This window comes from Rhodococcus coprophilus NBRC 100603 (genome assembly GCF_001895045.1).
In the GTDB taxonomy this organism is placed as follows: Bacteria; Actinomycetota; Actinomycetes; order Mycobacteriales; family Mycobacteriaceae; genus Rhodococcus; species Rhodococcus coprophilus.
Window position 1 is genome coordinate 1 of sequence record NZ_BDAM01000005.1, and the last position, 56,892, is coordinate 56,892.

57 protein-coding genes and 2 tRNA genes (1 of these 59 only partly in view) are annotated in these 56,892 nt (G+C 67.2%); 35 read left to right on the plus strand and 24 right to left on the minus strand.

Going from position 1 to position 56,892, the window contains the following annotated elements; translation table 11 throughout:
- Positions 1-97 (plus strand): cold-shock protein (locus RDCOP1_RS08755; RefSeq protein WP_143152187.1); only part of this gene is annotated, 97 nt, incomplete at its 5' end.
- Positions 98-185: 88 nt separating this feature from the next.
- Here the strand turns inward: RDCOP1_RS08755 and RDCOP1_RS08760 are convergent.
- Entirely contained in the window at positions 186-1,154 is a 969-nt protein-coding gene (locus RDCOP1_RS08760) for a helix-turn-helix transcriptional regulator (RefSeq protein WP_072699758.1), read from the minus strand.
- Between the two features lie 164 nt (positions 1,155-1,318).
- On the opposite strand from RDCOP1_RS08760, the gene RDCOP1_RS08765 reads away from it, so the two are divergent.
- From RDCOP1_RS08765 to RDCOP1_RS08775, 3 genes are all read left to right on the plus strand, one after another.
- Entirely contained in the window at positions 1,319-2,254 is a 936-nt protein-coding gene (locus RDCOP1_RS08765) for a 4-(cytidine 5'-diphospho)-2-C-methyl-D-erythritol kinase (protein ID WP_072699759.1), read from the plus strand.
- A gap of 24 nt (positions 2,255-2,278) precedes the next feature.
- Positions 2,279-4,072 carry an ABC-F family ATP-binding cassette domain-containing protein gene (locus tag RDCOP1_RS08770; RefSeq protein ID WP_072699760.1) on the plus strand — a complete coding sequence of 598 codons (1,794 nt, stop codon included), beginning with the start codon at positions 2,279-2,281 and terminating at the stop codon, positions 4,070-4,072.
- 162 nt (positions 4,073-4,234) lie between these two features.
- Positions 4,235-4,633, plus strand: a complete 399-nt coding sequence (locus RDCOP1_RS08775; RefSeq protein WP_371836812.1) for a DUF6069 family protein — start codon at positions 4,235-4,237, stop codon at positions 4,631-4,633.
- Between the two features lie 57 nt (positions 4,634-4,690).
- Here RDCOP1_RS08775 and RDCOP1_RS08780 read toward each other — a convergent pair whose 3' ends face one another.
- From RDCOP1_RS08780 to RDCOP1_RS08790, 3 genes are read right to left on the minus strand one after another with little or no spacing between them, the layout of a single operon-like run.
- Positions 4,691-5,845, minus strand: a complete 1,155-nt coding sequence (locus RDCOP1_RS08780; protein ID WP_072699762.1) for an acyl-CoA dehydrogenase family protein — start codon at positions 5,843-5,845, stop codon at positions 4,691-4,693.
- A gap of 2 nt (positions 5,846-5,847) precedes the next feature.
- Entirely contained in the window at positions 5,848-6,642 is a 795-nt protein-coding gene (locus RDCOP1_RS08785; RefSeq protein ID WP_072699763.1) for an enoyl-CoA hydratase/isomerase family protein, read from the minus strand.
- Entirely contained in the window at positions 6,639-8,162 is a 1,524-nt protein-coding gene (locus RDCOP1_RS08790) for a TLP1 C-terminal extension domain-containing protein (RefSeq protein ID WP_072699764.1), read from the minus strand. The genes RDCOP1_RS08785 and RDCOP1_RS08790 overlap by 4 nt, the downstream gene beginning before the upstream one ends.
- Positions 8,163-8,265: 103 nt before the next feature.
- On the opposite strand from RDCOP1_RS08790, the gene RDCOP1_RS08795 reads away from it, so the two are divergent.
- From RDCOP1_RS08795 to RDCOP1_RS08815, 5 genes are all read left to right on the plus strand, one after another.
- Positions 8,266-8,871: a TetR/AcrR family transcriptional regulator gene (locus RDCOP1_RS08795; RefSeq protein ID WP_072700333.1), complete on the plus strand. Its 606-nt coding sequence runs from the start codon at positions 8,266-8,268 to the stop codon at positions 8,869-8,871.
- A 131-nt stretch (positions 8,872-9,002) separates the two neighbouring features.
- Positions 9,003-9,488, plus strand: coding sequence for a nuclear transport factor 2 family protein (locus tag RDCOP1_RS08800; RefSeq protein WP_072699765.1), 486 nt, complete (start codon positions 9,003-9,005; stop codon positions 9,486-9,488).
- A 21-nt stretch (positions 9,489-9,509) separates the two neighbouring features.
- Positions 9,510-9,944 (plus strand): VOC family protein, encoded by a 435-nt coding sequence (locus RDCOP1_RS08805; RefSeq protein ID WP_072699766.1) that lies wholly within the window; start codon positions 9,510-9,512, stop codon positions 9,942-9,944.
- 44 nt (positions 9,945-9,988) lie between these two features.
- Positions 9,989-10,663, plus strand: a complete 675-nt coding sequence (locus RDCOP1_RS08810; RefSeq protein ID WP_072699767.1) for a pyridoxine/pyridoxamine 5'-phosphate oxidase — start codon at positions 9,989-9,991, stop codon at positions 10,661-10,663.
- Positions 10,664-10,720: 57 nt separating this feature from the next.
- The gene (locus RDCOP1_RS08815) at positions 10,721-11,758 is read left to right on the plus strand and encodes an enoyl-CoA hydratase/isomerase family protein (protein WP_072699768.1); all 1,038 of its coding nucleotides are present in this window, start codon (positions 10,721-10,723) and stop codon (positions 11,756-11,758) included.
- Between the two features lie 48 nt (positions 11,759-11,806).
- Here the strand turns inward: RDCOP1_RS08815 and RDCOP1_RS08820 are convergent, their stop codons facing one another.
- The 5 genes from RDCOP1_RS08820 to RDCOP1_RS08840 form a co-directional block, all read right to left on the minus strand.
- On the minus strand, positions 11,807-12,439 hold the full coding sequence (locus RDCOP1_RS08820; protein ID WP_084722518.1) for a hypothetical protein: 633 nt from the start codon (positions 12,437-12,439) through the stop codon (positions 11,807-11,809).
- A gap of 101 nt (positions 12,440-12,540) precedes the next feature.
- Positions 12,541-14,229: a peptide chain release factor 3 gene (locus RDCOP1_RS08825; protein WP_072699769.1), complete on the minus strand. Its 1,689-nt coding sequence runs from the start codon at positions 14,227-14,229 to the stop codon at positions 12,541-12,543.
- A gap of 117 nt (positions 14,230-14,346) precedes the next feature.
- Complete coding sequence (gene pth / locus RDCOP1_RS08830; protein ID WP_072700337.1) at positions 14,347-14,919, minus strand: aminoacyl-tRNA hydrolase; 573 nt, start codon at positions 14,917-14,919, stop codon at positions 14,347-14,349.
- Positions 14,920-15,014: 95 nt separating this feature from the next.
- Entirely contained in the window at positions 15,015-15,638 is a 624-nt protein-coding gene (locus RDCOP1_RS08835; protein ID WP_072699770.1) for a 50S ribosomal protein L25/general stress protein Ctc, read from the minus strand.
- 209 nt (positions 15,639-15,847) lie between these two features.
- The gene (locus RDCOP1_RS08840) at positions 15,848-17,026 is read right to left on the minus strand and encodes an aminotransferase class V-fold PLP-dependent enzyme (protein WP_072699771.1); all 1,179 of its coding nucleotides are present in this window, start codon (positions 17,024-17,026) and stop codon (positions 15,848-15,850) included.
- 147 nt (positions 17,027-17,173) lie between these two features.
- On the opposite strand from RDCOP1_RS08840, the gene egtA reads away from it, so the two are divergent.
- From egtA to RDCOP1_RS08865, 5 genes are all read left to right on the plus strand, one after another.
- Positions 17,174-18,397, plus strand: coding sequence for an ergothioneine biosynthesis glutamate--cysteine ligase EgtA (egtA, locus tag RDCOP1_RS08845; RefSeq protein WP_072700339.1), 1,224 nt, complete (start codon positions 17,174-17,176; stop codon positions 18,395-18,397).
- On the plus strand, positions 18,358-19,704 hold the full coding sequence (gene egtB / locus RDCOP1_RS08850) for an ergothioneine biosynthesis protein EgtB (protein ID WP_072699772.1): 1,347 nt from the start codon (positions 18,358-18,360) through the stop codon (positions 19,702-19,704). The genes egtA and egtB overlap by 40 nt, the downstream gene beginning before the upstream one ends.
- The gene (gene egtC, locus RDCOP1_RS08855) at positions 19,697-20,446 is read left to right on the plus strand and encodes an ergothioneine biosynthesis protein EgtC (protein WP_072699773.1); all 750 of its coding nucleotides are present in this window, start codon (positions 19,697-19,699) and stop codon (positions 20,444-20,446) included. The genes egtB and egtC overlap by 8 nt, the downstream gene beginning before the upstream one ends.
- Positions 20,443-21,399, plus strand: a complete 957-nt coding sequence (egtD, locus tag RDCOP1_RS08860; protein ID WP_072699774.1) for an L-histidine N(alpha)-methyltransferase — start codon at positions 20,443-20,445, stop codon at positions 21,397-21,399. The genes egtC and egtD overlap by 4 nt, the downstream gene beginning before the upstream one ends.
- A 135-nt stretch (positions 21,400-21,534) precedes the next feature.
- Positions 21,535-22,758 (plus strand): MFS transporter, encoded by a 1,224-nt coding sequence (locus tag RDCOP1_RS08865; protein WP_072699775.1) that lies wholly within the window; start codon positions 21,535-21,537, stop codon positions 22,756-22,758.
- Here RDCOP1_RS08865 and RDCOP1_RS08870 read toward each other — a convergent pair.
- The 7 genes from RDCOP1_RS08870 to RDCOP1_RS08900 form a co-directional block, all read right to left on the minus strand.
- Complete coding sequence (locus RDCOP1_RS08870) at positions 22,742-25,333, minus strand: helix-turn-helix transcriptional regulator (RefSeq protein ID WP_072699776.1); 2,592 nt, start codon at positions 25,331-25,333, stop codon at positions 22,742-22,744. The genes RDCOP1_RS08865 and RDCOP1_RS08870 overlap by 17 nt on opposite strands.
- 301 nt (positions 25,334-25,634) lie before the next feature.
- Positions 25,635-26,606 carry a calcium/sodium antiporter gene (locus tag RDCOP1_RS08875; protein WP_072699777.1) on the minus strand — a complete coding sequence of 324 codons (972 nt, stop codon included), beginning with the start codon at positions 26,604-26,606 and terminating at the stop codon, positions 25,635-25,637.
- Positions 26,607-26,657: 51 nt separating this feature from the next.
- Entirely contained in the window at positions 26,658-27,332 is a 675-nt protein-coding gene (locus tag RDCOP1_RS08880; RefSeq protein ID WP_072700341.1) for a hypothetical protein, read from the minus strand.
- A 133-nt stretch (positions 27,333-27,465) separates the two neighbouring features.
- Positions 27,466-28,116, minus strand: a complete 651-nt coding sequence (locus tag RDCOP1_RS08885; protein WP_072699778.1) for a DUF2461 domain-containing protein — start codon at positions 28,114-28,116, stop codon at positions 27,466-27,468.
- A 59-nt stretch (positions 28,117-28,175) separates the two neighbouring features.
- Positions 28,176-29,153, minus strand: a complete 978-nt coding sequence (locus tag RDCOP1_RS08890; RefSeq protein ID WP_072699779.1) for a ribose-phosphate diphosphokinase — start codon at positions 29,151-29,153, stop codon at positions 28,176-28,178.
- A complete protein-coding gene (gene glmU / locus RDCOP1_RS08895; protein WP_072699780.1) occupies positions 29,150-30,625 on the minus strand; it encodes a bifunctional UDP-N-acetylglucosamine diphosphorylase/glucosamine-1-phosphate N-acetyltransferase GlmU in 1,476 nt (491 codons plus the stop codon). Before glmU ends, RDCOP1_RS08890 begins: the two co-directional genes overlap by 4 nt.
- An 83-nt stretch (positions 30,626-30,708) precedes the next feature.
- A tRNA-Gln gene (locus tag RDCOP1_RS08900) sits at positions 30,709-30,780 on the minus strand.
- A 232-nt stretch (positions 30,781-31,012) separates the two neighbouring features.
- On the opposite strand from RDCOP1_RS08900, the gene RDCOP1_RS08905 reads away from it, so the two are divergent.
- The 6 genes from RDCOP1_RS08905 (at position 31,013) to RDCOP1_RS08930 (ending at position 37,811) form a co-directional block, all read left to right on the plus strand.
- The gene (locus RDCOP1_RS08905) at positions 31,013-31,618 is read left to right on the plus strand and encodes a TetR/AcrR family transcriptional regulator (RefSeq protein WP_072699781.1); all 606 of its coding nucleotides are present in this window, start codon (positions 31,013-31,015) and stop codon (positions 31,616-31,618) included.
- A 111-nt stretch (positions 31,619-31,729) separates the two neighbouring features.
- Positions 31,730-32,371 carry a ScbR family autoregulator-binding transcription factor gene (locus tag RDCOP1_RS08910; protein WP_072699782.1) on the plus strand — a complete coding sequence of 214 codons (642 nt, stop codon included), beginning with the start codon at positions 31,730-31,732 and terminating at the stop codon, positions 32,369-32,371.
- A gap of 83 nt (positions 32,372-32,454) precedes the next feature.
- On the plus strand, positions 32,455-32,784 hold the full coding sequence (locus tag RDCOP1_RS08915) for a helix-turn-helix domain-containing protein (protein ID WP_072699783.1): 330 nt from the start codon (positions 32,455-32,457) through the stop codon (positions 32,782-32,784).
- Positions 32,785-32,805: 21 nt separating this feature from the next.
- A complete protein-coding gene (locus tag RDCOP1_RS08920; protein ID WP_072699784.1) occupies positions 32,806-33,417 on the plus strand; it encodes a PIN domain-containing protein in 612 nt (203 codons plus the stop codon).
- Between the two features lie 96 nt (positions 33,418-33,513).
- Entirely contained in the window at positions 33,514-37,158 is a 3,645-nt protein-coding gene (gene mfd, locus RDCOP1_RS08925) for a transcription-repair coupling factor (RefSeq protein ID WP_371836821.1), read from the plus strand.
- A 50-nt stretch (positions 37,159-37,208) separates the two neighbouring features.
- The gene (locus RDCOP1_RS08930) at positions 37,209-37,811 is read left to right on the plus strand and encodes a nucleoside triphosphate pyrophosphohydrolase (protein ID WP_072700345.1); all 603 of its coding nucleotides are present in this window, start codon (positions 37,209-37,211) and stop codon (positions 37,809-37,811) included.
- A 19-nt stretch (positions 37,812-37,830) separates the two neighbouring features.
- Here RDCOP1_RS08930 and RDCOP1_RS08935 read toward each other — a convergent pair whose 3' ends face one another.
- Complete coding sequence (locus RDCOP1_RS08935; RefSeq protein ID WP_072699785.1) at positions 37,831-38,937, minus strand: methyltransferase domain-containing protein; 1,107 nt, start codon at positions 38,935-38,937, stop codon at positions 37,831-37,833.
- Positions 38,934-39,143 carry a hypothetical protein gene (locus RDCOP1_RS21470; protein WP_072699786.1) on the minus strand — a complete coding sequence of 70 codons (210 nt, stop codon included), beginning with the start codon at positions 39,141-39,143 and terminating at the stop codon, positions 38,934-38,936. Before RDCOP1_RS21470 ends, RDCOP1_RS08935 begins: the two co-directional genes overlap by 4 nt.
- 226 nt (positions 39,144-39,369) lie before the next feature.
- On the opposite strand from RDCOP1_RS21470, the gene RDCOP1_RS08945 reads away from it, so the two are divergent.
- The 10 genes from RDCOP1_RS08945 (at position 39,370) to RDCOP1_RS08985 (ending at position 46,888) form a co-directional block, all read left to right on the plus strand.
- Positions 39,370-39,834: a GyrI-like domain-containing protein gene (locus tag RDCOP1_RS08945; protein ID WP_072699787.1), complete on the plus strand. Its 465-nt coding sequence runs from the start codon at positions 39,370-39,372 to the stop codon at positions 39,832-39,834.
- Entirely contained in the window at positions 39,831-40,256 is a 426-nt protein-coding gene (locus RDCOP1_RS08950; protein WP_072699788.1) for a hypothetical protein, read from the plus strand. Before RDCOP1_RS08945 ends, RDCOP1_RS08950 begins: the two co-directional genes overlap by 4 nt.
- Positions 40,257-40,345: 89 nt before the next feature.
- Positions 40,346-42,121 (plus strand): putative bifunctional diguanylate cyclase/phosphodiesterase, encoded by a 1,776-nt coding sequence (locus RDCOP1_RS08955; protein ID WP_084722555.1) that lies wholly within the window; start codon positions 40,346-40,348, stop codon positions 42,119-42,121.
- 99 nt (positions 42,122-42,220) lie between these two features.
- Positions 42,221-42,376 (plus strand): sugar transferase, encoded by a 156-nt coding sequence (locus RDCOP1_RS21290; RefSeq protein WP_111731592.1) that lies wholly within the window; start codon positions 42,221-42,223, stop codon positions 42,374-42,376.
- Between the two features lie 46 nt (positions 42,377-42,422).
- Complete coding sequence (locus RDCOP1_RS08960) at positions 42,423-43,184, plus strand: lytic transglycosylase domain-containing protein (RefSeq protein WP_111731591.1); 762 nt, start codon at positions 42,423-42,425, stop codon at positions 43,182-43,184.
- A 140-nt stretch (positions 43,185-43,324) separates the two neighbouring features.
- Entirely contained in the window at positions 43,325-44,611 is a 1,287-nt protein-coding gene (gene eno / locus RDCOP1_RS08965) for a phosphopyruvate hydratase (RefSeq protein ID WP_072699790.1), read from the plus strand.
- Positions 44,612-44,895: 284 nt separating this feature from the next.
- Positions 44,896-45,327 carry an FtsB family cell division protein gene (locus RDCOP1_RS21750; RefSeq protein WP_231922987.1) on the plus strand — a complete coding sequence of 144 codons (432 nt, stop codon included), beginning with the start codon at positions 44,896-44,898 and terminating at the stop codon, positions 45,325-45,327.
- Entirely contained in the window at positions 45,324-45,851 is a 528-nt protein-coding gene (locus RDCOP1_RS08975; protein ID WP_072699792.1) for a DUF501 domain-containing protein, read from the plus strand. The genes RDCOP1_RS21750 and RDCOP1_RS08975 overlap by 4 nt, the downstream gene beginning before the upstream one ends.
- The gene (locus RDCOP1_RS08980; RefSeq protein ID WP_072699793.1) at positions 45,848-46,801 is read left to right on the plus strand and encodes a Ppx/GppA phosphatase family protein; all 954 of its coding nucleotides are present in this window, start codon (positions 45,848-45,850) and stop codon (positions 46,799-46,801) included. The genes RDCOP1_RS08975 and RDCOP1_RS08980 overlap by 4 nt, the downstream gene beginning before the upstream one ends.
- Positions 46,802-46,814: 13 nt before the next feature.
- Positions 46,815-46,888: transfer RNA gene (locus tag RDCOP1_RS08985), tRNA-Leu, on the plus strand.
- A 95-nt stretch (positions 46,889-46,983) separates the two neighbouring features.
- On the opposite strand, the gene RDCOP1_RS21605 is transcribed toward RDCOP1_RS08985, so the two are convergent.
- A complete protein-coding gene (locus RDCOP1_RS21605) occupies positions 46,984-47,448 on the minus strand; it encodes a hypothetical protein (RefSeq protein WP_072699794.1) in 465 nt (154 codons plus the stop codon).
- A gap of 272 nt (positions 47,449-47,720) precedes the next feature.
- Between RDCOP1_RS21605 and RDCOP1_RS08995 the strand changes: the two genes are divergently transcribed.
- On the plus strand, positions 47,721-49,367 hold the full coding sequence (locus RDCOP1_RS08995; protein ID WP_072699795.1) for a sensor histidine kinase: 1,647 nt from the start codon (positions 47,721-47,723) through the stop codon (positions 49,365-49,367).
- Between the two features lie 230 nt (positions 49,368-49,597).
- Here the strand turns inward: RDCOP1_RS08995 and RDCOP1_RS09000 are convergent, their stop codons facing one another.
- Positions 49,598-50,341: a GAF and ANTAR domain-containing protein gene (locus RDCOP1_RS09000; RefSeq protein ID WP_072699796.1), complete on the minus strand. Its 744-nt coding sequence runs from the start codon at positions 50,339-50,341 to the stop codon at positions 49,598-49,600.
- 556 nt (positions 50,342-50,897) lie between these two features.
- On the opposite strand from RDCOP1_RS09000, the gene RDCOP1_RS09005 reads away from it, so the two are divergent.
- Positions 50,898-51,086, plus strand: a complete 189-nt coding sequence (locus RDCOP1_RS09005) for a hypothetical protein (protein WP_072699797.1) — start codon at positions 50,898-50,900, stop codon at positions 51,084-51,086.
- Positions 51,087-51,406: 320 nt separating this feature from the next.
- On the plus strand, positions 51,407-53,128 hold the full coding sequence (locus tag RDCOP1_RS09010; RefSeq protein WP_231922986.1) for a hypothetical protein: 1,722 nt from the start codon (positions 51,407-51,409) through the stop codon (positions 53,126-53,128).
- A gap of 5 nt (positions 53,129-53,133) precedes the next feature.
- Here RDCOP1_RS09010 and RDCOP1_RS21475 read toward each other — a convergent pair whose 3' ends face one another.
- Positions 53,134-53,274, minus strand: coding sequence for a hypothetical protein (locus tag RDCOP1_RS21475; protein WP_169848867.1), 141 nt, complete (start codon positions 53,272-53,274; stop codon positions 53,134-53,136).
- Positions 53,275-53,555: 281 nt separating this feature from the next.
- Between RDCOP1_RS21475 and RDCOP1_RS09015 the strand changes: the two genes are divergently transcribed.
- Positions 53,556-53,747: a hypothetical protein gene (locus tag RDCOP1_RS09015; RefSeq protein ID WP_072699798.1), complete on the plus strand. Its 192-nt coding sequence runs from the start codon at positions 53,556-53,558 to the stop codon at positions 53,745-53,747.
- A 63-nt stretch (positions 53,748-53,810) separates the two neighbouring features.
- On the opposite strand, the gene RDCOP1_RS09020 is transcribed toward RDCOP1_RS09015, so the two are convergent.
- Positions 53,811-54,011 carry a CsbD family protein gene (locus RDCOP1_RS09020; protein ID WP_072699799.1) on the minus strand — a complete coding sequence of 67 codons (201 nt, stop codon included), beginning with the start codon at positions 54,009-54,011 and terminating at the stop codon, positions 53,811-53,813.
- 135 nt (positions 54,012-54,146) lie between these two features.
- Here RDCOP1_RS09020 and RDCOP1_RS21480 point away from each other — a divergent pair, with 135 nt between their 5' ends.
- Positions 54,147-54,305 carry a hypothetical protein gene (locus RDCOP1_RS21480; RefSeq protein WP_169848869.1) on the plus strand — a complete coding sequence of 53 codons (159 nt, stop codon included), beginning with the start codon at positions 54,147-54,149 and terminating at the stop codon, positions 54,303-54,305.
- Positions 54,306-54,308: 3 nt separating this feature from the next.
- Here the strand turns inward: RDCOP1_RS21480 and RDCOP1_RS09025 are convergent, their stop codons facing one another.
- Positions 54,309-55,328 (minus strand): magnesium transporter CorA family protein, encoded by a 1,020-nt coding sequence (locus RDCOP1_RS09025; protein WP_072699800.1) that lies wholly within the window; start codon positions 55,326-55,328, stop codon positions 54,309-54,311.
- A 72-nt stretch (positions 55,329-55,400) separates the two neighbouring features.
- Positions 55,401-56,892: the final stretch of a serine/threonine-protein kinase gene (locus RDCOP1_RS09030; RefSeq protein WP_072699801.1), read on the minus strand. 1,991 nt of this gene lie beyond the right edge of the window; only the last 1,492 of its 3,483 coding nucleotides appear in the window; its start codon lies beyond the right edge, outside the window — the gene reads right to left on this strand; its stop codon occupies positions 55,401-55,403.

A 56,892-nucleotide genomic window follows, 5' to 3' on the forward strand; every position in this document is an offset into this window, starting at 1 on the left:
CGGCTTCCGCACCCTCGAGGAGAACCAGCGCGTGAGCTTCGAGATCGGCCAGGGCCAGAAGGGCCCGCAGGCCACCGGCGTCACCGTTATCGGCTGACACCAACTTTCTCCGGCTGGGGCCGGCACCCGCTTCGGGTGCCGGCCCCAGCTGTATTTCTCAGGGGCCCGACGACTCCTGGCAGAGGTCACGCCCGCAGATACCGCTCCGCGATCACGGTGTGACGACGGGCGGCCAGACCACAGGCGTCGCGCAGTTCCGGGGGATCGAGGACGGTGAAGTCCACCTCGAATGCTGCGAGCCAGTCGGCAATCGACTCGAGGGAACTCCCTCCCAGCCCGAGCGCGCAGTGCTCGTCGTCCACCGGCTCGATCGTGCCCCACCAGCCGTCCACTCGCGGCGCGACCGTGTCGAACGGCGCATGCAGGAGCACCCTGGCGGTGACGGACGAGGTTCCCCTCATGATTCCTCGCGCGACGAACTCCGCAGCCCCGCCGGGTGGCAGTTCCCGAGGGGTGAAGCGGGGACCGGTGGGAGTTTTGGGGTCCATCCGATCCAGGCGGAACGAACGCCACCCGTCCCGCTGGAGATCCCACGCCACGAGGTACCAGCGCACTCCGGAGCGCACCACCCGGTGCGGCTCGACCTCGCGCCGAGACGACGCCCCGTCGTGGGTGCGGTAGTCGAAGCGCAACCGCTCGTGTGCGTGACACACGGCCGCGACGGTGGTCAGCAAGCCCGCATCCACCGCCGACTCGGCGGGGCCGCGGTCGACGACGTCCACCTGTAGCGCCTCGAGCCGGGAGCGGATGCGCGACGGCATGACCTGCCGCAGTTTCGCGAGCGCGCGGGTTTCGGCGTCGCCGATCCCGCTGACCGAGTGTGTGGCACCCGATCGCAGCGCCAACGCGACGGCGACGACCTCGTCGTCGTCCAGCAGCAGGGGAGGCATCTCGGCGCCCGTGCCGAGCCGGTAACCACCACCTACTCCGACCGTCGAGTCCACCGGATAGCCGAGGTCCCGTAGCTTCTCGACGTCGCGACGGACGGTTCTCGGGGTGATCCGGAGGCGGTCGGCAAGTTCGGTGCCGGACCACTCCCGCCGCATCTGCAGAAGCGACAGCAGTCGCAGCAATCGGGCCGAGGTTTCGCGCATGGTCCGACCATCGCACGAATTGCGGACCGATCCTGTCCTCATGAGCGCGAAGTGCCTCCTTCGATAGGACGGTGGTCCTCGGGATCTGAGGCCGCCACCCCGATCCACCCGCTCACCGAGCGGCGGTCCGGGTCCTCGTCGCCGCGCGGGTAAGCTGTGTACTCGTGCTTTCCGTCGTCCCGGCTCCCGTCATCGTGCGAGCCCCGTCCAAGGTCAACCTGCATCTGGCGGTCGGCGATCTGCGCCCCGACGGTTACCACGATCTGCACACCGTATTCCAGGCATTGTCGCTCTACGACGAGGTTTCGGTGGTGGGCGCGGACAAGCTCAGCGTGCACGTCTCCGGTGCCGACGCCGGCGCGGTGCCCACCGATTCGACCAACCTCGCGTGGCGCGCCGCAGAACTGCTCGCCGAACGCGCCGGCCGTGCGCCCGAGGTGGCGATCACCATCGCCAAGGGCATTCCCGTCGCAGGGGGGATGGCAGGCGGCAGTGCTGATGCGGCCGCGACCCTCGTCGCCCTCGACGCTCTGTGGGGACTGGGGGCCTCGCGCGACGAACTCGACGGGTTCGCGGCGCAACTCGGCAGCGATGTGCCGTTCTGCTTGCACGGCGGAACTGCACTCGGCACCGGTCGCGGCGAACGACTCGTGCCCGTGCTCACCCGCGGAACCTTCCACTGGGTCCTGGCGCTGGCCAAGGGCGGGTTGTCCACACCTGTGGTCTTCCGCGAGCTCGACAGACTGCGCGAGAGCGGCGATCCTCACCGCGTCGGCGACTCCGACGACGTGCTGTCGGCACTCGCTTCCGGCGACCCGCACGAACTCGCACCGCTGCTCGGCAACGATCTGCAGGCCGCAGCGCTGTCGCTCGATCCCAAACTTCGTCGCACGCTCCGAGCGGGCATCGACGCGGGAGCCCTCGCTGGCCTGGTGTCCGGCTCCGGACCGACCTGCGCATTCCTCGTCGCCGACCATCACGCGGCCGTCACCGTCAGCGCCGAACTGGCCGGGGCCGGGGTGTGCCGCACCGTCCGCGTCGCGTCCGGCCCGGTTCCGGGCGCCCGCGTCGTGGCCGACACCGACACCGCACATCACTGAACACTCCGGAAGGCATTGCTCCACGTGGCGAATCTGATCAATCTCGAACAGGTCTCGAAGTCCTTCGGCGTCAAGCCGTTGCTCGAATCGGTGTCTCTCGGCGTGGAGGAGGGCGAACGCATCGGTGTGGTCGGTCTCAACGGCGGTGGCAAGACCACGATGCTCGAGGTCCTCGCCGGCATCGAAGAACCCGACTCCGGCCGCGTGAGCCGGGTCGGCGGTCTTCGGATGGCGGTGGTGACCCAGCGCGGAGTGCTGCCCCCCGGGTCCTCGGTCGCAGACGTGGTTCTCGGTCCCCTCGGCGTCGCAGACCACGAATGGGCCGGCGACTCCCGGATCCGGTCGGTGCTGACCGGCATCGGCATCGACAAACTCGGTCTCGATGCGGTGGTGGACGGACTGTCGGGCGGTGAGCGCCGCCGCGTCGCACTCGCGGCCGCTCTCGTTCAGGATCTCGATCTGCTGGTCCTCGACGAGCCCACCAACCACCTCGACGTCGAGGGAGTCCAGTGGCTCGCCGAGCACCTCATCTCGCGGCGCAGCGCCCTCGTCGTCGTGACGCACGATCGCTGGTTCCTCGACACGGTCGCCACCCGGACCTGGGAGGTCGTCGGCGGCAAGGTCGAAAGCTACGAGGGTGGCTACAACGACTGGATCTTCGCGCGGGCCGAACGGTCGCGGCAGGCCGATGCCATGGAGGAACGGCGCCAGAATCTCGCTCGCAAGGAACTGGCGTGGTTGCGGCGCGGCGCTCCGGCCCGCACGTCCAAGCCCCGCTACCGCATCGAGTCCGCGGAAGCGCTGATCGCGAACGTGCCACCACCGCGCGATTCGGTGGCACTGGCCTCGTTCGCGAAACGACGGCTCGGCCGCGTCGTCATCGAACTCGAGAACGCGACCCTGACCACCCCGGACGGCCGTGAACTCGTACACGACCTGACGTGGCGGCTCGGGCCCGGAGAGCGGATCGGCCTGGTCGGCGTCAACGGGTCGGGCAAGACGACCCTGTTGCGTACTCTCGCCGGCGAACTCGAACCGGCGTCGGGGCGGCGCATCCAGGGTCAGACCGTCGAAATCGGCTGGCTGCGGCAGGAACTCGACGACCTTCCCACCGACATGCGCGTTCTCGACGCCGTCAAGGACGTGGCCGAGCGGATCATGCTGGGCGACAAGGAAGTCTCGGCCGGGCAGCTCGCCGAGCGGCTGGGTTTCACTCCCGCACGCCAGCGCACGCCCGTCGGGGACCTGTCCGGAGGCGAGCGGCGACGACTGCAGCTCACGCGGGTGCTCATGGCCGAGCCTAACGTTCTCCTGCTCGACGAGCCCACCAACGATCTCGACATCGATACGTTGCAGCAGCTCGAGGACCTGCTCGACGGCTGGGCCGGAACCCTCGTCGTCATCAGTCACGACCGCTTCCTGATCGAACGCCTCTGTGATTCGACGTGGGCGTTGTTCGGCGACGGCAAGCTCACCAACCTTCCCGGCGGTATCGAGGAATACCTCCGCCGGCGCGCGGCGATGGGCGACGAAGGCGTGGTGTCGGTCGCGTCGACGGTGTCCAAGCCGGGTGACGGGGGAGCGGCGCCGGCGAAGCGCGACGGCGCCGCGGACCGGGCGGCCCGCAAGGAACTCTCACGCCTCGAGCGTGCGATCGCCAAACTCGACGAGCGTGAGGCGAAGTTGCACGTGCGCTTGGCCGAGGCGGCCACCGACCCGGACAAGCTGCAGAAGCTCGACGCCGAACTGCGTGAAGTGGTGGCGGAGAAGGAAGCCGCCGAGGAGCAGTGGATGGAACTCGCCGACGACGTGGGCTGAGCCGACAGGGATTCGACGGCTCGGGGTCTTGACCTCGAGTCGGCTCGAGGTCGGAACATGGGTGTCGTCGATGACAGCACCTGTGAAGGAGAATCCATGACCTCGACCGAATCGTCTCGATCATATTCTGTTCCAACGGGTTTACGCAGTATGGGTGCGCCGGTGACAGTGGCGGCGACCGTGCTGGCTGCGCTGGTGGTCAATCTCGTGTTGTGGCTCGCCGGACTCGTCGCCGGTGGTTCGTTCGAGTACACCGACGCCGGTACGGTGTCCGCTGCGGCACCCGCTGGTGTCGTGCTGATGACGGTGGTCCCGCTGGCAGCAGGTCTCACTGTTGCCACCCTGCTCGGCCTGTGGTGGCGGGGCTTCCTGCGTGTCGCGCAGGTCGTCGGTGTGGTGCTGCCGCTCGCTACGATCCAGGGAACGGCCGCGGCCGATTTCGACGGCGCGAGCACCGTTGCGCTGGCGGCGATGCACGTGGTGATCGCGATTGCCGCAGTAGCGGGGCTCGAAGTTCTGCGACGCAGAAGCGATCCCGGGAGCCGGGAGGGCGAGCGCTGAGACCGACCTGCCGACGGCCGGAATCCTCGGCCGTCGGCATATCGGGGGGGGGGGGGGTTACAGACCCAGCAGCTTGCTGATGATCTCGTTCATGATTTCGGTGGTGCCACCGCCGATTCCGAGGACACGGGCGTCGCGGAAGTGACGCTCGACCTCGCTTTCGCGCATGAGTCCGATGCCGCCGGCGAGCTGAACCGCTTCCATGACGGCGGTGTCGCAGACCTTCACCGCGTTGTTCTTGGCCATCGAGGTCTCGAGGAGCATGCCCTCACCGTTGACCCAGCGTTCTGCAACCGAACGGCAGAACGTCTGTGCGGCAGTGATTTCGGTGGCAAGATCGGCGAGACGATGCCGCACGACCTGACGCTTGGACAGCGGACGACCCATGGTCTCCCGGGACTTGACCCACTCGACGGTCAGGTCGAAGCAGCGCTGTGCGGTGGCCACGGCCTGGAAGGCCAGCGACAGTCGCTCACCCTGGAACTGCTGAGCGATCTGGCCGAAGGCCGAGTTCTCCGCACCGATGAGATTCGACGCCGGGACCCGCACGTCGTCGTAGAACAGTTCGGCGGTGTCCGAGCACAGCCAGCCCATCTTGTCGAGCTTGCGCGAGACCGTGAAACCCGGTGTGTCGGTAGGGACGACGATCAGCGAGATGCCGCCGGCTCCGGCGTCGCCGGTCCTGACGGCGGTGGTGACGAAGTCCGCGCGGGTGCCGGAGGTGATATAGAGCTTGGCACCGTTGATGACGTAGTCGTCACCGTCGCGACGCGCGGTGGTGCGGATGTTCGCGACGTCCGAACCTCCACTGGGCTCGGTGATCGCGAGCGCACCGATCTTCGTGCCCTCGAGTGCGGGACGCGCGTATCGATCGATGAGGTCGGTGTTGCCGGACGCGATGATGTGCGGGGTCGCGATGCCGTGGCTGAACAGTGCCGAAATCAGGCCCGACGATCCACCCGACAGGATGATCTGCTCGAGGATGGTGAGCATGTCGAGGGCGTTGCCGCCGGAACCGCCGTGCTCCTCGGCGACGGATGCGCCGAGCAGTCCGGCTTCGGCCGCCTTGCGATGGAGTTCGCGCGGAATCGCACCCTCACGCTCCCATGTGTCGAGATGGGGAACGATCTCCTTGCGAGTGAAGTCGGCGGCGAGCTGCCGCAGCGCCTTCTGTTCGTCGGTGTCCCAGCGCAGGACTTCGGTGGTGGTCATCGTCATTCGCCCTTCCAGACGGGTTCGCGCTTCTGCATGAAGGCCATGACGCCTTCGAGGGTGTCGGCGCTGGTCGTCAGCCGCGCGAGGGCTTTCTCGGTCAGTTCCCACGACTGGTCTTCCGACGAAACATGCCCGTCGACGATGCCGCGGGCAACGGTCTTGCTCGCCTGCACGGCCAGGGGCGCTCCGGTGGCGATCTGCGCGGCAAGATCGAGTGCGGTGGTCAGCACGTCGGCCTGCGGCACGACGCGATTGACGAGGCCCCAGCGCAGCGCCTCGGCCGCCGGCATCGGCTTACCGGTGAGGACGAGTTCCATCGCGATCGCCCGAGGAATCGCCTGCCCGATGCGGAACACGCCGCCCGCTCCGGCGATCAGCCCCCGATGAACTTCGGGGAGGCCGAATTCCGCTGTCTCGGAGGCGACCACGAGATCGCTTGCGAGGGCCAGTTCGGTGCCGCCGCCGAGTGCGGTGCCGTTCACCGCGGCGATGATCGGCTTCGCGATGTGATGCTTGACGACGCCCGCGAATCCCCAGTGCGCCGTGTCGGGGGGAGTGACACCGTCCGGGCCGGCCGTGCCGAGTGCCTTCAGGTCGGCTCCGCCGCAGAACACGGCGTCGCCGGCGCCGGTGAGGACCACGGCGCGCACGGTGCGGTCGTCGGCTGCGCGTTCCCATGCCTCTCCGAGCGCGCGGTGCACGTCGGCGTTGATGCTGTTGGCGGCCTTGGGGCGGTTGATGGTGACGATCAGCGTGTGGTCGCGCTGTTCGACGAGAACGATCGGTTCGGTCACTGCGTGTGCTCCTCGGAGGAAGTGGTCTCGATGCGGGCAACGGTGAGTTGCCCGCCGTTGTCGGTCACGTGCACGACGGTGCCGATGAGGTCCGCGCCGGCCGAGAGGATCGCGGCACCCGCCGCGTCGGTGTGGCCCGACACCCGCCTGCCGTCGGGTGTGGTGCCGACGAGGAATCCGACGGACGGGTTGCCGTCACGTCCGTATTCGGCGGTGGCGGTGACGATCTCGACGTCGCCGGTGTAGTCCTGGGCCGATTCGGGTGCGGTCGGGGGCAGCTGGACCGGTTCGGGGTCTCCCACGTACCCGTCGGTGTGCGGGGCACATCCGAGGACGACGACGTGCTGGTACGTCAGGTATCCGCCGTTGCCGTGCACGAGGGCGAGTTCACCGTCCCGGCGGAGTCGCTGTGCGACCGCGACGATCGAGTGCAGCGTGTAGCTGTTGAGCGGTCCGCCGAAGAACGAGTGCCCGCCGGTGACGGACGGCACCGTGTCGCGCGGCAGGCCCAGGTGCTCGACGAGCAGTTTGGGGACCACCGGGAAACAGCTGTACGCGTCGACGATGTCGAAGTCTTCGGGTTTGAGATCGGTGGCGGCGAGGGCGCGGCGCAGGGAATCCGCCAGGGCGGCGGACCGGCCGAGATCGCCGCGGGCGAGGACGTCCGGCGTATCCGTGGCTCCGGCGCCACCCCAGACGTAGAGCACGTGGTCGTCGGCGACGCCGAGTTCCCGTGCCGTCGCGAGAGAGGTGACGACAACGGCGGCGGCCTGGTCGACGAACGGCATCGCGTTGCACAGCAGCGGATACGGGTCGGTGACCATGCGGTTGCCGGGCCCGGGGTTCCGGATGTCGTCGGCGGTCCGCAGGGTGGGGTTCCAGGCGGCCGGGTTGTTGCCGGCGATCTCGGAGAAGGCAGCGTAGAGCTGGGCGGACCAGTCGATCGACTCCTCACGCGTGTGCCCGAGGTCGTGGCTGAGCCGGTTCTCGAAGAGGGGGTAGACGCGGGTCGGTGCGATCAGTCCCGCGCGCTGCATGGCCGGGCTGCCCAGGTCGTCCGGGTCGAATGCGGGCGGGCCGCCGGGAGCGGTCGTCCAGCCGAGGGACGCCGGGTCGGTGCCCGCCTTGAACGCGTTGGTCACCGAGGCCTGTGCTTCGCCGCCGACGAGCAGCGCGACGGTGCTCGTGCCGTCGGCGATGTCGTGGGCGATGCGATCGAGCAGTGCTGCCGGCCAGTGTCCGCCGATGGGCGTGGTGGACGTGTGGACGGGTGCGGCCCCGAGTCGTTCGCCGAGGAGGCCCGGCAGATCGTCGTAGGACCAGCTTGCAGTCTTGACCGCCCGGATGGTGTCGATGCGCGAGACGAGGTCGTCGCGTGCGACACCGGTGTCGGTAAGGGCGGCCGCGGTGGCCTCGTGGATGAGGTCGAGCGGTTCGCGTGGGTCGGCGGGCGAGCCGGCGCGGCCGGAGCGCAGGTCGCCGACGCCGATCACGACCGGCACCCGGGTGGGGTCTGTCATGGCGTTCCTTCGAATACTTCGTCGGGGAGGGACGGGGACGCCCACAGCCTAATACGGACAATTTCAGTCTGTAAATATGGAGGAGGTCTGGCACACTCGGGTGGTGACCGATGTAGCACCCCCTCGACGCCGTGGCCGGCCGCGCGACGCGGACCTCGAGGATCGAGTCTTCGACGCGGTACTGGAGGTGTACTCCGAGACGAGCTGGCGGGGATTCACCCTCGATGCGGTCGGCCGGCGCGCACGGGTGGGCCGAGCCGCCCTCTACCGCCGATGGGCGAGCAAGGACGATCTGCTCGTCCAGGCGCTCGAGGCGCGCAGTCCCCTGCCGGTGCCGATCGACACCGGAGATCTCCGATCCGACCTCGTCGAACTCGCGCGCCAGTTGTTGCAGGGCTATCGCACGACACCGGGACTGGTCAGTCTCCGGGTCGCGCTCGACGCCCGGGTCAATCCGGAGTTGCTGGCGCGGCTGACCCACACGCTGAACAAGAGCCGTCTGCTCGCCGCACGCACGATCGTGCACAGGGCGGTCGAGCGCGGCGATCTGCCGCCGGACACTTCGGCGACGCTGCTGCTGGAATTGGTGACCGGCGCGGTCCTGAGTCACGCGCTGTTCGCCCTGACGACCCCCGAGCCGGCCGAAGACGACGCGTACGCCGAACTCGTCGTGGAGACCACGGTCCGGGGACTTCGCCCTGCGCCGTGATCCGGCTTTCGTGCTGTGACCGAAACGCAATCGATGCCCGCCGTGAGTCTCCGAATTGCGCGCCCGCGGAGACAATTCCGGACTAGCCTGAGACGGGTACCTGCAGGTACCTCGTGACGGGAGGCCCGGCGATGGATCTGGCGGCGGTGGCGGAGGTCGAGCGGCTGAAGTACCGCTACTTGCGCTCGCTGGATACGAAATCGTGGATCGAACTGTCCGACACCCTCATGCCCGACGCCACGGCCGTGTACGGCGAACATCTCAGTTTCGAGTCGCGCGACGCCTTTCTCGGTTTCCTCGAGAACACGCTCGGCAACCGGATGGTCACCGAGCACCAGTGCAGTCACCCCGAGATCGAGATCTCGGCCGACGGCACCAGCGCCACCGGGGTGTGGCTGCTGGCCGACACGATCATGGTGCCCGAGGACGGAATGGTGCTGCGCGGGTCGGCGCATTACTTCGACCGGTACGTCCTGGGCGACGACGGCAAATGGCGCATCGCCCACACCGGCTACGAACGTAACTGGGAGACGGTGACTTTCTTGACAGACCTGCCGAACTTCCGGTTGACCACCAACCGGTGGGCGATGCTGTCGAACCAGCCTCGCGCCTCGTAATCGAACGGAGATCCTTCGCAGATGTCGACCAGCTCCGACGACGGCTTCCCGGCCGCCGGCGCCCTGCCGTACCTCACCGTCTCCAAGGCGTGGGAGGCAATCGATTGGTACACCGGCGTTTTCGGCGCCGCACTCGTCGCTGACCCGGTGGTGATGGAGGACGGACGGATCGGCCACGCCGAGCTGAGCTTTCCCACCGGCATGGTGTACCTCGCGGAGGAGTTTCCCGAGATGGGACTCACGGCGCCGCAGGCCGGTGCATCGTCGGTGAGTCTGATGCTTCCGGTCGCCGACGCCGACGCCGTTCTCGCCCGTGCCCGCACCGCCGGTGGTGCGGTGGAACGATGGATCAACGAAAGCCACGGGCATCGCAACGCGACCCTGCTCGACCCGTTCGGTCACCGGTGGATGCTCGTGGGGCCGCTCACCGGCGATTCCGCCACGGGTGAGGACTGAGACCGGCGACGTCACCGGGCGAGGCGGGTCGTTACCCTTCCGCTGTGGCCGAGATCCCGCACCTCGAGCAGTTCCCCGACGTTCGCGCCTGGGTCAGGGCGATTCCTGTCTCGACCACTGCGCCTCCCCCGGGGCCCGAGGCTACCCCGCGACCACAGGATCTGTTCCTGCGCTGGCTGACCGACGCCGTCGACGCCGGTCTCGGGGAGCCGCACGCAGCGACGCTGTCCACGGTCGACGAGGACGGGTGGCCCGACGCCCGGGTGCTGCTGCTCAAGGATGTGACCGCGGAGGGCTGGTGGTTCTCCGGCGACGACCGGTCCCCGAAAGGTCGTCACCTCGGGACGACGCCTGCGGCGGCCCTGACGTTCTACTGGCGCGAGCACGGCCGTCAGGTCAGGCTGCGGGGTGCAGTCCACTCCGGCGACCGGGAGGTCTGTGCCCGCGACTTCGTCGAACGATCCACGCTCGCCCGTGCCGTTGCGTCGACCGGCAGGCAGAGCGCGGTCCTCGACGACCCGGGCGACTACGACCGGCTGGTGCAGGACAGGCTCGACACGCTGGAGGCGGACCCGGGCTGGGTTTCGCCCCACTGGACAGCCTGGTGCGTAGAGCCCGTGACCGTCGAGTTCTGGCAGGCAGATCCCGGTCGGCGGCACCGGCGACTGCGGTATCGCCGCGACGATTCGGGATGGACGCGCGAACAGCTGTTTCCGTAGCCCCGGAGGTGGTGCGCGCATACCGACATACCGCCCCGTGGCGGTAGGCTCCGGCCCGTGAACGACTCCTACATCCGCACACGCGTCGCCAATGGTGTCGGCGAAGTGCAACTCGACCGATCCGTCGCGCTCAACGCGCTCGACCGGTCGATGATCCACGACATGTATGCGCCGCTCGAGGCCTGGCGCGACGACCCCGACATCACGGCCGTATTGGTGACCAGCCTGTCCGATCGCGCGTTCTGCGCGGGCGGTGACATCAAGCCGGTACGCGAGGCAGCCGTGCAGGGAGACGCCGACGCCGTCCGAGGATACTTCTCCGACGAGTACCGGCTCGACCGCCTCGTCGCTACCTACCCCAAGCCGTACCTCGCATTGCTCGACGGCGTCACCATGGGCGGGGGACTCGGCATCTCCGTACACGGAGCCGTGCGCATCGCCACCGAGAAGTCGACCTTCGCAATGCCCGAAACCGCGATCGGCTTCATCCCCGATGTCGGGTCGAGCCATTTCCTTCCGCGGCTGCGCGGCACCACCGCCCGCTGCGACGCGGTCGGCATGTACCTGGGCGTCACCGGCGCCCGGATCGATGCCGGTGACGCGCTCGCGGTGGGCCTGGCGACGCATTACGTGCCGAGCGTGCGGATCGGTGAACTCGCAGACCGGATCCGAGCCGGACACTGGCAGGACGCACTCGACGCGTACGTCGAACCGGCACCGGAGTCGGATCTGGCGCGGCGCTTCACCGACATCGAGGCTGTCTTCGGCGACGGAACCGTGCTGGACATGCTCGCCCGGCTCACCGACGATCCGGGCATCGACTCCGCGTGGGCGCAGAAGACCCGCGACGCCTTGACCGCACTGTCGCCGACGAGCGTCTGGGTCACCGCCGAACTGCTGCGACGCGGCGCCGAAAGCACTTTGGAGGAGTGCTTCGCCCGCGAACTCGGGGTGGCGGTGCGGATCGCGCTCACCCCCGACTTCGCCGAGGGAGTGCGCTCCGTGCTCGTCGACAAGGACCGCCACCCGAAGTGGTCGCCGTCGTCGCTGGAGGCGGTCGATCAGACGGCGATCACGGCACTGCTCGACGCCTGACGGGTTCTTCCGGCGGCACGCACGCAGGTCGCGTCGCCGGGAACGAGGTCAGCGGGCGTGGCGCTGCGGTGTCTGCAGGTCCACCACGATGGGCTGACCACCGAGGGTCGCGTGGAGTTCGGGCTTCTCGAGCCCGCCGGCGAGGAGGTACTCGCCCAGAAGCGTGAGCAGTTCGTCGTTGTCGGACGTCGGGTCGGCGTTGCCGCCCGTGTTTCCCAACTCGGTCTGTGCGAGACGGGCCGCTATCCGGACCGAGGCCACACCCATCGCTTTGCGCCGCGAGGGGGTCGGTGCGGTGGTGACGGCTGTGCGGGCATCGTCCGATGCGGTTCCCGCACCGTTGACTGTGCCGTTCGTGCTGGTGCTGCTCACCGGGGTGGTCCCTTCGTCGAAGATGCCGGCGTCGACCCCGCCGGCCGGGGCGCGGTCGATCACGCGCTCGCTTTCGGTGCTCGCACCGCCGGCGCCGAGAGGGGACTCGTCGGAAGAATCCGGCCGGACCGAACCGGCAGAACCGGGACGAGTCGGGCCGGTGAGCGGCGTGCTGCTCGGCAACGGAGTACTCGGCAACGGATAGACGAAGGTACCCGACCGTTTCGGTCCTCCGGACCGTGCGGGTGCGTCACCCGGCTTGCCGGAGGGCAGGCCGTCCCCGGCCGAGGCCGGTGCGTCGTCGCTCATCGATTGCTCCTGATTCCGCCCGATACGTCGGATCGACGGAAGGGAAAGTATCAGTAAAGTCCGCCTGGTGCACCCAGCGGGTGCACCAGGCGGTAACGAGGTCAGTCCGTGGCGGCGACGAGTGGTTCGAGCGTGAGCTCGGGAAGTTCCTTCTGGATGTACTGCAGACGCCACTTGTCGCTGACGAGCGCGAGCAGCACGCCGTCGGATCGCATGAACACCTCGACCCCGCGCTGCCGGTTGAGTTCGTCGACCGAGTCGGCATCGGTGCGACGCGCGAGCGCGTAGCCCAGCGGCTCGATCTTCGGCTCGACGTTGTACTCGGCCTTCATCCGCGCCGCGACGACCTCGAACTGCATCGGACCGACTGCCGCCATGACCGGCGACGCGTCACCACGGATGTCGTTGCGCAGAATCTGCACGACACCCTCGGAGTCGAGCTGATCGACTGCCTTACGGAACTGCTTGTATTTCGAGGCGCTTTCGGCGCGCAGGATCGCGAAGTGCTCGGGTGCGAACGACGGAATCGGCGGGAACTCCACCTTTTTGTCGACGTACAGGGTGTGGCCCGGCGCAAGTGCGGTCGCGTTGACCAGACCCACCACGTCACCCGGGTAGGCGTTCTCCACCGTCGTGCGTTCGCGGCCGAACACGGTGAGCGCGTACTTGGTGGCGAACGGTTTTCCGGTCTGGGCATGCGTGACCACCATGCCGCGTTCGAACACACCCGACACGACGCGCATGAAGGCAAGCCGGTCCCGGTGCGCGGTGTCCATACCGGCCTGCACCTTGAACACGACGGCACTGAACGGGTCGTCGACGTTGCGCGGGTTGCCCTCGATGTCGAGCCGGGCGCGCGGCGGCGGTGCCAGCGAGACGAGGGTGTCGAGAATCTGGCGCACACCGAAGTTGAGCATCGCGGACGCGAAGATCACCGGGGAGGTCTGCCCGGCGAGGAACATCTCCTGGTCGTGGTCCTGGCCGCTCGCCGAGAGGAGTTCGGACTCCTCGGCGGCTTCGGTCCAGACCTCACCTTCCCGGTCGGACGCCTCGTCCGCGGTCAGGTGTTCCTCGGGGGCGATCTTCGCACCACCGGCGGTGCGGGTGAACTTGACGTACTCGGTGGCGATGCCGTCCTCACCGCGACGCAGCAGACCGCGGAAGTCGCCGGCGATACCGACCGGCCAGAACAGCGGCGTCGGGGTCAGGCCGATACGTTCGTCGATCTCGTCGAGCAGTTCGAGCGGCGCGCGGCCGGGCCGGTCCCACTTGTTGATGACGGTGATGACCGGAATGCCGCGGTGACGGCATACCTGGAACAGCTTGAGCGTCTGGGGCTCGAGACCCTTTGCGGCGTCGATGAGCATCACGGCCGCGTCGACGGCGGTCAGGACGCGGTAGGTGTCCTCCGAGAAGTCGGAGTGGCCGGGTGTGTCGACGAGGTTGATGACGTTGACCGTCTCGGACCCGTCATTACCGGCAGGCGACTCGGAAGAGGTGTAGTTGAACTGCAGCGCGGTGGAGCTGACGGAAATACCGCGCGCTTTCTCCATCTCCATCCAGTCGGAGACGGTGGACTTGCGCCCGGCCTTGCCGTGCACGGCACCCGCCTCCGAGATGACCTTCGCGTGCAGCGCGAGAGCCTCGGTGAGCGTGGACTTACCGGCGTCGGGGTGCGAGATGACTGCGAACGTGCGGCGACGCTGCGCCTCGGCACGCACTTCCTTACCTGATCTGGGCTTCGGGACTCCGGTGGATTCGCTGACGGCCGAAGCGGGCGGGGTGCTCAACGCGGAAAACCTCTCGAAGCGGGACTGGTGCGGCTGTCGCCGGCAACTCGTCAAGTTTACTCGGCGAGTCGTACGGTCTTCTCGGCCGGATTCGTTTGCCTCCGCCCGAGGTCTTGCTCAGTGGATGCGATTCTGGGCACCTTCGAGCCCTAGGCGCAGCAACAGTTCCACGGCGTCGGCGCCTTCCTCGCACCACACCGCGAGTTCCTTGCGCTCCGCCGCGGAGAAGGGCTTGAGTACGTAATCGGCGGGGTCCTGCCGGCCGGGGGGACGGCCGATGCCCAAGCGCACCCGCAGGTAGTCCTTGGTGCCGAGAGCCGACGACGTCGACCGCAGCCCGTTGTGCCCGTTCTCACCGCCGCCCTGCTTGAGCCTGATCGTCTCGAAATCCAGGTCGAGTTCGTCGTGGATCACCACGATGTTCGCCGGATCGACCGAGAAGAATTTGGCAAGGGCCGCGACCGGGCCACCGGAAAGATTCATGTACGTGCGGGGCTTGGCGATGATCACCTGGCGACCGTCGAGGCGTGCCTGGACGATGTCGGCATTGCTGCGCTTGTGAGCGCCGAACTTGCCGCCGACCCGCCCCGCCAGCACGTCGGCCACCATGAAGCCGATGTTGTGACGGGTGTTCTCGTACTTCGGTCCGGGGTTCCCCAGCCCGACGACGAGCGCGGTGTCCTCGCTCACGTGCATGTCCTTCCGTGTATCTACAACCACGTGCGGCGCGCCACCCCGGAGGATGACGCGCCGCACGAGTGATTTCGAGGTGAACCGGTGAAGGCTCAGGCCTCTTCTGCTGCTGCTGCTTCTTCTGCGGCGGGGGCCTCTTCTGCGCCCTCTTCGCCCTCGAGGTCGTCGGCGGACGGAGCCTCGACGATGTTCACGAGCAGCAACTCGGCATCGTCCTGGAGCACCGAGCCCGAAGGCAGTTCGACGCCACCGGCGAGGATCTGGGTACCGGCCTCGACGCCCTCGATGGAGATCTTGATCTCCTCGGGGAGGTTCATCGCGTCGGCCTCGATCTTGATGGTGCTGACCTCGTTGACGACCAGCGTGCCGCTTGCAGCCTCGCCCTCGAGAACGACGGGTACCTCGACGGTGACCTTCTCGCCACGCTTGACGACGAGCAGGTCGGCATGCTCGATGTAGCGGCGGATCGGGTGGACGACGACGGACTTGGTCAGCGCGAGCTGCTCGGTGCCGTCGATGTCCAGGGTCAGGATGGCGTTGGTGCCGTGGGCACGGAGGACGGCGGCGAACTCACGCGAGGGGAGCGCGAGGTGCTGCGGGTCGGTGTTGTGGCCGTACAGAACGGCGGGGACCTGACCGTCGCGACGGGCGCGGCGCGCGGCGCCCTTGCCGAACTCGGTGCGGACGCTGGCTACGAGATTGTTCTCGTCGGACATGATGAAAAGGCTCCTACGCTGATGGCACTTCGTGGTCGGGTGTTCTCGGCGAGTGGGCCGGCACGCGCGACGGGAGCAAGTGCTCATCAAGCCGCGGCCGCGTCGATCACGGTGATCCGAAACATCTGCGGTTCACCCTCGCCGAGACAACTTGATCCACTCTACCGGATTGCGCAGATCGACGCGAACCCGCGCAGGTGGAGACGGTTTCACCTCGCGGCGAGCGTACGGACGGCGGCCAGGAACCGGTCCACGTCGGCGGGAGAGACGAAGTAGTGAGGGGAGGCCCGGACCACCGCTTCGAGATGCCGTGCGGACATGTCGAGCAGGGTGGAACTGCGATGGCTGACCGTCACGGTCACCGACTGCTCTGCGAGCGCATCCCGCAACGCGCCCGGGTCCCAGCCGCCCACCGTGAAGGAGACGATCCCGCTGCGCCGGTCGCCGAGATCTCGCACCGTCACCCCCGGTATGCGGTCGAGGCCGTCGCGTAGGTGCTCGGCGCGGTAACCGACCGCCTCGGCCACCTCGTCGATCCCGAGACCGAGCAGGTAGTCGACTGCTGCGCCCAGCCCGAGCCTGGCCGCGACGTCGGCCTCCCACATCTCGAAGCGGTTGGCGTCCGGGGCGTATTCGTACTCGCCGGGGGCAGTCCAAACGGCGCTGTGCAGATCGATCATGGCGGGCTCGAGTTCGCGGATCAGCCGGGGCCGGACGTACAGAAAGCCCGTGCCGCGCGGTCCGCGAAGCCACTTGCGACCGGTGCCCGAGAGCGCATCGACATCCAGTTCGCCGGCATCGACCGGCAACTGGCCCACCGACTGGCACGCGTCGAGCAATACCAGCGCACCCACCGCATGAGCGGCATCGGCCACTTCGCGTACGGGGTTGACGAGCCCTCCGTTGGTGGGGGCATGCACCACCGACACCAGCCGGACGCGTTCGTCGAGCATCCCGGTCAGCGCGTCGAGGTCGATACGCCCGGACGGATCGGACGGCACCACCTCGACCTGCGCACCGGTGGTTCGCGCGCGCTGAAGTGCCGCCACGGCGTTGGCCGCGTACTCGGCTTGCGAGAGGAGGATGCGGTCGCCGCGCCGCAGAGGGACCGCATAGAAGAAGGACGTCCAGGCGCGCGACGCGCTGTCGGAGAGCGCAACGGATTCGGCATGGGCACCGAGGAGACGGCCCAGGGACGTCTTCACTGCGCCGAGATCGGTGCGACGTTCGTTCGCCGCCGCGTATCCGCCCACTTCGGCCTCGCGGCGCAGGTGCGCGACCACCGTGTCGACGACCTGTGTGGGCGGCAACGACGATCCGGCGCTGTCGAGGAACACCCGTTCGAAGCAGCCCGGAGTATCCCGGCGTGCCTGCTCCACATTCAACATCGGCGCATCCCCTCGGCCTACTTCCGTCGCACGGAATCTAACCGGTCGCGGGGCGTGCGGGTGCGATCTCCCCGCGATGCGCCTCGACGCGCGTTAGTCTCGTTCGCAGACCTTGTCAGGCAGCCGAGGGGGGTGAATCGAGTGGTGATGGCGATCAACTTTCCGGTGTCGCACGCTCGGGCAGGACTCGGCACACGCGCGGCGGCCGAAAAGCATGTCCGGAACGTGAGCTTCCGGGCAGGGCCGCCGCGGCTGATCGGCGTGGAACTCGAGTGGCTGACTGCGCGTGCCGACGTCACGGCAGCACGCCCCGAGTTGACCTCGCTCGTCGACGCACTCGGCTCCCACGCGCCCCGTACGGTGATGCCGTCGTCCTCGGAGCGACCGCTGCCGTCGGGAAGTGTCGTCAGCGTGGAGCCCGGCGGGCAGGTGGAACTTTCCAGCGCTCCGTGCACCTCCGCGCGCCAGGTGTGCGACCGGCTCACCGCGGACGCCAGGATGCTCCGGGCGCTTCTCGCGCGCCGTTCGGTGGCGATGCTCGATGGTGCCGCAGACGGCGTCAGGCCGCCGCAGCGACTGTTGCGGACAGCCCGGTACGGGGCGATGGAGATGCGGTACGACCGGTCCGGGCCGATGGGCCGGCTGATGATGAACAACACCGCCGCTGTACAGGTCAGCGTCGATGCGGGGACGGACGACGACGAGATCGACCGGCGCTGGAAACTGCTGCACGCGATGGGACCGGCGATGATCGCGGCGTTCGCGTGCTCGCCCCTCATGCGAGGTGCTCCCGAAGGGGATTGGGCGTCGCAGCGGATGCGCGCGTGGCTGGCACTCGACCCCGAACTCACCGAGGTGCCCGACCCCGCCGGTTATCCGGCGTGGGTGGTCGACGCGCCGTTGACGTGCGTGCGGACGGGGGAGCCGGAGTGGCATGTACCCGCGGGCGCCTCGTTCGCGGACTGGCTCGACGGAGGTCTCGACGAGGAGATCGGGCGCCGCCCGACCATCGGGGATCTCGACTACCACATGACCACCCTGTTCCCCCCGGTGCGGCCACGAGGGCACCTGGAGGTGCGGTACATCGACGCTCAGCCAGGCGACATGTGGCAGGTCCCTGTAGCTGCCGTCGAGGCGCTCCTCAGCACACCGGCCGTCACGGAAGAGGCGACCGCCGTCGCCGCTCCCGTCCGGGAGTTGTGGACCGAAGCGGCTCAGGTCGGCCTCGGGTCGGTCGAATTGCGTGCCGCCGCAGCGGGTTTGCTGTCGCTTGCAGCGGAGTCCTCGCGTGACATGCGCTTCACGGCCGCTCTCGACGCCGCCGCCGCGCGATGCCTGCGGGGGCGGGGCCCGGAGGTGATCGGCCGGTGAACTCCGCGCGTACCCGGCTGCGCAGGCATCTGGAGCGTGCGCGCGACCGGACGCGGTCCCTGACCGATATCTCGGATTCCGAACTCACCGCGCAACATTCGCCGCTGATGAGTCCGCTGGTATGGGATCTCGTGCACATCGCCAACCAGGAAGAGCGGTGGCTCGTGCGCGGCGTGGGCGGCCGGCAGCCCCTGCGGAACGACATCGACGACTTGTACGACGCCTTCCTGCACCCTCGCGCGACCCGTCCGGAGTTGCCGCTGCTCGGACCAGACGAAGCGCGCCGGTACGTCGACGAGGTGCGGGCCGCGACGTGGGAGGCCCTCGAGAACGGCAGCTTCGACTCCGAACTCAACCGCGACGGCTTCGTTTTCGCCATGGTCGCGCAGCACGAGCAGCAACACGGTGAGACGATGCTCGCCACCCATCAGTTGCGTGAAGGGGCGCCGTTGCTCGACGCGCCCGAAGCGCCGCGGGAGGGGAACCCGCCCGATCGGTCGCAGGTTCTCGTGCCTGCCGGCGAGGTCGAGATCGGGACGTCGAGCGACCCCTGGGCGCTCGACAACGAGAAACCCGCGCACCGGGTCCACGTGCCCGAGTTCCGGATCGACACCGTGCCGGTGTCCAACCGGCGTTACCTCGAATTCGTCGAAGACGGTGGATACGAGCGCCACGCACTCTGGAGCGGGCCGGGCTGGAAGCATCGCTGCGATACCGGGCTGGAAGCACCCCGCTTCTGGACCCACGATGCGTCGGGCAGACGCGCCCGGCAGAGTTTCGGTCGTCTCGTCGAGCTGCACCCGGACGAGCCGGTCGTCCACGTCTGCTTCTACGAGGCCGAGGCGTTCGCGCGCTGGGCGGGTGGGCGCCTGCCCACCGAGTTCGAGTGGGAGAAGGCCGCGCGGTGGGATCCCGAGACCGGTCGTAGCCGGGCGTATCCGTGGGGGGACGAGGAGCCTGGCCCCGAGCACGCGAACCTCGGGCAGCGTCACCTCGGTCCTGCCGTGGTGGGCGCGTATCCGGCAGGGGCGTCGCCGCTCGGGGTCCACCAGCTCATCGGCGACGTGTGGGAGTGGACGTCCTCGCCCTTCGAACCGTATCCGGGTTTCCGGGCATTCCCGTATCCGGAGTATTCGGAAGTGTTCTTCGGCAACGACTATCGCGTGCTGCGCGGAGGTTCCTTCGGCACCGACTCGGTCGCGTGCCGCGGCACGTTCCGCAATTGGGACCTCCCGATCCGCCGCCAGATCTTCGCCGGTTTCCGCGTCGCGTACACGCCCGCCGGCACCGGGGAGTCGGATGTGTAGGCACCTGGGCTATCTCGGTCCCGCTACCGGCGCCGGCGACCTTCTTCACCGCGGATCCAATTCGCTCGTCCGCCAATCGTTCGCGCCCCGCGACATGCGAGGTGGCGGGACGATCAATGCCGACGGTTTCGGGGTGGGCTGGTGGGCCGGCGACGGGGCGTTCGGCCGATACCGGTCGTCCACGCCGGTCTGGGCGGATCCCTTTGTCACCGAGGGGATGTCGAGTATACGCGGGGGCGCGCTCATGGTTGCCCTGCGCTCGGCGACGGAAGGAATGCCGGTCGAGCGATCGGCGTCGGCGCCGTTCGGGGATGCGCGCTGGGGGTTCAGCCTCAACGGCGTCGTTCGAGGCTGGCCCGGGTCGCTCGCCGCACTCGCGTCCACGCTGGACGTGACAGAACTGTTGCGCCTCGAGGCTCCGACCGACGCCGCGACTCTGTGGTTGCTGCTGCGTTCGCGCCTGCGCTCCTCGACCCCCGACATCGCCCTGATGGCCCTGGTACGCGAGATCATCGACGTCGCACCCGAATCCCGGCTGAACATGTTGTTGTGCAACGGTTCCGAAATGTGGGCGACTGCCTGGTACCACTCCCTGTGGACCCTGGCCGACGAGGATCTCGCGATCGTGGCCTCGGAACCGTACGACGACGACCCGCGCTGGCAACCGGTACCGGACCGTCACCTCGTCTATGCAACGCCCGGAAAGCTCATCGTCACACCACTGGAGGTCAACGCTCCATGAAAGTAGACGTCTATCTCGAACCCGGAGAACTCGACGAGAAACTGCGCGCCGACGCATATCGAGGATTGACGTCGACACCGAAGTATCTTTCGCCGACCTGGCTGTACGACGCGCGGGGCAGTGAACTCTTCGAGGAGATCACCCGGCTTCCCGAGTACTACCCGACCCGCACCGAATTCGGGTTGCTGCGCCGATTCGCGGGTGAGATCGCCGATTCGGCGCAACCGGAGGTCCTCGTCGAACTCGGGTCGGGGTCCTCGGAGAAGACGCGGGTGCTCCTCGATGCGCTCGAACCGTACACCCACACCTACGTGCCCCAGGACGTCTCGGAACCCGCTCTGCGAACCGCCGTGTCACAACTGTCGGCCGAATATCCGAAGTTGACGGTGCACGGGGTGGTGGGCGACTTCACCGACTCGCTCGACCGTTTGCCGTCGGGGGGTCGCCGGATGGTGGCCTTCCTGGGCGGCACGATCGGCAACCTCGTCCCGGAAGAGCGCGACCAGTTCCTCTCCGGACTTGCGTCGATCCTCGAGCGCGACGAGTGGCTCCTGCTCGGGGCGGGGCTCGTCGTCGATCCCGAGATCCTCGTCCCCGCGTACGACGACGCCGCGGGCGTGACGGCGGAGTTCGACCGGAACGTGTTGCGGGTGCTCAACAACCGTCTCGGCGCAGATTTCGACGCCGACCGTTTCGTCCACCGTGCGGTGTGGGACGCAGAGAACGAGTGGATCGAGATGCGCCTCGAGGCGACCGAACCGATGACGGTGTCCGTGCCCGGACTCGACCTCGAAGTGTCGTTCGAGAAGGGCGAGCAGATCCGCACCGAAATCTCCGCCAAGTTCCGGCTCGATCGCCTGGGGGCCGAACTGGACCGCGCCGGGTTCGTCGTCCGCCGCGAGTGGATCGACCCCGACGGCCGGTTCACCGTGCTCGGCGCCGCTCGTCGCTGAGACAGCTCGGCGTCGGAGCCCGGTGCTGCGGGCATATCCACTTCGGACCACCGAGTCCGCGGGCGGGCCCGACGAGTCCGCGGGCGGGCCCGACCGGTTGGACACTCGGGCTCGCTCGGAGAGAAGGTGGTGGGTATGGAAGCCCCGCCCCGCCCCGTTCTGACCACGCCGGTGCTGCTGCTCATGGCAGTGGCCACGGGATTGTGTGTGGGCGGAAACTACTTCAACCAGCCTCTGCTCGAGTCGATCGCGACCGCGCTGGGGACGTCGCACTCGGCAGCAGCGGCGACCGTCACCGTGGCCCAGGTGGCCTACGCCGCCGGCCTGATCTTTCTGGTGCCCTTGGGCGACGTGTTTCCGCAGCGGCGCCTGGCCGTGACACTCATGCTTGCCGCGGCAGCCGGCCAGGCGATCAGCGGCTTCGCTCCCGGCATCGGGGTGCTCATGCTGGGCACGGCGATCGCGGGCCTGTTCTCGGTTGCCGCACAGGTGCTGGTGCCGTTCGCGGCCACCCTCGCCACTCCGGAGCGGCGGGGCGCAGCGGTCGGCACCGTGATGAGCGGCCTGCTGGTGGGCATCCTCCTTGCCCGGAGTGTCGCCGGGATGCTTGCGGAAGTCGGTGGCTGGTCGACGGTGTATCGCATCGGCGCGGTCCTCACAGCAGTGGTCGCGCTCGCGCTGTGGCGAGTCCTGCCGGCGACGACTCCGACGGCACGCCAGGGTTACGGCGCGACACTGCGCTCGCTCGGCACACTCGTGTTCGAGTACCCCCGGCTGCGGACACGGGCACTGATGGGTGGACTCAGTTTCGCCTCGATCAGCGCGATGTTCTCCACGATGGCGTTCCTGCTGTCCGGTCCCGAGCACGGGCTCCGGGAACTGCAGATCGGTCTCGTCGGTCTGGCCGGGGTCGTCGGCGCCGTCGCCGCATCCGTGGTGGGGCGACTCGTCGACCGGGGCCTCGCCTGGTTGACGACCGGCGGGGGGATCGCTGCCCTCGTCGTCTCGTGGGCGGCACTGGGGGCCGGATCGGTCTCTCTCGTGTGGTTCGTGGTCGGGATGGTCGTGATAGATCTCGCGGTGAGCATGGTCCACATCACCAACCAGAACATCGTCTACGCACTCGATCCGGAGGCCCGCTCGCGGATCAACTCGGTGTACATGACGACTTATTTCGTGGGCGCGGCTTCGGGCTCGGCGCTCGGGGCCGCCGCGTGGACATTCGGTGGATGGGCGGCGGTGTGCACGCTCGGTGTCGGTCTCGCACTGCTGACCGCCGCGGTGTGGGCGGTGGACACTCGGGTCGCCGCGAAGGCAGTCCGGACAGAATCGGAGCCTGCGGTCACGACTCCTCGGTGACGGGAAGCAGCCGCAGTTCGCGTGCTCGGCCGACGGCTTCGGATCGCGAGTGCACCCCCAGCTTGCGGTAGGCGCTGCGCAACTGGGTCTTCACCGTGTTCGTGGAGACGAACAGAGCCTTGGCGATCTCGGCGTGCGTCGAACCCTCGCAGAGCAGGGCCAGCACGTCGGTCTCGCGAGGTGACAACTCGACGCGCGTCACCCGTTCGGCGAAGACGCTCGGTACCGGGCCACCAGGTGTTGCTGTACCGCTCATCTCCCGCAGTCGTTCCGCGGCTCGCGCCGGCAGCAGGGTGAAGGCGCGCCGGTTTCCGAGAGCCTGCGCGAGGGTGCAGGCCCGCTGCCAGTCGCGGACGGCTTCGTTCCGATCCTCAATATCGAGGCGGGAAGCCGCAGCGACGAGGAGCGCCTCGAGATGCGCACGCGGAAAACCGCATTCCGGCCACGGCACATGTCGGAGCCTCGTCAGCGCGGCATCGGGGTGCCCGGTCATCAATTCCACGCGCGCGGCGGTCACGATCAGAAGGGGATGGTCGTCGGGGCCTTCGCCGGTGCGGGCGAGAGCGAGGTTGCCGTTGCCCAGCGCCAGCTGTAGATCCACTTCCGCGGCACCGAGGAGCACCTGGGAGAGGGAGCCGGGCGTGTGGCGGTCGCGGTGCGAGGCGATCAGTTGGTGAATACAGGTCAATCCGTCGTACGCCTCGCCCGTCGCGAGGGCGTGGTACGCCCGGCAATAGGCGACGAACGCCCACAGCTCCTCCGACTCACCCGGGACGCCGAGTAGCTCGAGGGTGTGGTGTGCGGCGTCGAACTCGAGGGCGTCGAGCTGGAGCAGGGTCGTCGCCGCCCGGCCGCTCACCCGCACCACGGGACCCCAGTGCCCCGCGGTGGGTTCAGCCCTCTGCTCGTGGTCCAGCCATTCGAGCGCACGCGGGTTGTCTCCCCGCACCGCCCAGTTCAATGCGGAACTGCCGGCCGCGTTCTGGATCGCGAAGGTGATTCCCGACGCGTAGGCACCCCGATAGGCGCGACGGAACGCGGCGGTCGACCGGTCCAGCGACCCCGCGAGCTGGAGAGTGATGGCCCATTGCAAGCGAAGCACCGGCAACTGGGGTGCGATGGCGTCCGGTTGGTGTTCGAGGATCGAATCGACCAGCGGTTCGAGGCACAGCGTCCGCCGGGCGGCCTCGGCCACCGCGCCCCCGACCCGCAACGCCAGTGTCTGAATCGTCCCCACGATCAACGCCTGGCAAGCATCTTTCGTCTTGCCGAGTTCACGGAGATCGGCGGGGGCGGACGGAAGCGAGGTGTGCAGGATGGCGTGCTCGTCGAGCATCTGCGTGAACAGCGCACGTCCGGCGAGAATCGACGGATGCTCGGCGAGCGCCTCTTCGGGAAGCCCACGCAGGATCTTCACGAACGAACCGAAGTGCTTGTCCACCATGGAGACCCAGGAATCGCAGACGATCTCTCGGGCCATGCCCCAGTCTCCGGCTTCGACGGCGTACAAGGCGGCCTCGACAAGGTTCCCGTCGCTCCGGTGCCGCCTGGCCAGCTCGCCGAGAAGTGCATCGACGTGTCCCGGCCGGGTGGTCCGCGAAACCTCGAGGGCGGCGGAACGCACGACATCGTTCCAGCGCCACATCCGGCTGGGCCGGGAGACGACGAGCAGCCCGCACGTCGTCATGAGGTTCAGCATCTTCGCAGGGTCCGGATGCCGGGTCAGCTCGGCGGCACCGAGCGCGTCGGTGCTGTGCACTGCGGCGATCGAGAGCGCGAAGGAACGTGACTCGTCGTCCAGTTCGTCGAGACGCGTTTCGGTGTAGCGCTTGACGACGTGCGCCAGATGCTCGTTCGGTGCTCCGAAGGAGTCGACGAGCCGGCCGGGTCCCGAGCGGAGGAGTCGCACGCATGCGGCGAGATGCACCGGGGCACCGCCCAGGGTGCGATGGAGGGCGTGACATTCGGCTTCGGTGCGCGCAAACCCCGAGGCGCGGAACAACTCGGCGGTCTCGCCGAGCGTGAACGCCATCTGTTCGGCCGGAATGTAGTTGCAGTCGATTCCTTGTGTGGCGGCTCCCGACAGATCGGAGTCCGTCGTCCCGGGCAGACACACGATCACATCGACGGACGGGCAGCGATCGAGCAGTTCGTAGACGCAGGGCAGCGTGGTCGCGGGATCGTGGACGCCGGCGAGTACCAGCAGGGCCGGCCCCGAAGACGTCCGGAACGCGTGCACCACGTGGGCGAACGGGTCAGCGCCGGGTGCATCCGGACTCTCGGTGCGGGGGAACTCCTCGGCGTCGTGCTGCCGCAGTGCGGCGAGGACGGCCTGCCACGTCGCGTGGTGGCCGGAAGCCGATCGGTTCGACGGTACCCACACCACCGTCCGCCCATCGCTGCCGCCACTGAGTAACCAGGACGCGACGAGTGTGCGTTTGCCGAATCCGGGGGGTGCGTCGAGCACGGTCAGAGGCGACCCCCGGTCGAGGGCGGAGAACAACCGGGGCCGGGGGAGAGCCGATGCGAGAGCGCGCCACTGGGGTACGCCGACACGACCGGCGGAGACACTCACGCAAGCTCCTTCGAGGATCGCCTGGCTGGTCGTGCCGAGGCGTGAACGAGACCCTCGACCGGCCTGATCGATGAGAGACTACCTGGTCGGATGTCCGCTGTGCCTGGTAAATCCCGCTCAGGTCGAGGAAGATCTGGCGCGGCGAGGTTCGAGGAGCTCACTCCGGAAGACGGAGACGAACCTGTCGGGGTCGGGCCCGGCGTTCATGAACACGAGATGGGCGTACCCGGCGTCGACGGCAACTGCGTAGGTCTGCCGGCGTCTGCTGCGGAACTCGCAGACCTGGCGCTGACCTGACCGCTCACGTACGGGTCATCAACAAGAACGACAGATAGACGCCGTACATCCCGATGAACAGTGCTCCCTCGGCCCGCGACAAGCGGCGACCGGTGAGAAACGCAGGAATGCACAGAAACGCGACAGCCGCCATCAGCGGCAGGTCGACCCGGACGATCTCGTCGGGTACTGCCATACCGCCGGGGGTCACGAGCACGGTCGCGCCGAGGATGAAGACGATGTTGTAGACGCTCGAACCGAGCAGGTTGCCGATGGCTATGTCGCGCTCGTCGCGGATCGTGGACACGATCGTGGTCACGAGTTCGGGTGCGGAGGTACCGATCGCTACGACGGTCAGACCGATCACGGTGTCGGACACACCCAGCGCCTGCGCGGACGCGACGGCGGCGTCGACGAGAACGTCCGCGCCGAGCACGACGATGGCGATCCCGCCGAGCAGCATCGCGACCTCGGTGAGCGTCGCACCGAGACGCCAGGGGACCGGGTCCGGGGAGAACTCGTCGGCGTACTCCAAACGGACGGCGGCGGCTTCGGCGCGCCCGGCGCGGATGACGAGAACCGTGTAGAGCAGACCGAACGCGATGAGACCGACGCCTTCGGCCGCTGTGATCCGCCCGTCCGCCGACGTCACCCAGAGCAGGACCGCAGCCAGGGTGATGGCCGGAAGATCGATGCGGAGCGTCTGCGTCCCGAGGTGAAGAGTCCGGATGAGCGCACTCAGCCCGAGGATCAGCAGCAGATTGACGATGTTGGTACCGACGATGGCGCCGAGTGCGAGGCCCGAGTTCCCGGTGGCGGCGGATTCGATGCCCACCGCGAGTTCGGGCGCGCTCGTGCCGAGCGCTACGACCGTCACTCCGATAACGATCGGAGTGATGCCGAGCCGGGCGGCGAGCCGGGAACCGCCGCGCACCAGAACCTCTGCCCCGACGACCAGAATTACCAGGCCGGCGACGAGACCGAGGACAGAATTCATCTGAGGAAGCCTATCGCGCAGGCCGGTTCGTGACTTCCCGGCCCTGGGGAACTACTTCGATGCGGCGCTCAGACGGGCCTTTTCCAGCGCTGCGAGCGTGCGCAGCACGGTGGCCTTCTGCTTCTCGAGATCGCTGCGGCGAGCTCGGGCGGCGAGACCGCTCTGGTCGGCGACGAGGGAAAGCTGTGCGTCGATCGCTGTGAGCTGGTCGAGCAGAGCGAGGGCGCGGGTCTGGATCTCGTCGATGTCGACTGTCCCCGTCTTGACGGGAGCCGCGGTCTTAGCCGATGCCGACGCGGTGCGGGAGCTGCCGGTGGCGGAAGAGGCAGTCGAGGGCCGCTTGGCGGCCGGCTTCCCCTCCGCGACGACAGCGGCGGCACGCGGACGCAGTGCCTTCCGGACGAGCTCGGGGTCGGGCTGGTGTTCGAGGCGGATCTCGTTGAGCACACGCCGGGAATCTCGGGCGCCGAGTCGGTGCTCGTACTCTTCGTCGTCGTCCGACTGGAGGGTGCCTCCGATGGGGCGCAGGCCGTACATGCCCATGAACCGGCGGGCCTCTTCGATCACGGATTCGTGGTGACGGCAAGTCGCGCAGCGGGGTTCGTTGCGGTACTCCTCGACGGATTCGGTGCCACCGCACCAGACGCATGCTCCGGGAGACCACCGTCGCGAGGTCCGGATTGTCGGGTTTTCCGTGGGGGCCTCGAGAGTCTGCGCGTCGATCACGAGGAGCAACCTTAGGTCAGAACCCGGCCGTTGCGGGACCCCCGCCGAACGTGACCTGCACCGGAGCCCACCGGAAGTGACGAAGATCATCACGAGTCAGGTTTAGAGGCAAAGCATTGCGGCGCACACGTTTTCATACCGGTTGGTCTGAAGGTCGATTTGCGGTCGCGGCGGTGAGCCACGAGACGAGAGGACGGAATGCGCGCCACGAGTCGCGGACCTCGTCGAGGGTGCGTGTGCTGTCGATCCAGGGCGGCGAAACTTCGGTGCGACCGGCGGTCAGCGACCGGTGACGCAACAGATCCAGACGCGGATGGTCGGGATCGACGCCGCGCGGCTTCGTCTTCAGGGTCTCGCCCCCGATTTCGTACCCGGACTGTCGAAGTCGTCGCACGATCTTGCCGAGTTCGGTTCCGCGCCGTTCGTCGTCGACGGCTTTGCGGTATGCCGCAACCTGCGCGGGCGACCCCGAATAGAACCCACCGGCGATGGTCAGTCCTGCGGCGTCGATCTGGACGTAGTAGCCGACGCCCGGTGCGGTCTGGACGAAACCGCCCTGATGGGTCTTGTACGGGGTCTTGTCGTGGCTGAATCGGACGTCCCGATACGGCCGGAAAGCCTTACCCTGCCCGAATTCGTCTTCGAGGGCGGTAAGCAGGGCAAGCATCGGGCCGCGCACGCAGTCGTCGTAGACGGCTTTGTGCGCGGCCCAGAACGGTTTGCTGTTGTAGGCCTCGAGGTCTTCGTAGAAGTCGAGAGCCGCGGTAGGGAAACCGGTGAACATCGAGGAGAATGCCTTTCGGTCCGTGTGGCCCGGAAGTGCACCACCTCGTGGCGCAGTGTCTAGGCGACGCCGTTGAACAGCGAAGTCACCGAACCGTTCTCGAAGACCTCACGGATGGTCTGCGCCAGCAGAGGTGCGATCGTCAGCACGGTCAGCGTGTCGAACTGCTTCTCCGCCGGGATCGGCAGCGTGTTGGTGACGATCACTTCCTTCGCACCGCACGCCGCGAGGCGCTCGGCGGCGGGATCGGACAGCACACCGTGGGTGGCAGCGATGATGACGTCGCCGGCACCGGCTTCCTTCAGGACGCGAACCGCACCGGCGATCGTGCCACCGGTGTCGATCATGTCGTCGATGAGGATGCAGGTGCGGCCCTCGACCTCACCGACCACCCGGTTCGACTTGACCTGGTTCGGCACGAGAGGGTCGCGGGTCTTGTGGATGAACGCCAGCGGTGCGCCACCGAGCGTGTCGGCCCACTTCTCGGCGACGCGGACGCGTCCGGAGTCGGGGGAGACGACGGCGATGTTGTCGACGCCGTACTTGCCGCGGATGTACTCGGCCAGCTGGCCCTGCGCGTGCATGTGATCGACGGGGCCGTCGAAGAAGCCCTGGATCTGGTCGGTGTGCAGGTCGACCGTGATGATGCGGTCCGCACCAGCGGTCTTGAGCAGGTCCGCGATGAGGCGGGCCGAGATGGGCTCGCGACCGCGGTGCTTCTTGTCCTGACGCGCGTACGGGTAGAACGGCAGGATCGCGGTGATGCGCTTCGCGGAGCCGCGCTTGAGGGCGTCGATCATGATGAGCTGTTCCATGACCCACTGGTTGAGCGGGAACGGGTGGCTCTGGAGCACGAACGCATCGGAGCCTCGCACCGACTCGTCGAAGCGAACGAAGATCTCGCCGTTGGCGAAGTCACGTGCCGTCTGCGGGGTGAGGGGTACACCCAGTTCCTTGGCGACCTGCTCGGCCAGCTCGGGATGCGCCCGGCCGGCGAAGAGCATCAAGTTCTTCTGGTTGTCGATCCAATTGGTCACTGGTCCTGGCCGTCCTTTTGCCGATCGTGGTCGTGCTGCTGCTGTGCTCTCGATGCTGCCTCGGCAGCCGCGGTTCCGGCGCGGTTTCGCTGGACCCACCCCTCAATATTGCGCTGTGGCGCGCCCGACACCGCCAGCGCCCCCGGTGGGACGTCGCGACGGAGTACGGTTCCGGCTCCGGTGTAGGCACCGTCGCCGACTGTCACCGGCGCTACGAACATGGTGTCCGAGCCGGTCCGCACGTGGGATCCGACCACGGTGCGGTACTTCTCGACACCGTCGTAGTTGACGAAGACGCTCGACGCGCCGATGTTGGAATGCTCGCCGATCTCCGCATCACCGACGTACGTCAGGTGCGGCACCTTCGAGTGGGCGCCGATCTGTGCGTTCTTCGTCTCGACGAATGCGCCGAGCTTGCCGTTCGCGCCGAGTTCGGTTCCCGGACGCAGGTAGGTGAAGGGGCCGACGGTCGCTCCCGCCCCGATCACGGAGCCGGTGCCGTGGGTCCGCACGACCGACGCTCCGGCACCGACCTGGACGTCGGTGAGGGTGGTGTCCGGTCCGATCACGGCGTCCTCCGCGATCACCGTCCGGCCGTGCAGCTGGACGCCGGGATGAAGGGTGACATCCGTGCCGAGCACCACGTCGATGTCGACCCACGTCGACGTGGGATCGAGGACGGTCACCCCGTCGCGCATCCAGCGGGTGAGCACCCGGCGGTTGAGTTCGGTCGTCAGCGCCGCGAGCTGGACACGGTCGTTCACTCCCGCGACCTGTACTGAATCCTCGATGTGCATGCCGCGCACTGCGAGATCCTCACCGTGGGCGATCTCGACGACGTCGGTGAGGTAGAGCTCGCCCTGGGCGTTGTCGGTGTCGAGCCTGCCGAGCGCCGACCGGAGTCCGGCCGCGTCGAACGCGTACACGCCGGTGTTGACCTCGACGATCGCGCGCTGGCGAAGGGTGGCGTCCTTTTCTTCCACGATCGCGGCGACATCACCGTCTGTGGTCCGGACGATGCGCCCGTATCCGGTGGGGTCGGGCACCGTGGTCGTGAGGACGGTGACTGCTGCGGTATCAGGCTCGGTGTGCGTCTCGAGCAGTTCGTGGAGCGTGTCGGGGGAGAGCAGGGGCACGTCGGCGGCGGTGACGAGCACCGTGCCGGTGAAGTCGTCCGGCAACTCGGCGAGCCCGCACGCGACGGCGTGACCGGTGCCGCGTTGTTCCTCCTGCACGGCGACGCGTACGTCACGCCCCGATTCGGCGGCGAACGCGGAGACGGCGGCACCGACACGTTCCCGTTCGTGTCCGATCACGGTGACGAGATGCGTGGGCTCGAGCGCCGTGGCTGCGGCAAGTGAGTGGGCGAGCATCGAGCGCCCGCCGAGACTGTGCAGAACCTTCGGGGTCTTCGACCGCATCCGGGTTCCTGCCCCGGCTGCCAGCACAATGATCGCGGTCTGCACCTGCATGTAGCTCCCTCGACAATGTCTGCATACGCACGGAATTCCCTCGTGCGCACGGGAGCGCGACGGCTCCCCGAAAACGGTCCCCGCTCCGCCGCCAGGACTCGAACCTGAACTATCTGAACCAAAATCAGAGGTGCTGCCGATTACACCACGGCGGACTGCCACACCCCCGGCGCGCGGGCACCCCGGGCGTGCGCCCCTGATCCTCGCACGGGAGGCGTCCGGCGTCGAACGTGGGGGGCGATCGGCCCGGTGTCGATAGTCTGGGCTCGACCAACCGAGTGATGCCCGGCGTGCCACGCCGGAAAGGACGAACCCTTGCCACGATCGTCGCAGGACCGTTCCGAGCGGACGGCGCAGACCAGGACCGAGCGTTCCCCGCGCATCCGGATGACCGGAACGCAGCGGCGCGAACAGCTCATCGAGATCGGGCGCGCGTTGTTCGCCGAGCGTGGTTACGAAGGCGCGTCGATCGAAGAGATCGCTCAGCGGGCGCAGGTGTCCAAGCCGGTGGTGTACGAACACTTCGGCGGCAAGGAAGGGCTCTACGCGGTGGTGGTGGACCGCGAGATGACGATCCTGATGTCGATGGTGACGGAAAGCCTCACCCGGAACCGGTCGCGGGTACGGGTCGAGCGCGCTGCGCTCGCGCTGCTCACCTATATCGAGGAACGCACGGAGGGCTTCCGCATTCTGGTGCGTGACTCGCCGGTCGCGGCGGAGGAGGGCACCTACTCGAGTCTCCTCAACGAGGCGATGCGGCAGGTCGGGCAATTGCTCGCCGGCGACTTCTCGCGGCGGGGCCTCAATCCGGAACTCGCGCCTCTGTACGCCCAGGCGTTGGTGGGCATGGTCGCCACGACGGCGACCTGGTGGCTCGACGAACGGACGCCGTCGAAAGAGGTGGTGGCTGCACACCTCGTGAACCTGTGCTGGAACGGGCTCACGCGCCTGGAAGCGGACCCGACGCTCGGGAACGACCATCTGAACCCGTAAGTGCCCTGTTTACGGGCCGCGAACATACCGGAACCAGGATAATCGGTGTTACGGTGAACAACGCAGGATGCACGACCGACGCCCATCGGCGAGCGAAGAATCGGGGTCTCTGTGGGACGGCAGGTACGCGCTGAGGTGACGCGCGAGGCGGTGCTGCGAGGAGCGGCCGACGTCTTCGTGCGGGAGGGTTACGCCAACGCGAGCCTCAACGAGATCATCGAAGAAGCGGGCGTGACCAAAGGTGCCCTGTACTTCCACTTCGGATCCAAGGAAGAACTCGCGCGCGGCGTGATCGACGCGGGATACGTCAGGCTGGCAGCCGAAACCGCCGGAAAGACGGATCGTCGCGCACCCGCACTCGAAGCGGCCATCGAACTGTCGGTGCTCAACGTCGACCTCGCCGAGACGGAACCGGTCGTGCGCGCGATGTTCCGCCTGCTCGTCGAGATCGGCGACTACCGCGGTGCCGAGGAGCGACCGTTCGACGTGTGGCTCGAGGAGTTGAAGGAACTCACCAGGCGCGCAGGCGACGAGGGCGACCTTGCCGAGCACGTCGACACCGACGCGTTCGCGTTGCTGCTGATGGAGGCCGGCATCGGTGCCCGCACTGTCGGCGCGGCGATGAGTGGAACCAAGCACCTGACCGAGCGGATCGAGGCCATGTGGAGCCTGCTGCTGCCGTCTGTGGTCCCGCCGAGCAAGCTCGAATACTTCCGGCAGTTCGCGGCCCGAAGGCTGCGGCTGCAATCCTGAGCGCCGCGGCTGCTCGCCGCTGCCGCGACGTCGTCCGGCGCTGTGTCGTTGCAATCGCTCCCTGGTCCTGACAGCATCGCGCCGTGACGTTCGGACCGTATGACGCGAGGCAGGCGCCGGGGGAACTGGCGCGGTTGCTCGACGACCTCGGTCCGGACGCCGCCGTCACGATCGGTGTGGTTCCCGCGTTGCTGACCATCGCGCAGGTCGCCGACGTCCTCGGATGCTCGCGGGGTTACGCGGCCCGATTGGTGGATACCGGGGAGCTGGCGGCAGAATTCCACGGCTTGCATCGCCGGGTGCCGCGGAGCGAGGTTCTCGCGCTCGCCGAACGCCGCACCCGGATTCGCGCGGAGGTGCTCGACAACCTCGCCGATCTCGCCCGCCGCGAAAACATGTACGAAGAGTTCTGACCACTAACGGAAGGGCGAGCGGTGCCGATCAGAGTGGTCCTCGACGCGACGGTCCTGGCGAACGCGCGGGTTCGGGACGTCGCCCTTGCGTTCGCGGAAGACGGCTTGTATCAGCCGTATTGGAGCGACGGGATCATCGCGGAGGTCGATCGGCGGCTACCCGGGCATCTGGTCCGCGCCACCCGCGACTACCTGTTCGCCGAACTCGACCGCGCGTTCCCGGATGCCCGGGTGACCTGGCCCACCGTGGTGCTGCGGGAGGTGCCCTACGTCGTCGACCCGAGAGAAACACACGTCACCTCGGTGGCCTTGCTGTGTCATGCGGACGCCGTGGTCACCGCCGACCCCGTGATCGCGCTGGCGCTGGAACGGTCCGGCGTCGAAGCCTGGACCCGCGACGCGTTCGTCACCTTCGCACTCGACGCCGATCCGGCCCGGGCGCAACGGTCGCTGCTGCGGATGGTGCGACGACGGTGGCTCCCCTCCGGGGTCTCGGCCGGGGACGAGGCCGACCCGGCCGACGCCGATCTGCTCCGGCGACTCGCCACCTGGGCGGGTTCGGCCCTGGGCTGCAACAGTGCCGATCTGCTCCGCGACTACGCGGCGGCGATCCGACCGGACCGGGCGGGGTGACGCATCTTGTTCGCTCGCTCCTGACGCGTGTCGTGCGCGGGGCATAGACTCGATAAGGTTCTCGTCTCAAACTCAGGAGCGCTTTCCTTGTCTGCTGTGCCCCCGGTCACCACCCCCCTGTCCGGATTGGCGCGGATCGCGCTGTTGGACTCCCAGTTCCAGAGGATCGGCGAACTGGTCGGTACCTCCGAACAGTCGCTGGTCGCGCCGTCCGCGGTCCGTCCGTTCGTTGCCGCAGCCCTTGCGGAGAAGACCCCGGTTCTCGTGGTCACCGCGACCGGTCGCGAAGCCGACGATCTGACGGCCGAACTCACCCAGATGGTGGGCGGCAGTGTCGCCCAGTTCCCGTCGTGGGAGACGTTGCCGCACGAGCGGCTGTCGCCGAGCGCCGACACCGTGGGCAGACGACTCCAGGTGCTGCGCCGGCTCGCGCGTCCCGACGACCGGGAGCTCGGTCCGGAACTGCGCATCGTCGTCGCCACCGTGCGGTCGCTGGTGCAGCCCATGGCCCCCGGACTCGGGGAGATCGAGCCGATCACGCTGCGTCTCGGTTCCGAGCAAGACTTCGACGAGCTGGTCGCGCGCCTCACCGAGCTGGCGTACACACGAGTCGACATGGTGGGCAAGCGCGGAGAGTTCGCGGTCCGGGGCGGCATCCTCGACCTGTTCCCACCCACAGCGGACCATCCCGTGCGCATCGAGTTCTGGGGCGACGAGGTCACGGAGCTGCGGCCGTTCTCCGTTGCGGACCAGCGTTCCATTCCCGAACTCGAGATCACGACGCTGATCGCGCCGCCGTGCCGTGAGCTCCTGCTCACCGACGCGGTGAAGGAGCGCGCCGCGCAGCTCGCCCAGGACAACCCTGCCGACGCGGCGCTCGCCGAGATGCTCGAGAAGATGGCCGGCGGAATCCCGGTCGAGGGCATGGAAGCGCTGCTGCCGGTGCTGCAACCGGGCGAACTTCAACTGCTCACCGATGTCGTCCCGCGCGGTACGCACGTCCTGTTGTGCGATCCGGAGAAGGTCCGCACCCGCGCGACCGATCTGGTGCGCACCGGCCAGGAGTTTCTCGAGGCGTCGTGGACCGCGGCGTCGATCGGCGGGGCGGCGCCGCTGGACACGGCGAACATCAACGGCGTCGACGGGCGCAAACTCGACCTCGCGGCGTCGGCATACCGGTCGCTGCGACAGGTGCGGGAGGCAGCGCAGGCCGACGGCACACCGTGGTGGTCGCTGAGCCAGCTCGAGTCGGGCGCGGACACCGAGACCGTTCTGGCCGTCCAGTCCGCTCCGGAGATCCGCGGTTCCGAGGAACTGCTGTCGATGCTGTTCGCGAACCTGCGCGCCCATGTCACCACCGGTGGGCGCGCCGTGATCGTGGTTGCGGGCACCGGAACCGGCCAGCGTGTGCTCGAGAGACTGATGGAGAACGAGGTCCCCGCCGCGGAACTCGAACCCGGCGCGGAACCGGTGCGGGGGCAGGTCGGTGTGCTCCGCGGATCGTTGCACGAGGGTCTGGTGCTCACCGGCAACGGCGACAACACGGTGCCCGGACTGGTGCTCGTCACCGAAGCGGATCTCACCGGAAACCGGGTGGTGACCGAGGCGCGAAAGACACCGGTCAAGCGCCGCAACCAGGTCGACCCGCTCGCACTCACCGCGGGGGATTACGTCGTCCACGACCAGCACGGCATCGGCCGGTTCGTGGAGATGGTCGAGCGCACGATCGGGGGTGCCCGTCGCGAGTACCTGGTGATCGAGTACGCGCCGAGCAAGCGCGGCCAGCCCGGCGACCGCCTGTTCGTGCCGATGGAGTCGCTCGATCAGCTCTCGCGCTACGTGGGTGGCGAGCTTCCGTCGATCAGCAAGCTCGGCGGATCGGACTGGGCGAATACAAAACGTAAGGCGCGCAAGGCGGTTCGGGAGATCGCCGGCGAACTGGTGCGGTTGTACGCGGCGCGTCAGGCGTCGCCGGGGCACGCCTTCGGCCCGGACACCCCGTGGCAGAAGGAGATGGAGGACGCCTTCCCCTTCACCGAGACCCAGGACCAGCTCACCGTCATCTCCGAAGTCAAGGGGGACATGGAGAAGCCGGTCCCGATGGACCGGGTGATCATCGGCGATGTCGGATACGGCAAGACCGAAATCGCCGTGCGTGCGGCGTTCAAGGCCGTGCAGGACGGCAAGCAGGTAGCGGTGCTGGTGCCGACCACCCTGCTCGCCCAGCAGCATCTGCAGACCTTCACCGAGCGGACGGCGGCGTTCCCGGTCGTCGTCAAGGGGCTGAGCCGGTTCACCGATGCAGCGCAGTCCCGTGAAACTCTCCAGGGAATGGAAGACGGTACGGTCGACATCGTCGTGGGCACGCATCGCCTGCTGCAGACCGGCATTCGCTGGAAGGATCTCGGCCTCGTCATCGTCGACGAGGAGCAGCGGTTCGGTGTCGAGCACAAAGAGCACATCAAAGCGCTGCGTACCCACGTCGACGTTCTGACGATGTCCGCCACGCCGATTCCGCGCACGCTGGAGATGAGCATGGCCGGTATCCGTGAGATGTCGACGATCCTCACCCCGCCGGAAGAGCGGCACCCGATCCTGACCTATGTCGGTGGCTACAACGACAAGCAGGTCGCCGCCGCGATCCGTCGCGAATTGCTGCGCGACGGGCAGGTGTTCTACGTACACAATCGCGTCAGTTCGATCGACAAGGCAGCCAAGAAGATTCGCGATCTCGTGCCGGAGGCGCGAGTGGCCGTCGCGCACGGGCAGATGAACGAGGACACCCTGGAAAAGACAGTCCAGGGGTTCTGGGAACGCGAGTTCGACGTGCTGGTGTGTACGACGATCGTCGAAACGGGCCTCGACATCCCGAACGCGAACACCCTCATCGTCGAACGCGCCGATTCGCTCGGGTTGTCGCAGCTGCACCAGCTGCGCGGTCGCGTCGGCCGGTCCCGTGAGCGCGGTTACGCCTACTTCTTGTACCCCGAGGAGAAGCCGTTGACGGAAACCGCGTACGACAGGCTGGCGACGATCTCCCAGAACTCCGATCTGGGCGCCGGTATGGCCGTGGCGATGAAGGACCTCGAAATCCGCGGTGCCGGCAACGTACTCGGCGCAGAACAGTCGGGTCACGTCGCCGGGGTCGGTTTCGACCTCTACGTGCGTCTGGTGGGCGAGGCCGTGGAGGCCTACCGCGCGGCGGCCGACGGTCGTCCGATCTCCACCGACGAAGCACCGAAGGAAGTACGCATCGACCTGCCTGTCGACGCGCACATCCCGGCCGACTACGTCACGTCCGACAGGCTCCGTCTCGAGGCGTACCGCAAACTCGCCGCCGCGAACGACGACGCCGCCATCGACACGGTCATCGACGAACTCGTCGACCGGTACGGTCCGCTGCCCGAAGAGGTTCGCCGACTCGTCTCCGTCGCGAAGTTGCGCCTGCTGTGCCGGGAGTACGGACTCGACGAGGTCACCGTCGTCGGTTCGCAGGTCAAGATCGCGTCCATGGAACTGCCGGATTCGAAGCAGATGCGGCTCAAGCGGCTGTATCCCGCGGCGCAGTACCGCCCGACGAGCGGCACCGTACAACTGCCGCTGCCGCGTACGGGCGGCATAGGTTCGGATCGTGTCCGCGATGTCGAACTGCTCCAGTTCATCGCCGACTTCCTGCTCGCGATGGACGGAAAGCCTCAGGGGTCGGTGAACATCAGTGCTCCGGTGTCGGTGACCGCGTGAGCGACGAAGCGGCAGGATCCGGCGAGAGTCTGCGCAAGGCAGTGGAGGTGATGGACCGGCTGTGGTCGTTCGGGGGCTGGGAGGTCACCCAGACGCACGAGTCGTTGCGCCGGTATCTCGTCGAAGAGACGTACGAAGTGCTCGACGCCATCGATTCCGGAGATCCGGATGCCTTGCGGGAGGAACTCGGTGACCTGTTGCTGCAGGTCCTTTTCCACTCCAGAATCGCGCAGGCGTCGGGAGCGTTCACGGTCGACGATGTCGCTGCGACGCTCGTCGCCAAGCTCGCGGCGCGCAGCCCCCACCTGAGCAACGGTCATACCGGGCCGATGGACGTCGCGGAGCAGGAAGCTGCGTGGGAGGTCGCGAAGAAAGCGGAGAAGGCACGCGCGTCGTGCCTCGACGGCATCGCCATGGCTCAGCCGAGCCTGGCGCTGGTCGACAAGGTCCTCGAACGTGCGCGTCGTGCCGGGTTCCCCGACGAATTGGTGCCCGACGACCTGCGAACGGTCCGGGTCGACGGGTCGGGCGATACCGAGGCGACGCTACGCAGTGCTGTGTTGCGGTTCGTGGACGCGATCCGGGCAGCCGAGCGGTCGGCGGGCACCACGCCGCTCGATCCCGGAACCTGGAAACTTCACTGGGCCCTCTGATCGGCGTGCCTGTGAATTGTCAATCCCCACGGTAGAAGTCGTCGGTGCTGCGCGGCGGCATCACCCATCTGCCGTGGAGTCCCGGGTAGCGGCGGTGCAGTTCGGCCGGATCGTGCGGTGCCATGACGAGGATGTGGTCGGGTGCCGTCGCCACCATGGCTTCCGGTGACACGATGGGCACGTCGGTGCCGGGCATCCTCCGTCCGAACCGGTCCGGAGAAGGATCGGCTACTGCCGCGATCAGTGAGCTGCTCACCCGGGCGCGCGCGAACAAGGTAACGCTGGAAGGCGTTGCACCGTAGGCGATCACGGTCCGGTTCCGGTGGGCCATGAGCTGGAGCCAGGTGTCGAGTGCGGCCGCTTGCCGGTCCGCGACGGTCTGGAGTATTCGTACCGTCCGGACGTCGGTGATACCTTCCGCACGCTCGGACGCGAGGCGGCGACGCACGAACGGTTCGGGAAACAGGGCGCTGTCGCGCAGGGCGGCAACGAGTACCGCGTCGGATGTGGATCCGACCGGCCATGCGTTCCAGAGGAGGAGGCCGACGTCTTCGAGGGCACGACGCAGCGTGGTGATGCTGTAGTACGCGAAGCGCCCGTACCGCACGGCGTCCCAGCGGCGCTGGGCGACGATCTCCGACAACGCGTGCACCTCCAGCAGGAGCACTCCGTCGGGGGCGAGTGCGGCCGCCCGTGCCCGCAGTGCCCGGTGCTGGTCGGGTTCTTGTTCGAGGACGAAGGAATCCACCACGACGGACGCCCGCTCGCCGCGGCCGGCCGCTCGAAATCCGCAGTGCTGCAGACGATGGAGCCAGCGGTCTCCCGTCCGGACTGCGAACTCGGACAGCGTCCCGCCGTCGAGTAGGCCGGCGCCGCGTGCGATCCCGATCGTCTGCCCGATGTCCTGGTATGTCATCCGGGTTCGATCGAGGTGCACGTGCGCGCCGGCGTCACCCCCGAGTTGTGCCAATCCGCACTCGCGGCACAGCATCATCGACAGACGGTTGCGCATCTCGTCGGGGCGGACCGAAGTTCCGCGAAAAGGAAATCGCTCGCTTCCCGGAACAGGGCCGAGGTCGAGCGCCGGATCGAGATGTGGGTGGCCGCAGGATCGGCATGCTGTCACCGCGGGAGTCCGGTCCGGCGGATCCTGACGGCCGCCGGCTGCGCGCTCCCGTCCGGTAGGACGACCTTCTCGGCGAGGAAGGTTTCGGCGAACGGGTTGCCGCACTGCGACCCACGCAGATCTTTGAGCGCAAGATGGAGCCCGCGTGTCCGAAGGCCGATCATCATGGCGTCTTCTTCCTCCTCGGTGGACCTGGCCAGTCGCATGACGAGCGTCGCCTGAAAGCGCCTGACTTCGACTGCACATCCGTTTCTCGGAGTCAAGAATACTCATAGACTTAAAACGGCGGTTAAACATACCCGAATATTGTTTTGCCTTTCGTTTGAAAGGTGTGGGTGTTGCCCTTACTCTCGATGCAATTCCTATTACGCGTGCGGGTCGGGCAAGCGCGGAATGGGTGCCTATACAAACGGCTTGGAGGGGGATTGCCCGATGGCGTTCTGCATTGTCGAGCGTGAAGAAACTCTGGTGGCCGGCCTGCCTGTGCGTAGTCCGCGCCGGGCGTTGGGCAAGTTGAGGGACCCCCACCTCGAGAGGGCGTGGTCCGCGGTACTGAAGCGGGACGCCGACGGTCCTCTTGCGTCGACCTATACCGATCACGCCGAGGAGATCGGATCGTATTACACCCAGACTGTCGGGTATTGCTGCCGGACGCTCGACGAGGTCCACCCCGGCTATGTCGTCTCCCGTCTCCCGTCCGGGACGTACGCGAAGTTCTCCGCGGTGGGGAGTCATTTCCCCGACGTGTTCAGCGAACTGTGGCGGCAGATCTGGGCGGCCGAGAGCCGGGGTGAGATCGTGCGGGCGTTCACGGGTGATTTCGAGTGTTACCCGCACGCCTACTGCATCGAGTTGTACATCTCGATCAAGACTTCTGAATACGTTGTGGCCCAATGAGCTTCACCATCGTCAAGGTGCGCGGGTATTCGGTCGGCGGCCTGGTCGTGCCCGGCATCGAGCCGGGATCCGGGCGCCTCGGCGACGATCTGCTGGACTTCACCCTCGAACGCCTCCGCGCGCGCGGAGTGGGCGACGTGACAGTCGTGTACGTGTCCAATCCCGAGGTGGGCTGGACGGCGCTGGCGGGCTACCGCTGTGACGACGTCGCGAGTCTCGCCGTGGGTGACTCGATGATCCGCATAACCGACAAGTACGCCGCACGTTTCACCCCCGACGGATCGAGAACGGATCCGTGGGAAGACGTGTGGACGCAGGTCGAGATCGCAGAGAAGGACGGCGAGATCGCCCGGGCGTACCGCGAGGAGGTCGCGTTCCTTCCCGCGAGTGGTGAGATGGAACTGTTCGTTTCGCTGGAGTGAACAGCCCTCGACCGCTGTCGAAGGGATAAGCCGTGGCCCGTTCGTCGCCGACGCTCGAAAACCTGGTCACCAGGGTGGCGGCACGTCTCATGCCGGCCGATGTCGCGTCGCACCGGGATGCGTTCTACCAGGTTCTGCAGCTTCTCTACGAGTATTTCGGGGTCGAAGGCTGCTATCTGCGGTATCACGACCACGACCTCGCGGCGGCCGTGCTCGTCGCCGAATGGCCGCCGCAGGCGCACGGTGCCGAGCCGGACACTCCGGGTGTGCTGCATTTTCGCGATGCGGATCCGGCCATCGCCGAGTCCGAGTACTCCAAGGAACCTAGGGTAATTCGTGAACCCGCGGAGTCGATCACTTCGATACCACTGCTGTGGGGTGAAGTCACTACGGGGACTCTCGGGCTGGTGGCCCCGGGTGACCGGGTCTGGACAGACGACGAACTCGATTCCCTTCGTCTCATCGCCGCCCTGCTCGCACAGGTGCAGGCGCGAATCCGGGCAGAGGGTGACCTGCGGTATGCCGCCTACCACGACTCGTTGACCGGCCTGGCCAGCCGGCGGGCGCTGCTCGAGCATCTCGACGCGAGGCTCGGCCGTGGGAATCCGGGGCCCGTCGGGGTGCTGTTCCTCGACCTGGACCGGCTCAAGGCGCTCAACGATTTCCTCGGGCACCGTGCCGCCGACACGTACCTGTGCCGGATCGGTGAGAGGCTGATGCAGGTCAACCGTCCGGTCGACCTCGTCTCCCGGCTCGGTGGCGACGAATTCGTCGTCGTGCTGGCCGGACCGGCGACGGTCGCCGATGCCGTGGAGCGAGCGGAGGAGATCCAGCGCGTCGTCGGAGAATCCGTGTCGCTGGGCGGGCAGCTCGTGGGCCGGGGTGTGAGTGTCGGTATCGCCCTCGGCGAGCCGGGGGAGATCTCACCTGTCGAATTGATCGGCCGGGCGGACCAGGCGATGATGGTCGTAAAGGTGCAGGGCGGCAACAGCGTCGGCGTGTTCACCGACGACATGACCCAGGAGGGGGAGCGGCGGACCCTCATCGAATTGAACCTGCGGACCTCGATCGACGACGACCATTTGGTCCTCGAGTATCAACCGGAGGTCGATCTGCGTTCGGGAGCGATCCTCGGAGTGGAAGCGCTCGTGCGCTGGAACCACCCGGTTCTCGGTACGCTCCAGCCCGCAGAGTTCATCGACGTCGCGGAATCCACCAATCTCGCCGGGGAATTGGGCACCTGGGTGATTTCTACCGCGTGTGCCCGGCTCGCCGCGTGGAAGGAGAGGATCCCCGGTCTCGACCTGACGATGGGAATCAACGTCTCACCGGTCCAGCTGGTGGCTGCCGGGTTCGACGAGTCGGTCGCCTCGGTGTTGCGGCGCTACGGGTTGCGGGGTGCCGAAGTCTGCCTGGAAATCACCGAGAACGTCGTGGTCGGTGATCTGCGACGAACGCGCGCGACACTGTCGCGACTCGAACGGCTGGGGGTACGGATCGCGATCGACGATTTCGGGACCGGATACAGCTCGCTCGGCCATCTCAAGTCGTTGCCGGTGGACACGCTCAAGATCGACAAAGGATTCGTACAGAATCTCCACCGCAGCGAGGGCGACCGGGTAATCGTCAATTCTATTGCCGGGCTGGCCAACTCGTTCGGGCTGGACCTCGTGGCCGAGGGGATCGAGGTAGAAGGGGCGGTGCCCTACCTTCTGGAACTGGGATGCCGCCGGGGCCAGGGATTCCTGCTGGGAAGACCGAAGCCACCGGGCGAGATCGAGGAATCGGTGGCGAGGGGATACGTCGATCTGCCGTGGACGACCGGGCGGGGGAGGGTGTTCGGGGTCTCTCGTCGAACGTCCTAGTGGCGAACAGCGGCGTGGCGGACGGCTCGCGATGGTTGTGCTGCCCGCACCCGTTTCCCTCGCGATCGCGCATGCCGTGAGTCTCGGCGGTCCCGGCCGGTGCTGTACCGGCAGGTCTGCGGCCGAAGCGACCTGTCCCGGGAGGAATCCGTACGCGCCGATCTTCGCTACGTCGAGAACTGGAGTTTCGCGATGGATCTGTCGATCCTCCGCCGCACCGTCGGCGCGGTCCTGCGCCGGGAAGGCGCCTACTGACGCGCCGCACGGGGATGCTCCCGGGCGATATGTGGACTATGGAGGGGTGTACCAAGCACCACGCCGTCGTCGCTCACCCTGGCCGATCGTCCTGTTCGGCATCTTCGGGGTCGTCATTCTTCTCGCGGTGGGCGTCAACCTCACCACGCCGCAGGCGCCCCGGGTCGAGATTCCGGACGGCGTGCCACCCCCGCGCGGCACGGAGGTGCCTCCGATCGACTTCTCTGGTCCGGGGCGGACGGCCGGGTTGCTCCGGGAGTGGGCAGAACCCCAGGCAGATGCACTGGACATTCCCGTGGTGGCGCTCGAGGCCTACGGGCACGCCGCCGCCGTGCTGGCGTCGACCCAACCCGAGTGCGGCCTCGCCTGGACGTCGCTCGCCGGCATCGGCAGTGTCGAGAGCGGGCACGGACAGCACGGCGGCGCCAGCCTTGCGCCCGACGGCAAGGCGACACCCGAGATCCGGGGCGTGCCGCTCGACGGCGGACCCGGACTCGCCGAGATCCGCGACACCGACGGCGGCGAACTCGACGGAGACCCGCTGCTGGACCGAGCCATGGGTCCGATGCAGTTCATTCCCGAAACCTGGAAGGCGTGGGGCGTGGATGCCAACGGAGACGGCGTCGCGGATCCGGACAACATCGACGACGCCGCGCTCAGTGCCGGGCGCTACCTGTGCGACAGAGGCGGCGACCTGAACGGTGCGGAAGGGTGGACGCGAGCACTCCTGGCCTACAACCTGTCGGGCAAGTACATGAGACTCGTCCGCGACCGCGCAGCCGCGTACGGTGTTGGCGTACGTCCGTAGCCGGCACCGGGTGTACGGTCCTCGCGGGCGGTGGCCGGTCCCAGACGCGCGCCTGTGCCTCACACCCTGGTCGAGCCGGGTTAGGCTGTCCCCAGCGTGCAGACACCGCAGCGTGAAGTCCATCGAAGGAGAATCAGCCAGTGGCCATCATTGAGCAGGTAGGAGCCCGCGAGATCCTCGACTCCCGGGGCAACCCGACGGTCGAGGTCGAGGTGCTGCTCGAGGACGGAAGTTTCGCCCGCGCTGCGGTGCCCTCCGGCGCCTCCACGGGTGAGCACGAAGCCGTCGAACTGCGTGACGGCGGCGACCGTTACGCCGGCAAGGGTGTCGAGAAGGCCGTCGAAGCGGTGCTCGAAGAGATCGCCCCGGCCATCATCGGCCTCGACGCGACCGAACAGCGCACCGTCGACCAGGCGCTGCTCGACGCAGACGGCACGCCCGACAAGGGCCGTCTCGGCGCGAACGCGCTTCTCGGTGCGTCACTCGCCGTCGCCAAGGCCGGCGCCGAGTCCGCCGGTCTCGAGTTGTTCCGGTACCTGGGCGGACCGAACGCGCACATCCTGCCCGTGCCCATGATGAACATCCTCAACGGTGGCGCCCATGCCGACACCGGTGTCGACGTGCAGGAATTCATGGTCGCTCCGATCGGCGCTCCCACTTTCAAGGAGTCGCTGCGATGGGGTGCGGAGGTGTACCACTCGCTCAAGTCCGTGCTCAAGAGCAGGGGACTGGCCACCGGGCTCGGCGACGAGGGCGGTTTCGCGCCGGATGTCGCAGGCACCAAGGAAGCTCTCGACCTCATCAGCGAGGCCGTGGGCAAGACCGGCCTGAAGCTCGGCACCGATGTCGCTCTGGCACTGGACGTCGCGGCCACCGAGTTCTACACCGAGGGCACCGGCTACGCGTTCGAGGGCAAGAACCGCACCGCAGATGAGATGGCGGATTTCTACGCGGAACTGCTGGCCGCATACCCGCTCGTCTCCGTCGAGGATCCGCTCAGCGAGGACGACTGGGAGGGCTGGGTCGCACTCACCGACAAGCTGGGCGGAAAGCTGCAGCTCGTCGGTGACGACCTCTTCGTCACCAACCCCGAGCGTCTCGAAGAGGGCATCGTCAAGGGCGCGGCGAACGCGCTTCTCGTGAAGGTCAACCAGATCGGCACCCTCACCGAGACGCTGGACGCGGTCGACCTCGCGCACCGCAACGGCTACAAGACGATGATGAGCCACCGCTCCGGCGAGACCGAGGACACCACCATCGCCGACCTCGCGGTTGCCGTCGGCAGCGGTCAGATCAAGACCGGCGCACCGGCACGGTCCGAGCGCGTGGCGAAGTACAACCAGCTGCTGCGTATCGAGGAGTCCCTCGGCGATGCCGCCCGCTACGCGGGTGAGGTCGCCTTCCCGCGGTTCAACCTCGAGGGCTGAACTCCGGTATGAGCCAGCGCGGTAGATCCCGGCCCGGCGCCCGCCGAACCCGCACCGAAGGTGCGGCAAGTACGCGTCGGCCCGGCCGGGCAAGACCCACGGGATCTACCGCTCCGGTCGAGAGCGGCACAGACAGCGCAGGCGCCCGTCCGGCCGGACGCGACGATCCCGTTCATTCGTCGCCCGGCCGGGGGCGTTCCGGCGCGTCCGGTCGCGCCCGGCCCACCCGGGTCGGTGCCACCGAAGGTGTACGCCGGACCCGCGAAGAACGCACCTTCCTGGGTTTGTCCACGGGACGCGCGGTCATCCTCGCCCTGGTCGTGTGTGGACTCGCGTTGACCCTCGCGGTGCCGCTGCGTACCTATGTGAGCCAGCGTTCCGAAGCCGAACAACTTGCACGCGAACGAGAACAGCTCGAGACGGAGATCGCCGCGCTCGAAGAACAGAAAGCCCGTATTCAGGACCCTGCCTGGATCCGGGCGCAGGCGCGGGAGCGGTTGCGCTTCGTGATGCCCGGCGACATCCCCTACATGGTCCAGTTGCCCGGCGACGTGCCGCCCGAATACGAAGAAGAAGAACCGGAGTCGCCGACCACCGGCGCCTGGTACAGCGACCTGTGGCTCTCGGTGGCCGAAGCGCCGCCCGAGCCCGAGACCGATCCACTGCCGCAGCCGATGCCTGTGGCACCCCCAGAACCAGGAGATATCCCCGGGTGACCGATTCAGTGACGCAGGAAGACCTCGACGCCGTCGCAGCACAGCTCGGGCGCGAACCCCGCGGCGTCCTGGCCATCGCCTACCGTTGCCCCGACGGCGCGCCCGGAGTGGTCAAGACCGCCCCGAAACTGCCCGACGGCACACCGTTCCCGACGTTGTACTACCTCACCGACCCGCGGCTCACCGCGGAGGCGAGCCGCCAGGAGTCCGCGGGCGTCATGCGGGAGATGACCGAACGGCTCGGCGCCGACGCCGAACTCGCGGCGTCGTACCGGCGTGCCCACGAGTCGTACCTCGCCGAGCGTGACGCCATCGAGTCGCTGGGTACCGACTTCAGCGGTGGGGGTATGCCCGACCGGGTCAAATGCCTGCACGTGCTGATCGCCCATTCCCTCGCAAAAGGCCCGGGCCTCAACCGGCTCGGCGACGAATCCGTCGCACTCGCCGCAGATGCGGGACTCCGCGGCACCGCCGTCCCCGCGGACTGGCCCACCTACGCCGAACTGCGCGGAGAACAGCAGTGAGCGTCGCCCGGGTGGCGGGCATCGACTGCGGTACCAACTCCATTCGCCTGCTGGTCGCGGATATCGCCGACGACGGCACCCTCACCGATGTCACCCGCCTGATGCGGGTCGTGCGGCTCGGGCAGGGTGTCGACGCGACCGGTCGCCTCGCCCCCGAAGCGATCGAGCGCACCCGCGTCGCGCTCACCGAGTACGCCGGGATCATTCGGGATGCAGGTGCGACCGGGGTGCGCATGGTCGCCACCTCGGCGACTCGCGACGCGCAGAATCGGGAAGACTTCTTCTCCATGACCCGGGAAGTGCTCGGAGCCGTGATCCCCGGCGCGGAGGCCGAAGTCATAACCGGTGACGAAGAAGCGCGGCTGTCCTTCGCCGGTGCCGTCGGCGAACTCGACGCCGCCCGTGGGCCCTTCGTCGTCGTCGATCTCGGCGGCGGCTCCACCGAAGTCGTGCTCGGCGACGAAAACGGCGTTCACGCAGCGTATTCCACGGATATCGGGTGTGTGCGCCTCACCGAACGGTGCCTGCACGACGATCCGCCGACCGAAGCCCAGATCGCCGCGGCCCGAAAGGTCGCGGGGGAGAAGATTGCCGAGGCTCTCGCACACGTGCCAGTCGAACGGGCCCGCACGTGGATCGGAGTCGCGGGCACGATGACCACGCTTTCTGCGCTCGGCAACGATCTCGACACCTACGACCCTGCGAGGGTTCATCTGTCGACCGTCGGGTTCGATCGTCTGCGGCAGGTGTGCGACGGACTGCTCGCCGCGACGCGCGAGGAGCGCGCTGCGCTCGGCCCGATGCACCCCGGCCGGGTGGACGTCATCGGCGGCGGAGCCATCGTCACCAGTGTTCTGGCCGACGAACTCGAACGTCGCGCGGGTATCACCGAACTCGTGGTGAGCGAACACGACATCCTGGACGGGATCGCGCGGTCCGTCACGCGTTAGGGTGATCCGGACGGCCCCTATAGCCCAATTGGCAGAGGCAGCGGACTTAAAATCCGCCAAGTGTCGGTTCGAGTCCGACTGGGGGCACTGTGGCTCTGCCGGCCTCCGGCCGGGGTGCGCCTGCAGGGTTCGAACAAGATCCACGAAGGCGCACTTCGAACGGACCACACCGGCCGGGAGCTTCAGAGTTGTTCGTCCCGTGGGGGCCTCGCACCGCGTTCGTGGGCTCCGTACGACGTTGCACCGCTGCTGGAACCCGACGCGTCGTGGGGCGCAGGTGTGTTCCGGGGTGCAGGAGCGCCGGCATTCGAGTCGGCAGCGAGCGCGCTGTTCTGTTCTGCGATGCGGTCGCGATCGTGCTGCGCTTCTGTTGCCTGCCTGCGGGCGTCCTTCGCCTCACGACGGGCGTTCTTGGCCTTCCGGGAGGACCGGCGGGCGCCGGAGAAGAGCAGCGCCAATCCGAGCAGGCCGACTGCACCCACGACGATGCCGTAGAGGAACAGAGTTCCGGTCGACCCCGTGACGTCGTAACCGAACACGGAGAACCCGTCGGTGATCGCGTGTTCGTCGCCGCTGTTGGTCAATACGCCCACAACGCCGACGACTACGGCGGCAATGAGGAGAACTAGTCCGATGAAAATGATCATGGCGGCCTCCGCGATACTTGGTAGTACTCAGTGAACGCGCAGGTACCAGCCGTGTCAACGATCTGAATCCTTCTCCGGATGGAAAGCACGCCCGGAGCGCACCGGCGGAAGTTGCGTGATTACCCCTGTCCGATTCCTCCCAGTACGCTACGGCGGTGTTCTCGATCGGGTGCCCTGCCGACAGGGTCGTGCCGTCACGCTCGGACCGGAACGTACGCGGGCATCGGAAGCGGTGTGCCGTGCGAAGTAACAAGAAGAGGACCTAAGCGAGCATGAGAGATCCTTCGTTACCCGAACCCAGGAGTGAACAGATCCGCTCCCGGATGACCGTCCAGGGCTGGTTCCAGGTTGCGTTCGCAGCCTTGGCGGTGTTCCTTCTGGTGGGCACCGTTATCGGTACCTACTTCATCGACCGGACCGCGCGGATCACCGACCAGTTGGTCGTGGACATCCAGCCGGCACAGGTCGAGGCGTACCGACTGCAATCTGCTCTGCTCAATCAGGAGACCGGAGCGCGTGGGTATGCCCTCACCGGAGACCCGGGCTTTCGCGAGCCGTACCTCACCGGGCTCCAGGACGAGCAGAAATCCGTGGAGCGGCTGCGCACCCTGATGGCCGGTCACAGCGATGTGCTCGCCAACCTCGACGCGATTACGTCGAATGCGGCGGCGTGGCGCGCCGAGTACGCAGAGCCGCTCGTGGATGCTCCGCCGAGCGGGGCGGAGCCACCCGATATCGCGGAGATCGAACGCGGCCGTGCCGCCTTCGATCTGCTGCGTACCCAGTTCGCGGACCAGAATTCGATCCTCGTCCAGGCTCAAGAAGATGGTTACGACGGACTCGTCCACGCCCGCACGGTACGCAACTCGGTGCTGGCAGCGATGGTCGCGGGTTTTCTGCTCACCGGCGCCCTCATGGTGGTTCTCGTGCACAACCTCGTCGCCACGCCGCTCGTCCGACTGCGGGCGGCGACGCGACGCGTCGCCGGCGACGGGAACTTCGATCAGCACATCTACCCTCAGGGCCCGAAGGACATCCGGCACCTGGCGAACGATGTCGAGGCGATGCGCGAGCACATCGCCCAGGCGTTGACGGAGGCGCGCCGGCAGCAGGACAAGCTCGCCCGGCAGACCGCCGATCTCGATGCCCAGGCGGACGAGCTTCGCCGCTCCAACACCGAACTCGAACAGTTCGCCTACGTCGCGTCCCACGACCTGCAGGAGCCCCTGCGCAAGGTCGCCTCCTTCTGTCAGCTTCTCGAGAAGCGGTACGGAGACAAGCTCGACGACCGGGGAACCCAGTACATCGCGTTCGCGGTGGACGGCGCGAAACGTATGCAGGTGCTCATCAACGACCTGCTGGCGTTCTCTCGTGTGGGACGTGTCAACGACGCCCGGCTGCGCGTCGATCTCGGCAGAACGCTGGACAAGGCGCAATCGAACCTTGCCATCATGATCGACGAATCGCAGGCCCGGATCGAACGTCCGGACGACTTGCCCGAGCTGACCGGCGATCCGACGCTCCTGACGATGCTGTGGCAGAACCTGCTGGCCAACGCGATCAAGTTCCGTCATCCCGACCGGCCCCCGGTCGTGCGAATAACGTGCGAAAGGGCCGAAGGGGAGGACGGCGCCGCAGGTTGGCAGTTCTCCGTCAGCGACAACGGCATCGGTATCCCCGCCGAGTTCGCGGAGAAGGTGTTCGTCATCTTCCAGCGTCTGCACGCTCGTGACGTCTACACAGGCACGGGCATCGGTCTGGCTGTGTGCAGGAAGATCGTGGACTACCACGGCGGCAGCATCTGGATCGATACCACTGTCGGCGAGGGTGCCCGAGTCTGCTTCACCCTGGTCGGCGCCAAACCCCAGTCGGAGCAGAGCCTCCAGATCGACGACCGCGCGCTGAACACTTCGGGGTAGTCGGGGGTGGGTCGAACGGCCTGAGCCGAGGGGCCCGGTCAGGTGTGGCCGAGTGGCCCTGTGGGCCCGGGGAGATTCCGGAGAACCGGTGATCTTCGCGGGGTTTCCGGGCGTCCGACGCGGGGTAACGCATGGTGAGGTTTGGCATCTGCCCGGGCGGGTTGTCGGACTCAGGCGGCGTGAGTTCAGAGCGGTAGCTCACGCCGCCGCCGGGGCGGGGCTTACAAGTGTCAGGGGTCCTGGCGCACGGAGTGATTCTCGACGACGGTGCGGGCAAGGTCGGCGACCTTGAGATTGACCTGCTGGGATGTGCGCCTCAGCAGGTCGAACGCCTCGTCTGCCGACAGGTTCTGCGCCGCCATCACGAGTCCGACGGCTTTCCCGATCTCCCGGTTGCTCACCAGACCGCTCCTGAGCGAATCGATGTCCTCACCCCGCCCGATCGCGGTGGCGGTGACCGAAGCGAACGCTGCCAGCATGCTGGCGTGTTCGGCCGCCGCAGAGGTGAAGGCACCGGGAGTATCCGAGAACAGATTCAGTGCTCCCACCTTGCGGTGGTCGATCAGTAAGCGGAATCCCATCGCTCCTCGCACCGGAGTGGATTCGACCACCGCACGGGCCAGCGCGGGCCACGACGAACCCGTCCGCAAATCCGCTTCGATCTGTGGAACCTCTTCCTCGATCGCGTCCAGGCAAGGGCCTTGCCCCAGGTGCCGCTCGTGGGCGTCGATCGCAGCAGCGACGTCATCGCTCGCCGCTACGAGCACGAACTCCCCGTTACGGCGCAGCATGATGCTCGCGTGGTCACACCCGGGTACAAGCAGGGTTGCGGCTACACAGATCGCCGAATACACCTCCGAAGCATCGGCACCGCCGTACAGGATCTCGGCCAGGGCCGTGAAAACCGTCGCCGGATCGGCTCCGTTCGACGCGGGGGTGACCGTGGTGGATCCGTCCTGGTCGTTCTCTGTCATGCGCAGACCACCGGCCGGCAGAGAACTCTGTGCGAGCCGCTGTGAGAAGTCGGGAAGGGTTCCGGTTCAACCGAAGACGATACTCCGCGGGATCCACTCGACGAGTACGACCGGTCACGCGAGGAACTGCGATCCGGAGTCTCGATTCCCCCGAGACTGTGGGGTGGGGGGACCGGTCGAGTAATCGACGCGGAAACAACTCTCATTGAAGGGTTTCTCCTGAAACAGACCCGATCCCGCCGGCTCGAAAACACGTACTCGATACCGCGGACACGATAGACGATCAAGGGCTTCTCTTTAACCCCGATGGATCGTACCCGAGCGCCACGACGTCGCCCGCTTCCCTGCGGCCCTGGCGAGGGCCTTTCGGCCGGTGACGAGACGGGTGAGGTGGGCGGCCCGATCATGTTGTGCCAGATGATCTTCATCGGCGCAGGAAGGAATAGGTGGCGGGTCGCCGGGGCATAGATAGGAGGGGAAGGCGTCTGTCATCCCGTGGATCGAATTACCGTCGCCTCGACCGGGGTGACGGCCGTATGGGGTGAAAGGACATCACATGTGGGCTCTGCTGAGTAAGCCTCTCCGCCGATGGTTGCTGCTGTCGCTCGCAGTTCCGCTGGTCGCGGGGGGTTTGTCTCTCGTCGCCGACGCGTTGCAGCGCAAGAAAGGGCGTCCCACGAAGACGTCGAAACTGCTGTCCGGAGTGTCGAACTTCCTCCGGAGGCGGCGTAATCGCCGCAAGTGATCGAGGTCATTCCGGCGGCGCCGAGTGATGTCGGAAGCTGCAGAGCGCCCGGTGACCCGTTCCGCAGAACGGGTCACCGCCGGCAGCGAGGTGACCGCCCGAAGGTCCGAAGGCGTGAACAATGGGGCCGAATGTCCCTACAGATAAGGACGTTCGGCACCCCCGCGCCCGCAGATGCGCCTGGCCGATTGCGGCGCCTCGGAAAGTAGATATCCGGCCCTTTGCCCACCTCGCCGTGGTGAAATCCATGGAATCCGGACTGCGGGCTTGCCGTACACCCTCCAGTGCGGTTCGATCGGTGGCAATCGGTGGGGGGATGCATGGACATCGTGCACGCAGTTGCGCGGATTTCGACGGCGGTACTGGTGACGGTCACAGCCGTCGCCGCAATGGTGGTTCTTCCGGGGGTCGCCGGAGGACAGCCCGGTGACCGCACGGAGGTCCCCTACATCTCCACCGCTCCGCTCGCCGCGCAGGTTGCCGGCTCGGTTGTGTCGGTCGCGGTACCACTGCCACCGGAGGTGGCGCCGCACCCGCCGGAGTGCGATCGATTGTCGTATCTCCGGTGGCGGTCGGTCGACGGCCCGGCGGAATCCTCGGAAGCCGACCGGATCTTCGTGGCGCAGCCCGGAATCTTCGAGGGCGCAGGGGCATTCGAGAGCGTAGCCCGCAACACCGTGGTCGCGGCTGCGGAACGCGGTATGCACGTCGAGTTCTGGGCGCTCGACCGGCGCTCCAACTGTCTCGAAGACCATGCCGGGACGAGTGCCGCTCTTGTGACGGGTGATCTCGACACCGCGACCGACTACTACTTCCACGGCAAGGAGATCGACGGAAGGCGTTTCGAGGGATACGCAGCAGGGTCCGACATCGCGTGGCTCGCGCAGGTCGGGCTGGAACAGACTCTGCGCGACCAGTACGACCTTCTGCGCCATGAGTTTCCGGATCAGAAGGTCCGCAAGGAGAAGGTTGTCTGTGGCGGGCATTCGATGGGCGGCTTCATCACCGGTTACTTCGCCGAATGGGATTTCGACGGGGACCCGGCGACCACCGACGACGCGGGCTACAACCAGTGCTCGGGCTACTTCGCGCTCGACACCGTTATCCGTGCCGGGGCACCGTTCCCGAGTTCCGGCGTGCCGTCGGACCTGCCGGAAGAACTGGCTGCGCCCCTCGAGGCATTCACCGGGGCGATCTCCACGGCGAGCCCGGTATTGGCGCTGCCGGCCGTGATCAACCCTGAAACCACGAATATGCTTGCGCTGACCGGACTTGCAGCCCGACTGGACCCGGACGGGGTCAACGACATCGTGTCGCGCATGCCGGACAACACGAATGTGAACTGGACCTTGCGTACCTTGCTGGCGAAGGATCCGGCGATGTTCGCGACCGGGTCACCCGATGTGCGGTCCTTGAACGCGACAAACGAAGCCGTGCTGGGGGCCATCCTGGACGACAACTCGCAACCGCTGGGGTTCTTGCAGACGAGCGTGGGTTTCCTGACCGGAGGGCCGGTGCAGGACAAAGTATTCCCGCTACCTTCCACTCCTGCGACACTCGAGTCGGGGTCCTTCGGAGACGCCCCGAAGGCATCTCCGGCCGTGTACGGCGATCCGCAGGTGGTCTACCGCTGGCTCGATTACGACGAGGTCGGAACCGAAGCGTCGCTGCCGGAGGAGAGTCGGTATACCTCGCGCGCCGGGGAAGTGACCTCGATCGACGAAATCGCGCGGAACCTCTCCGAGCCTCCGCTGGACTTCACCGAGTGGTACTTCCCGATGCGCCTACCGTCGGATCTCGCCCAGAGTTCGGCACCGTCGTTCGCGGCACATCACCTGTACCGGGACGGAGTTGCGAGGAACCCGGTGCTCACGGTGCAGGCGAGTGGCGGGATAACGCTCCCGTCGACGACTCATCCGAACGCTGTGTCGATCACCCTTCCCGGGTACAACCACATCGACGTTCTCACCGCCGCCGCCGATCAGAACGACGGGCGCGGTGAAGCGGTGTCGCAAGCTCTTGCGGAGTTCGCGACACCGTAATCCGCTCAGGGGCGACCGGAGAAGATCGAGTTGTAGTCGTAGGGGCCGACCTGGGCGGCCTGCGCGACCGGCTCGGCCTGCTCCGGCTCGTTCGGGTTGACCGGCTGCAGGAACAACGGGTTGTTGGCTTCGGTGTAGCTACTCATGATGGAGGTCCTTTCGGGTTCGGCGCGGACAGCTCCGGCCGAAGGGGTGCGACGAGGTGCAAACGGCGAGGTCGCGCAGTGTGTGCGCGGATACTCGGGTGCAGATCGAAGAAGATCATCGAGGCTCGTCCGAAGAGAATAGCTCGGAGGATGCGAACCGTACGATTTCTCCACCCTACACCCCGGTTCGCACAACGGACGTGTGACACGGCCCGGGGGGTCACCGCGCGTCGGCGAAAGCGAAGGTTTAGCGCAGGGCATGCGCCGGGAAGTACTCGGGCATGGCAACTTACAGAGTGATCGACCCCAAGGGTGACGTAGTCGAGACCAAGGAAATCGCCAGCGCCGACGCCGCGCACGCATGGTTCGTCGACAAGCGAGCCGACAACAGCGAACTCGGCTGGCGAATGGAAGCCCAGAACGACGAGGACGGTACCTGGCACTTCTTCGACGACACGGAGGGAACGTCCTGAGTCGTCCTACGACACGCCCGGGGGCCGCGCACGATGCGCGGCCCCCGGCATGTCGGGCAGGTATCAGTCCTGCTTGAAAGTCCTCTTGATGTCGTCTGCGGCGTCGGAGACCTTGTCGCCTGCCTGCTTCACTCCACCCTTCGCCTTATCACCCCGGCCTTCGGCTTCGAGGTCACGATCATTGGTGGCCTTGCCACCCTTCTCCTTGGCCTTGCCGGCCAGTTCTTCGGCCTTGTGCTTTGCCTTGTCGATGAAATCGGCCATCGGTCGGTCCTCCTTGTTTGTCGGACGGTTCTCACTTCGAATACCCGGCTCGCGTGAAGTGAAACAGCACGTCGACAACGTGTCCCGAAACTCCGCAACCGTGTAAGACTGCCTGGAGCGACACGAGGAGGAGCAATGTCAGACCCCAACGACGACGCTATCGGTGACACCCCGGATGCCGATCCCGAACTGACCCGCAATCGATCCGGTGGGGGCGCTGCAGGGGTATGGCGGGTGGTCACGTCGCTCGTGGTGGTGGCGTTGGTGATCGTGTTGATCGTGGTCTTTCTCTAGGGCTCAGAGCCAGTCACGACGTTTGAACAGCAGATACAGCACGGTGGCGGAGAGAGCGATGACGATCGCCACCGTGACGAGTCCCGTACGTTCACCGACGCCGGGGTAGGGCACATTCATTCCGTACCAACCGGTCACGGCGGTCGGCACCGCGATGATCGCCGCCCATCCCGTCAGCTTCTTCATGACGGTGTTGAGCCGGGCGTCCTGAAGCGACAGGTTCGTCTCGAAGATGGTGGTCACCATGTCGCGCAAGGATTCGGTCCATTCCGCGGCCCGCAGGACATGGTCGTAAAGATCGGTGTACCAACTGTCCAGTTCGGCCGAGATTCCGTGTTCGGCGCGAAAGTGCATGACCGCGTTGACGATCTCCCGCATCGGCAGCACCACCCTTCGCAGCTGGACGAGTTCTTTCCGGAGCCGGTAGACGCCCCTCTGGATTGTTTTCGTGTGCGCTTCGTCGGCGAAGAGCCCGTCCTCGATGTCCTCGATCGCATCGTCGAGGTCGCGGATGGTGTCGAACTGGCCGTCGACGATCACGTCCAGCAACCCGTGCAAGAGCGCGGCGGTGCCGTATTTGACGAGGTCGGGGTTGGCGTCCCAGCGGTTGACCACATCCTGCATATCGAACGGACCGCCGCGACGGACGGTCACCAGGCACCCGGGAATCATGAACGCCGAGACTCGTGTCGTGGCGAGACGGGATTCATACGTCTCGAGGGCGGGGTCGGGCGTGGTCAGGAGATGCGTGGCGTAGACCGTGAGGAAGGTGTGCGTCGGGTAGCGCGTCGCCTTGGTGCGCTCGCTACGTGCGAGCGCGTCTTCCACCGCGAAGGCGTCGAAGCCCAGCTCCTCCGCGAGATCGAGCAGGCGCTCGGGTTTCGGATCGAGCAGATCTACCCACACCAGGGAGTCCGGATCCTTCAGGTGCTCCGACACGTCCGCAAACGGGAAATCTTCGGCCTCGAGCTTCCCATGTCGCCACACCCTGGTGCGGACCTCTCCGTTGTGGATCGTGGTCATGCTGGAAGTCTGCCCCAATGTGTCCGCTCGAGTGCCGGACCGGCGTGTCCCGTGTGCTGCCGTCGACGGCAGTCACAACCGCGTACCGACGCCTTCGGCTTCGGCCAGTCGCACCATTTCGGCGAGGAATGCTTCGTCGACGATGGGCCAGCCCTTGGGCGTGTTTCCGCTCCGCACCCTGTCCTGCAACGATTCGAGGACCGCAACCACACGCGGCCCCCCATCGATGAGGTGCCGGACCATGCCCCGTTCCCCGCACAAAGCGACCAGCGGTGCGACGGTTCGCTCAGCTTCCTCCTGCCGGCCCGCGGCATGCAGGCATGCGACGACCAGGCGGGTGTAACTCATGTGTGTACGAGGTCGCCGGCCGGCGGTCCGGCGCTGCCACCACCGTGCCCATTCGACGGCCTCGGCCACTGCGGCAGGTTCGCCGCTGCGGTAGAGCATTCGGATGGCGGTGGCGGCCTCGTACTGCGCGGTGACCTCCTCGGGCCCGACCGAGGGTCGGGTGTCCGAATCCGGCATCGTTCGTCGCGGAGCGATCTCAGGTTCGACTCCCAACCGCATCCGTTCGTTCTCGATGCGCGCACGCAGTCGCGGCAGATCGTGCGTGAACGCCGCGTGCAGTCCCTCGTCGAGCAGCGCGACAGCAGCCGGCCTGTCTCCCCGCAGCATCTTCAACCGGGCGCCGGTCGCGAACCGGGCGATCATGAAATCCGCTATGCCGCCCTCGATTCCGAGTAGCTTGCTTTCGTCCAGCAATGTCTCTGCCTCGGCGATGCGGCCTTGCTCGTACATGAGCTCGCCCAGCATCGCGGCCGACAACCGGCCCACATGGGTATGGATGCCGCCGCTCTGACGGGCCGCGCGCAACGCACGGCGGAAGTACTCCTCGGCCGCCGCGACGTCGAGTTGCTCGTTCGCGGCGATGCCGCACAGACACAACCCGTAGATCGAGGCGAACTGCCCGCGTGTGCGCTCGTGGTACGGCCGCGCCCACTCCTGCCGCCGCCGCACATTGTCGAACTCGAAGCGGAGGAGATCCGCATAGCAGGCGAAGACCGTCGCGGCGCCCACCACCCCCGGGCGGACTTCGTCGGGTGCCGTGAGCACGGGTTCCACCAATTCTTCGATGCCCTCGACGTGATCGGTGTTCATCAGCAGGGCTGCCTCGGCGACGCGGGTTTCGACGAGGAGCGTGTCGAGGTCGTCCCGGGGCAGGGTGCTCCGAGCACAGACGGCCGGGATGGCAGCGAGGGCAGACCGCGCCTCGGAGAACCGTTGCAACGCACCGCAGGCCCACGCCCGGCTCAGCAGCAGACGGGGGTCGTCGGCGACCGCGCGAGGTGGGAGTCTGCCGATCAGGGCCAGGAGAGTGCCCATGTGTCCGTGCTCCATGAGAACCATGCCGTCCGTCGCCACGAGATCCACTGCGAATGCGGTGTCACCTGCTGCGAGAGCGTGATCGACGGATTCGCGGAACATATGGTGTCGCGCACACCATCGTGCAGCGGCGCGGTGCAGTTCGGGGATGCGTTCGGGGTCGTCGCGTTCGAGGCGACGG

Coding starts and splice junctions, on each gene's coding strand:
- RDCOP1_RS08780 (WP_072699762.1), bottom strand. CDS start 5,845: ATGACCACCACCGAAGTCCTGCGCTGGGACACCGACGAACAGAAGGCG.
- RDCOP1_RS21480 (WP_169848869.1), top strand. CDS start 54,147: ATGTCAGACCCCAACGACGACGCTATCGGTGACACCCCGGATGCCGAT.
- RDCOP1_RS08835 (WP_072699770.1), bottom strand. CDS start 15,638: ATGTCCGACGAGAACAATCTCGTAGCCAGCGTCCGCACCGAGTTCGGC.
- RDCOP1_RS08945 (WP_072699787.1), top strand. CDS start 39,370: ATGGCGTTCTGCATTGTCGAGCGTGAAGAAACTCTGGTGGCCGGCCTG.
- RDCOP1_RS09025 (WP_072699800.1), bottom strand. CDS start 55,328: ATGACCACGATCCACAACGGAGAGGTCCGCACCAGGGTGTGGCGACAT.
- RDCOP1_RS08760 (WP_072699758.1), bottom strand. CDS start 1,154: ATGCGCGAAACCTCGGCCCGATTGCTGCGACTGCTGTCGCTTCTGCAG.
- egtB (WP_072699772.1), top strand. CDS start 18,358: ATGCCTGCGGGGGCGGGGCCCGGAGGTGATCGGCCGGTGAACTCCGCG.
- RDCOP1_RS08885 (WP_072699778.1), bottom strand. CDS start 28,116: ATGTTCACCGGTTTCCCTACCGCGGCTCTCGACTTCTACGAAGACCTC.
- glmU (WP_072699780.1), bottom strand. CDS start 30,625: ATGCAGGTGCAGACCGCGATCATTGTGCTGGCAGCCGGGGCAGGAACC.
- RDCOP1_RS08955 (WP_084722555.1), top strand. CDS start 40,346: ATGCCGGCCGATGTCGCGTCGCACCGGGATGCGTTCTACCAGGTTCTG.
- RDCOP1_RS08930 (WP_072700345.1), top strand. CDS start 37,209: ATGGACCGGCTGTGGTCGTTCGGGGGCTGGGAGGTCACCCAGACGCAC.
- RDCOP1_RS08800 (WP_072699765.1), top strand. CDS start 9,003: ATGGATCTGGCGGCGGTGGCGGAGGTCGAGCGGCTGAAGTACCGCTAC.
- RDCOP1_RS08820 (WP_084722518.1), bottom strand. CDS start 12,439: ATGAGCGACGACGCACCGGCCTCGGCCGGGGACGGCCTGCCCTCCGGC.
- RDCOP1_RS09000 (WP_072699796.1), bottom strand. CDS start 50,341: ATGACAGAGAACGACCAGGACGGATCCACCACGGTCACCCCCGCGTCG.
- RDCOP1_RS21605 (WP_072699794.1), bottom strand. CDS start 47,448: ATGATCATTTTCATCGGACTAGTTCTCCTCATTGCCGCCGTAGTCGTC.
- RDCOP1_RS08790 (WP_072699764.1), bottom strand. CDS start 8,162: ATGACAGACCCCACCCGGGTGCCGGTCGTGATCGGCGTCGGCGACCTG.
- RDCOP1_RS08865 (WP_072699775.1), top strand. CDS start 21,535: ATGGAAGCCCCGCCCCGCCCCGTTCTGACCACGCCGGTGCTGCTGCTC.
- RDCOP1_RS09005 (WP_072699797.1), top strand. CDS start 50,898: ATGTGGGCTCTGCTGAGTAAGCCTCTCCGCCGATGGTTGCTGCTGTCG.
- RDCOP1_RS21475 (WP_169848867.1), bottom strand. CDS start 53,274: ATGAGTAGCTACACCGAAGCCAACAACCCGTTGTTCCTGCAGCCGGTC.
- RDCOP1_RS21470 (WP_072699786.1), bottom strand. CDS start 39,143: ATGCGACTGGCCAGGTCCACCGAGGAGGAAGAAGACGCCATGATGATC.
- egtC (WP_072699773.1), top strand. CDS start 19,697: ATGTGTAGGCACCTGGGCTATCTCGGTCCCGCTACCGGCGCCGGCGAC.
- RDCOP1_RS09020 (WP_072699799.1), bottom strand. CDS start 54,011: ATGGCCGATTTCATCGACAAGGCAAAGCACAAGGCCGAAGAACTGGCC.
- RDCOP1_RS08840 (WP_072699771.1), bottom strand. CDS start 17,026: ATGTTGAATGTGGAGCAGGCACGCCGGGATACTCCGGGCTGCTTCGAA.
- egtA (WP_072700339.1), top strand. CDS start 17,174: ATGGCGATCAACTTTCCGGTGTCGCACGCTCGGGCAGGACTCGGCACA.
- RDCOP1_RS09015 (WP_072699798.1), top strand. CDS start 53,556: ATGGCAACTTACAGAGTGATCGACCCCAAGGGTGACGTAGTCGAGACC.
- RDCOP1_RS08905 (WP_072699781.1), top strand. CDS start 31,013: ATGACCGGAACGCAGCGGCGCGAACAGCTCATCGAGATCGGGCGCGCG.
- egtD (WP_072699774.1), top strand. CDS start 20,443: ATGAAAGTAGACGTCTATCTCGAACCCGGAGAACTCGACGAGAAACTG.
- RDCOP1_RS09010 (WP_231922986.1), top strand. CDS start 51,407: ATGGACATCGTGCACGCAGTTGCGCGGATTTCGACGGCGGTACTGGTG.
- RDCOP1_RS08875 (WP_072699777.1), bottom strand. CDS start 26,606: ATGAATTCTGTCCTCGGTCTCGTCGCCGGCCTGGTAATTCTGGTCGTC.
- RDCOP1_RS08995 (WP_072699795.1), top strand. CDS start 47,721: ATGAGAGATCCTTCGTTACCCGAACCCAGGAGTGAACAGATCCGCTCC.
- RDCOP1_RS08805 (WP_072699766.1), top strand. CDS start 9,510: ATGTCGACCAGCTCCGACGACGGCTTCCCGGCCGCCGGCGCCCTGCCG.
- RDCOP1_RS08950 (WP_072699788.1), top strand. CDS start 39,831: ATGAGCTTCACCATCGTCAAGGTGCGCGGGTATTCGGTCGGCGGCCTG.